Source organism: Dactylosporangium maewongense, assembly GCF_039531485.1.
Taxonomy (GTDB): Bacteria; Actinomycetota; Actinomycetes; order Mycobacteriales; family Micromonosporaceae; genus Dactylosporangium; species Dactylosporangium maewongense.
This window is the reverse complement of record NZ_BAAAQD010000051.1, coordinates 1-57,671: the sequence shown is the minus strand read 5'-3', so window position 1 is coordinate 57,671 and position 57,671 is coordinate 1. Positions and strand designations below refer to the sequence as shown.

The window sequence follows — 57,671 nt, the reverse complement described above, 5'->3', positions numbered from 1 at the left end:
ACGCCGGCGCACGTGTCGCACTCGGCTTCGGCGGCTACCTGTGGGGCAGCTGGGGCGACCGCGACCTGTCGTTCTGGTCCGACGCGATCGCCGCGAGCGACTTCACCGCGGTCCAGCAGATGCACGCCTGCGACTACGAGCACGACGGGCAGAGCGCGCTGGTTCCCCAGATCCAGACTTCCGTACGACAGTTGGGCTCGTACGGCAAGCGGGTCATGATTTCGCATTTCAAGCTGTGGGGCAGCCCCGAATGCCAGGTGAAAGCCTTCACCAAGTTCACCGAGACGGTGTTGACGGACTCCTCGATGGCGGCGCTGACGAACGACGGGCTCTTCGCGTGGAACTTCATGCCGGATCACTATCTCGACGACCCCGGTCCGATCCGCGGCGCATCGGCGGGCCTTATCGGCAGGTATTCGGCATCGCTTCCGCCGTCGCTGAACACTCCGACGGCCGGCCTTCCCGGCTAGGCGAACTCCGCATTCTTCCGCAGGCGGGTACAGGAGGCTGCTAGGCTCGGCGACAAAGCCCAAGAATTGGGCGTAGGCCCTGGTCGGATGCGGACTCGATTCAAGAGCCGGCAGCAAGGGAATCAACGATTCTTCGGCTATTGAAGGTCGCACCAAATCATCGATCGAATTCCGCACAGGTAAGGTTGTTAAATTGCGCCTGCAGCAACGAGGAAGTCAGGAAGATTCCGAACGTTCTGTCGAGGCCCGTGCTGTCGGCGGATCCCTCATCTCCGACGTCGCGCGACCCGCGGTGGACCTCGAAATCATCATCCCGGCATACAACGAGGAGACCCGTCTCGGCGCGACGCTGCGGGACCTGGCGAACAAGACCGCCCGGCTGCCGTGGAGCGTCGGCATCGTGGTCGTCGACAACGGCAGCACGGATCGGACCGCGGACGTCGCCGACCACGCCTGCGACGGTCTGCGCGTCCACGTGATCGGCTGCTCGCGCCAGGGGAAGGGAGCCGCCGTCCGGCGCGGAATTCTGACCTCGCGGGCGCGTTGGGTCGGGTTCTGCGACGCCGACTCGTCGACACCCGCCGATCTGATCCCAGGCGTCGTCGGACTTCTGTCCGCCGGTCACCGGATCATCGTCGGATCCAGGTACTGCAGTGGCGGCCGGCTCCTCGTCCGCCAGCCCCTGATCCGGCGCATGGGCAGCATCGGATTCCGGTCGCTGAGCCGGGGCATGGTCGGTGACCTGTCCGACACGCAGTGCGGCTTCAAATTCTTCCAGGCGCCGCTCGCTCGGCAACTGTTCATGCAATCACGTCTGTCAGGATTTGCGTTCGACCTCGAATTACTCGCCCTGGCACACCGGGCGAACATTCCGATCACCGAACTGCCGGTCGACTGGACGGAGCGCGGAGGCTCGACGTTGCGTCTGGTCAGAGACGGCGCCCGCGCCTATCTGGAATTGATCAGCCTCCGCATTCTCGGCAGCGGCCCCGGCGACCCGCTGGTGCTGCGACCCGCAATTATCGCCCAGCCACGGGAGCGGGAACGAATGCTTCTCGAACCATGATTTGCGTCCGCTGACAGAAACTCGTTCATTCGACCCAGGGAGGAAACGCGGTGACGGTTCAGCACGTCGCTGTGCTCAATTGGCGGGACAGGAGTCACCCGCGTGCCGGCGGCGCCGAACTTTACTGCGAGCAGGTTGCCCAGCACCTTGTGCGGCAGGGCGTGAAGGTCACATACCTGACGGCTCGAGTATCCGGTCGCCCGGCCGTCGAGGAGCGACACGGCTTTCGCATCGTCCGCGTGGGGGGGACGTTCACGGTCTACCTCGCGGTGCTGGTGTGGCTCTGGCGACACCGCAAGCACATCGACGGTGTCGTCGACTCCCAGAACGGGATTCCGTTCTTCGCCCCACTCGCAGTCGGGCGTCGGGTCCCGGTGGTCCTCCTGATCCACCACGTCCACCAGCGACAGTTCGCGGAGTACTTCGGCTGGCCGATGCGGTGGATCGGCCGGTGGCTGGAGAAGACCGCCACCGGACTGGTCTACGGCCACCGGGCGATCGTGACCGTCTCGCCCTCCTCCCGGAACGCGATTCGCCGGGAGCTCGGGCTCAAGGGGAAGGTCTTCATCGTCCCGTGCGGGATGGACCGCCCCGTCGTGCCGGACATCGGACGCCGGGCGGCCCAGCCGCGCATCGTCTGCGTCAGTCGCCTCGTGCCACACAAACGGATGGACCTCGTGCTCGAGGCCTTCGCCAAGGCCAGGACCGTAGTGGGCGAGCTGGAGCTGCACCTGGTCGGCGACGGCCCCGAACTCGACGGCGTTCGCGCGTACGTCAAGCGGCTCGGGCTTGAAGCATCCGTCGTCATCTACGGACGCGTCACCGATGCCGAGCGGACAGCGATACTGCAGACGGCGTGGATCACCGTCAGCGCGTCCACCGGCGAAGGATGGGGACTGAGCATCCTGGAGGCGGCCGCGCTCGGCGTGCCGGCGGTGGCACTGCGGGTGGCCGGGGTGCAGGACGCGGTTCTCGACGGTCGAACCGGCGTGCTGATCGACGACGAGTCGCAGCTCGCCGACGCGATCGTCGGCCTCATCGAGCGCCTCGGCCGCTCCTCGGAGGCAGTGGCATGGGCATCGCGGGCATGTGCATGGTCCGCGCAGTTCACCTGGGAGCGGACTGCGGGGCGGATCCGGCTCGTGCTGGCTGCCGAAGCGGCCCGGCTCGCGCTTCGCCGGGCCGATCACCGTGCGGGTGGTGACGTCGTGACGGTCGTCGAGCTGTCCGGAGCGGCACTGCCGGACGCCGAGGATCTGCGGATGCGGTGCCGGCATACCGACACCTGGTTGGCGCGCGGCGACCGGATCGTCGGCCTCATCCACGGCGCCGACGAGGTCGACGCACTTACCGTGCTGCAACGCGCCGGGGTGCAGCCCAGCGAGCAGGTCTGCGTCCGCCTTCGCGTCGGCCGGCCCCACGACCTGCTGGAGTACGCGTGAGCAACAGCACCACACAAGCGGCGCCGCCGATCCCGCGTGATTCCTCCGCCGAACAGCTCGGGACGTCGGCGGCACCGGTGGACCCGGAGCGCGTGGGCAAACCCCGGTCGCTGCGTGTTCCGGCGGCGCTGGCCGTCATCGTCGCGGTCGGGGCCCTGCTGCGCGTGGTTCCGCTGCGGAGCGTGTGGCTCGACGAGGCGATCAGCATCGGACAGGCACGCCTGCCGTACCTCACCATGCTGCACGACCTTCGCTCGGCCGACGTCCATCCGCCGCTGTGGGGGAGCGTTCTCTGGCTGGACGTCCGCCTGTTCGGCGACGGTCCGCTCGCGGTCCGCATCCCCTCCCTGATCATCGGCACCCTCTCCATTCCGTTGGTGTACCTGGTCGCCCGTGAGCTCTACGACCGGCGCGCGGGTGTCGCGGCGGCGCTGCTCATCGCGGTGTCTCCCGTCGCCGTCTGGTACTCCGCGGAAGCGCGGATGTACGCGTTCTACATCTTCTGGTCGCTCCTCGCTGTGCTCGGACAGGCACGAGCGATCCGGCGTGGGGGATGGCTGGACTGGGGCCTGTTCGCGGTCGCCTCTGCTGGCCTCGTCTATACCCACTACTTCTCGCTGCTGCAGCTGTGCACCCAGCACCTGGTGTTCGCCGCCATCGTGATCCGGCGCGGGCTCAAGCGGGAGCAGATGGCGCGCAGACTGCTTGTCGGGTGGTTGTCAGCGACCGTGGTGACGGTCGTGCTGCTGCTGCCGCTGGTTCCGTACGCTGGGGAGCAGGTCGGGGACTTCATCGGGTCGAGCGGCGGCGCCTCCGGGAGCAATACTGCGACGGGCGGCGAAGGTTCGCGCTTCATCTCCCTCTACGTAATCCTGGCCAACCTGGCCTGGGCGATGTGGGGCTACCACTCCGACGCCGCGATGGAGCGGTTGGTCGCGCTGTGGCCGGTCGGCATGCTCGCCATCCTGCTCCTGCTCGGCCGGGGACGCTCCCGCTCCACCGCTTTGCTGGTGTCGCTCGTCATCGTTCCGTTCGCACTCGCGTACCTGCTCGGCACGAAGCAGCGGACCTTCTTCGAGCTGCGGTACTTCATCTCGGTGCTGCCACCGCTGCTCATCCTCACCGCCCGCGCGGCGACCGGCTGGCTGCGAACCACGACCGCGAGAGCGACGGCGGTCGCCGCGATCGCGCTGACCATGATCGTCGGCCTCGGGGACCAGCAACTGAACTCGGCCAATCCGAGGCTCTACGACTACAACGGAGCCTTTCGCCTCGTGAACGAGGAGGCCCGCCCCGGTGACGTCATCCTGTTCGCCCCCGGGTACCTCGAGGTATTGGTGAGCTACTACCACCCCGCCGTCACCGCCGTGCCGATCAGGGGCGGCGTCCCGCTGCCGGCGCAGCACGGTGGCCGCACGTTCCTCATGGCGAGCTATCTCGACAACCCGGACAACGCGAGCCTGGTGGGCCAGGCGCTGGCACAACTCGACATCGGAGGGCGGACAGTGCAGCGGGTGGAGCACCGGGAGAACGTCACGATCTGGATCCTGCAATGACCATGACCATGACCATGACCGAGGCGGAGCCCGGCCAGCGAGCCGACCCGAGAACCACCGCGCCACGGTGGCAGCCGCGCCGCGCCAGCCGGCGTGAGGCGATGGCGTTTCGGCTGCTGGTCATGCTGAGCCTGACCGCATCGGTGTGGTACTTCGGATGGCTGCTGCAGCCCGGCCGGGTGGGCGATCCGGTCCTGTACTGGGTGCTGGTTCTGGCCGAGACGTTCAATCTGGTGCAGGCGCTCGGATTCTGGTGGACCTGTGCGCACAACCGGGCGTCACCGCGGCCCAGGTTCCGCCGGACCCCGAAGGCGTACGTGGATGTGCTGATCCCCGTCTACAACGAACCCGTGGAGATCATCGCGCCCGTCGTGGAGGCCGCGGTCCGGCTCAAGGGTGCACGACCGCGCGTGGCGATCCTGGACGACGGGAACAACCCCGAGGTGCGAGCCCTCGCGGCGCGGTTCGGGGCGAAGTACCTGCGCCGCGGGTCGAACCGGGGCGCGAAGGCCGGCAACATCAACGACGCCCTGAAGCGCACGCATTCGCCGCTGGTCGCGGTCCTTGACTGCGACCACGTGCCCGGCCCGCGGTTCCTCGAAGCCACCGTCGGCTACTTCAAGAGCCGCGACGTCGCGTTCGTGCAGTCACCGCAGTACTACGCGAACGCTGCCGAGAACGCGGTGGCCCAGGCGGCGTGGTCGCAGCAGGCGCTGTTCTTCGGCAGCATCGCCAACGGCAAGGCCGGGCTGAGCTCGATGTTCTGCTGCGGCACCAACATCGTCTTCCGCCGCGCCGCACTCGAGTCAACGGGCGGCTTCCCCGAGCAAACGGTCACCGAGGACTTCGAACTGTCCGTGCGACTGCACGCGGACGGCTGGAAGTCCGTATACGTGCCCGAGGTGCTGGCCCAGGGACTGGGACCGGAGGACATGTCATCGTACGTGAGCCAGCAGCTGCGCTGGTCCCGCGGATGCATCTCGGCGATTCCGCTCGTGCTTCGCTCGCGGCTGCCGATGCGACTGCGGCTGCAGTACCTGCTGTCCGCCTCGTACTTCCTGTACGGCTGGACCCTGCTCATCTACATGCTGATGCCGCTGGCGCGGATCGCGTTCGGGTGGCAGCCATTGGCGTCCGCGAGCGCGGCGGACTTCCTCTTCCACTTCGCGCCATACTTTCTGCTCTCCATCGCCAGCGTCGCGGCGGCCGGATTCGGCACGTACACCTATACCGCCTTCGCTCTCGCGGCGACGAGCTTCTGGATAGGCATCGTCTGCACGGTCCGCGCGGTGCTGCGACGACCGGCGAGGTTCGTGGTGACGCCCAAGCGCGGAAGCAGCGGGTGGCAGCCTGCCGCCGTCGCGCCCTCGCTGGCCGCGATCGGCGTGCTCATGGCCGTGTCCGGGTGGGGGCTGCTGCGCGACCCCACGCCGGGGATCCTCAACGCCGTCGCGTTCGCGTTGGTTCATGCCGCCATCCTGTTGCGGGGCGCCGTGCCCGCGCTCCGGTTGCAGCGGCGGAAGGTCTCCCCGGTCGACTCAGCCCTCGAACGCACCGGCGTCGGTGTCCGGCAGCGGGCGCCCGCTGGCGCCCCGGCATCGTCCAAGCCGTTGCCCACGGCGGGACGCGCCGTCGAGGGGATCGCCAAACCCCGTGTGTCGCCGGACGGGCCCGTTACCTCGGGCGAAAACGTGACGACACCGACCGAGAACAACGTCAGCGCATGACCGCCGGTAGGTGCCTGTCGGGCTCGTAAATCCGGTTGGGGCTATGACGTGCGGTTTTTGTGTGGAGTCTGCCCGGCGGTAGCGGCGAGTGTTCCATCGATCCGCTCCTGCGAGTCCGCTGCATGAGGTCAACGACCAACCGCGCGCACGCGCGGTTCACGGAAGGAGTGCCCAGGGCCAGCATGGCGCCGTCAGTAGGGGATGATGCAGACAGGCGGGGGCAGCAGCGGCAACTGCTCGGCAGCGGGATGCTACTACTCTTCATTGCTCTGATCGGCTGTTTCACCGCTTGGGGCATAGCGCAGGACCTGACCACGCCGATGGTGGCAGGCTTCAAGCGCATCTTCGAGATGAGCACCTTCCAGGCGTCGCTCGTCCAGTTGGCTTACTTCGGCGCGTACTTCCTGCTCGCGCTTCCGGCGGCCTTCATCAACCAGCGTTTCGGCTACAAGACGGGAATCCTCACCGGACTGGGGCTGGCGGCGCTGGGCGCCTTCCTCTTCTACCCGGCGAGCAAGATCATGACGTACGAGGCGTTCCTGCTGGCCCTGTTCGCGATGGCCGCCGGCTGCTCGATCCTGGAGACCTCCGCGAACCCGTACGTCATGTCGCTCGGCCCGGAGGAGACGGCGACCTGGCGGCTGAACTTCGCCCAGGCATTCAATCCGTTGGGGACGAACATCGGTGTGCTGCTGGCTTCGACGCTCATCCTGCCCAAACTCGTGGACCCGGTGGACATCTCGTCACTGAGCCCAGCCCAGCTGCACACCGTCCGCGCGGGCGAGCTCGGCGCCGTGATGGCCCCTTACCTGGGGCTGGCCTTCCTCCTGCTGCTCATCGCCGTCGCCATCGCGAGTCAGAAGGCGCCGCCGATCATCGAGGAGTTCCCCGATGCCGGCCCGCACGTCGGCGGCACCGGTCACCTGTTCGGCGTGCTGTGGCGCAGCAAGCGCTACCGCTTCGGGGTGATCGCCCAGTTTGCGAACGTCGCAGCTCAGGTGTGCACCTGGACGTTCCTGATCCAGTATGTACAACAGGCACTGGGCGGCAGCCTGCAGAAGGGCGGCGCCTACCTTCAGGTCAGCTTGCTCGTCTTCCTCGGATCACGCTTCCTGATGACGTGGGTGATTGGTCGCGTGCGCGCCACCAAGGTGCTCGCCGTGCTGGCCTTGCTGGCGGTGATGCTCTGCGTGTTCGCGATATCGAGTCCCAACCTCGCCGGGGTCCTCGCCGTGGTCGCCCTGTCCTTCTGTCTGTCTCTCATGTTCCCGACAATCTACGGCGTTGCCCTCAAAGGGCTCGGGCCGGCGACCAAGTTCGGCGCCGCCGGCCTCGTGATGGCCATCGTGGGCGGCGCGATCATGCCCCTGCTCCAGGGCAAGCTCGTGGACCAGACGAGCGCGGCGACCTCCTTTGCCGTCCCAGCCGCATGCTTCGCCGTCGTCGGGCTCTACGCCCTCTACGACCTCAGGGCCGCGCCCGGATCCGTCCGCGGGAGCACCGAGTCGGGCCTGCCCGGCGATGCCGGGCCGAGCACCGTCACCGGGAGCGCGGCATGAACCGCCAGCGCCGCGCGGTCGCGGTAGTCGCAGTCATAGCGCTCGCCGTGGCCGGCTGCGGCGCGCAGAAGCCGACGAGCGCCACGACGGACACCAAGCAGCTCGAGGTCATGTCGTGGTGGACCTCCGGGTCGGAGGCCGCCGCGCTGAACGTCCTCTTGTCCGCCGTGCACCAGACGAATCCGAATGTCGACGTCGTCAACGCCGCGGTCGCAGGCGGCGCCGGGTCACAGGCGGTCGTGGCGCTGGCCAAACGGCTGCAGCACGGCAACCCACCCGACGTCTGGCAGACCTTCACGGGCAAGTCCGTGCAAGGCTACGCCGACCGCGGCGTCATCCGCGACGTCACGTCGGTCTTCGCCGACGGTGACCTGCGCGCGACGATGCAACCGACCATCCTGCGTTCGCTCATGCACGACGGCAAGCCGTACGGGGTGCCGACGGGTGCCCATCGCAGCAATATGCTGTGGTTCAACACCGAGCTACTCAACCGAGCCGGCGTCGCGCTGCCCTCCAGCGACTACACCCTCGCCGCGTTCCTAGACAGTCTGCAGAAGGTCAGGGCCTCCGGAGCCACCCCGCTGTGTCTCGGCGGCAAGGACCCGTTCACCACCGTCGAGCTGTTCGAGAACGTGCTGCTCAGCACCATCGGGGTGAAGGGCTGGCAGGACATGGCCGGCGACCGCCTCAACTGGCGCAGCGCGCAGGTGCGGACGGCGCTGCGGACCTTCGGCGACATCCTCGCGTACGCCGATCCCGAAGCCGGTACGTTGACCTGGGACGCGGCGACAAAGAAGCTCGCCACCGGTGGTTGCGCCTTCGAGTCCCTGAACGACTCCGCGTACGGCGAGCTGGTCGCCGATGGCGCACGGGAGGGCAAAGACTTCGGAGCTGTGCCGTTTCCCGGCACCGGCGACAGCTTCCTCGCGGTTGTCGACGTCTTCGTGGCCGCGACCAGGGCCAGGAACGCCAAGAACGCCCTTGCCTTCCTCAGCGACATCAGCAAGCCGGCGACCCAGATCCCGTTCAGCAAGGCGAAGGGGTCAGTACCGGTGCTCCGGAACGTCGACACTTCGTCCCTGTCCGCCTACCAGCGCGATGCCTCGAAGAGCCTCTGGGGCTCATCGGTGCTGCTGTCGGTCGCTCACGGCGAGGCCATGAGCCCGGAGTTCCAGGAGGGCTTCTACGACGCCGTGTCGAACTACGTACGCACCCACGACCCGGACGCCTTCGCCCGGGATCTCGAAAACGCGGTCACCAAGGACAAGATCCCGCCACGCTGATGCGGGGGTCAAGCTTTGTTGCTCACACGATGCTTGATCCTGTGGGACTCGTATTTCCAGTCGGTACGTCCCCGAACCGCGTCGGCGGCCTGCCGATCGGTGAGGTTCCTCTGCGAACTGCAGCACCGTGACCATCGCCAGCTGCCCCGGCGAGCCACGGATCCCGAACGCGTCGATGAACGCCCCGTCGGCGAAGACCTCACCCAGCTCATCACGCACCCGCATAGCGAGGTCCCTTTCCGGGACGCCGCTTCGGCCACAACAGCACCCTCGCCATGGCGGTCAGGGTGTGTAGAACTGGGCCACGATGCGATCCATCAGTGCTGCGCCGGCTGGTTGGTCGCTGACCAGCCGCCAGTGCTGCATGGTCGCCACAGGCAGGAGCGAGAGCAGTTCGACGTCCGTGCTCGCGGATATTTCACCGCGGGTGATGGCGCGTTCGACGATGGTGCGCAGGCTTTGTACGAGCGCTCCGGTCATACCGGCGCGGAACGACTCGCGTAGCTGCGGGTTGCTGGCGGTCTCCCCGCTGACGGCGGCCAGAGCCTGCGCGCCGCGGTTCTTCCCCTGCAGCAGCGCGTGCAGGAAGCGTCGCATGTCCTCGGCGAGGCTGCCGGTATCGGGGATGTCGGGAACCACGTCGGCGTGGCGCTGCATCGCTTCGGCGACCAGCGCCGCCTTGTTGGGCCAGCGCAGATAGACGGTCGCCTTGCTCACCTCGGCCCGCACCGCGACCTGTTCCATGGTCAGGCCCGCATAGCCGACGTCGGCCAGCAACTCCACCGCCGCAGCGAGTACCGCAGTATCTACACCAGGATCGCGGGGACGGCCCCTGCGCGGCCGCGGCGCCTCACCGGTCTGATCGGCCATCGTCGCCTCTTCTCCACCCTGCCACTCTTTACTAAACGCAAGCGTCTGGATAATCTGTGCCGCGACGGTATTACCAGACGGACCGTTTAGATAATACGTCAGGCATCGGTGAGGAATTTTGTCATGTTCGAGGCGTTGGCGCGGTTCGCTGTCCGGTTTCGCTGGCTGATCGTGGTGGCATGGGTGGCCGGGGTCGCCGGTGCGGTGGTGGGGCTGCCGAGCCTGTCCAGCGTCATCCAGACGAACAACGCCCAGTTCCTGTCGGCCAGCGCGCCGAGCCGACAGGCCGCCGACCTGGCGGCACCATTTCAGGGGGCCAGCCCGGCCGCGACCGCGATCATCGTCGCGTCCCGCACCGACGGGCCGCTCACCGCAGCCGACGACGCTGCGTTCTCGCGGGTGCTGCTGGCCGCCGCGACCATCACGGATGTGACCTCGGTCCGCGATCAGGGCACCTCGGCCGACGGGCAGGCCCACCGAGCTTTGATCGTGACCGTCCCCAACGGACCAGGCAACGCGCCCAACGCCCGGCTGGTCACCGCGGTACGCGACACCTTCGCCGCCGCCTCCGCACCGGCCGGGCTGACGTTTCACCTGACCGGCCCGCTGGCGCAGACCGCCGACGCGGATACCGCGTCCACGCAGACCGGCGACAACATTCGCAAATTCACCCTGCTGTTCGTGATCGTGCTCCTGTTCGTCGTGTACCGCTCACTGCTCGCACCACTCGTCACGCTGATTCCACCAGTGCTGGCGCTGCTGCTGGCCGGGCCTGTGATCGGTCAGGCCGGGCAGGCCGGACTGCCGGTGTCACCGGCCATCCAGCAACTACTGGTGGTGCTGCTGCTCGGCGCCGGCACCGACTACGGCCTGTTCCTGGTCTTCCGGATGCGCGAGGAGATCCGCCGCGGCCGGCAACCCCGCGAGGCCCTGATCGCGGCGATGGGCCGGGTCGGGGAGTCGATCACCTTCTCGGCCATCACCGTGATCGCCGCGCTGGCCTGTCTGGCCGCCGCCTCCTTCGGCCTGTACCGCGGCCTCGGCCCAGGCTTGGCCATCGCCCTGGCCGTGATGCTGCTGGCCGCATTGACGCTGCTGCCGGCGCTGCTGGCGATCGCCGGGCGGGCACTGTTCTGGCCCACCCGCCCCGCCGCGGGCCAGCAGAGCATCGGGATGTGGGGCCGCATCGCCGCCGGTGCGATCCGACGCCCGATCCCCGTCCTCGTCGCCGGGGTACTGCTCTTCGGTGGCCTCACTGCCGGCTTGAACGGATTCACCACCAGCGGTTTCACGTCCAGCAGCCCCGCCACGGCCAGCGACTCCGCCGCCGGCAGCGCCGTGGTGGCCATCCACTTTCCCAGCCCCACCAGCAACGGCGAAATACTGCTATTCCGGTTCGCCGACCCGGTCTGGCACAACCCCGACGCGCTGCAACAAGCCCACCAACGACTGTTGACGGCCGCCCCGGTCAGCGCCCTGACCGGCCCGCTCAACCCCAACGGCACCACCATCACCGCAGCCGACATCACCCGCCTGTACGCCAGCCTGGGCCCCACCGGCAGCCTGCCGCCGACACCCCCGGCCGGCATCACACCCAGCCTGTACCAGACATACCGGGCCACCGCACAATTCATCAGCCCCGACGGGCGCACCGCACGCTTCGACGCCATCCCCGCAGCCGGACCCGCCGGCAGCCGCGCCGCGATCGATGCCATCCCCACCCTGCGCACCACCGTGGCCGACATCGCCACCGCCGTGGCCGCCACCGACAGCGGCGTCGCCGGAGTCGACGCGACCGCCTACGACATCTACACCACCTCCACCAACGACTTGGCCCGCCTGATACCGATCGTGCTACTGGTCATCGCCATACTGCTGGCCGTCCTACTACGCAGCCTCATCGCGCCGATCTATCTGATCGTCACCGTCGGCCTGTCCTACCTAGCTGCCCTCGGGTTCGCCAGCATCGTGTTCGTCCACCACGGACACAGCGACGGCCTGAACTTCATCATCCCGATCCTGCTGTTCATCTTCGCCATGGCCCTCGGAGAGGACTACAACATCCTGCTCATGGCCCGCGTCCGTGAAGAAGCCCACCGATACCCGCTCCACGAGGCACTAACCCGAGCCGTCGCCCGCACCGGCGGCACCATCACCGCCGCCGGACTCATCCTCGCCGGCACCTTCACCGTCCTGGCCATCGCCGGCAACAACACCCAAGCCCACCAACTCGGCTACACCGTCGCATTCGCCGTCGTGCTCGACACCTTCTTCGTCCGCACCCTCCTGGTGCCCGCCTCAGCCGTCCTGCTCGGCCGATACAACTGGTGGCCCTCCACCCTTTCGCGCACCCGGACCACCGACACACCCCCGACCTCGCCGCAGCACGGCCCGCCGTCGCCGCCTCACGCCCGCCGAGCGCGACTATGAGCGGCGACAGCGGTAGGTCGAGGACCGGGCCGGCCGTGCGCCAGGCCTGGGAATGGGCGGCTCCCATGAAGGCGTGACCGACCATTCCGATACCCAGTGTGGGACAGAGACTCGTCGTCATGTGAAAGGCCCGTCACTGTCTTCTGCTCGGAGTCAGGACGTATCAGGTCCGGTCCCCGGTCCAGGCCGCTTCGAGGATCGCGGTCAGGCTGGCGGTGTCGGTCGGGCCTGGATGGTTCTGGATCAAGCGGGTGATGCCACCGGCCATCTCCGCGAAGCGCGGGAGGTCGGCGCGTGCCACGCCGATGTCCGCCAAGGTGGCAGGGATGCCGATGTCGGCAAGGAGCCCGTCGAGCCAGGTGAGGAACGTATCTGCGCCCTCGGCATCCGAGGCGTCGGTCACGTCGAGCCCGCACACCCCGGCGAGGATGGTCAACCGGTCGCCGATGGCATCCCTGGCCGCGTCCAGCGCGTAGGGCAGCAGCAGCCCGACGCCCAGGCCGTGCGGCGTGTGGGTGGCTGCGCCGATGAGGTACTGGAAAGCGTGCGGGGCCGCGTTGCCTGCGTGGGAAAACGCGAGCCCGGCGAGCATGGACCCATAGGACATGTCTGCGCGCGCGTCCGTGTCGCCTCCGTCCCTGACGGCACGGCGCAAGCTGCGGGCGATCCGCTCCGCGGCCAGGAGCGCATAGTGATCTGTGATCGGGTTGCGGCCGAGGAAGACCTGCTCCACCGGGTCGCGCGGTCCGTGGGCCCGGGGTCGCGCGGTGAAGCTCTCCACCGCGTGACAAAACGCGTCGATGCCGGAGTGGGCGGTGACGGTCGCAGGGCAGGTGTAGGTGAGCTCGGGGTCCACGATGGCGAAGTCGGGCACGATGTGGACGCTGGAGACCCCCACCTTCAGCTCGCGGTCCGGGTCGGTCAACACCGAGACCGGCGTGAGCTCCGAGCCGGTGCCTGACGTCGTCGGGACCGCGACGAGAGGAATCGTCGGCCCCGGCACCTTCGACTCGCCGTAGAAGTCGCGCGGCGTCCCACCGTGGCGCCGGATGACGCCGACGATTTTGGCAAGGTCGATCACCGTGCCACCCCCGATGGCGAGGATCACGTCGGCGTCCACCTCTGCGGCGACCGAGACGGCCAGGGCGACATCGGCGAGTGGCACGTCCGGAGTCGCGTCGGCGAACACCGCGACGACCTTGACCTTCTCCCGCACGGCGGCCACGATCTCGGCCACGCCCGGCTGCCCCAGAAGAATCCGGTCGGTCACGATGAGGACTCGCGAGCCACACTCGGCCACCACTCGCGGGATGTTCTGCGCGACCCCTTCGCCCACTATCAGCTGGCGTGGTCCGCGGACGGTCTCAAGCATGTCGGTGCCTCTCGGAACGTCGGCGGTGCCGGCCGGTCAGGTCATGTGTGCACAGGGCGCGGTGATCCTCGGCGGACACCCGGATCAGCAAGCCGGTCACGGTAGGTCGATCGCCGCGTAGGTGACGTCGAGGTACTCGAGGATGCCCTCGTGCGACCCCTCCTTGCCGATCCCGGACTGCTTCACGCCTCCGAACGGAGCTGACGGGTCCGAGATCAGACCACGGTTGATGCCGAGCATCCCCGTCTGTAGCCCCTCGGTGAACCGGAGCGCCCGCTGGAGGTCACGGGTGAAGACGTATCCGACCAGGCCGTATTCGGTGTCGTTGGCCTTCGCCATCACCTCGTCGTCGGACGTGAACGACATGATCGGCGCCACCGGGCCGAAGATCTCCGCCTCCAGCATCCGCGCGTCTTCGGGCACGTCGACGAGGACCGTAGGCGGGTAGAAGTGGCCCGGCCCATGCGGACGCTCGCCGCCCACCAGGACACGGGCGCCGCGATCGACCGCGTCGGCGACGAGCTCGTCGATCTTGGTGACCGAGGCCTCGTCGATCAACGCCCCGACGTCCACGCCGTCGTCGAGACCATGGCCCACCGACAGCGCGCCCATCCGCTCGGCGAAGCGCGCCGTGAACTCCTCGTGCACCGGCTCCTCGACGTAGATCCGGTTGGCCGCGATGCAGGACTCCCCGAGGTTGCGCATCTTGGCCACCATGGCACCGTCGACCGCGACGTCCAGGTCCGCATCGGCACACACGATCAAGGCCGCGTTACCGCCCAGTTCCATGGAGGTGCGCAGCACGTTGTCCGCCGCCTGTCGCAGCAGCACGCGCCCGACCTCGGTCGACCCGGTGAACGAGAGCTTGCGGGTCCGGCGGTCGGCCAGCAGTGCTGAGACCACCTCGCCGGCACGCTTGGTGGTCACCACGTTGACGACGCCCGGGGGAACGCCGACCTCCTCCATGATGCGGGCCAGGAACAGCATGGTGAGTGGTGTCTGGGCCGCTGGCTTGGTGATCGTCGTGCAGCCCGCCGCCAGCGCGGGAGCGATCTTGCGGGCACCCATGGCCAACGGGAAGTTCCAGGGCGTCACGAAGACGCACGGTCCGACCGGCTTCGGCACGGTGAGGATGCGATATCCACCAGCCGGAGCGGTGTTGTAGCGCCCCTCGACGCGCACCGCCTCCTCGGCGAACCAACGGAAGAACTCGGCGCCGTAGGCCACCTCTCCCCGAGCCTCGGCGAGCGTCTTGCCCATCTCGAGCGTGATCAGCCGGGCGACCTCCTCGGACCGCTCGGTCAGTGCCCGGTACGTCGCGGTCAACAACTCCGACCGTTTCCGCGGCGGGGTCGCCGCCCACTCCGCCATCGCCGTGCTCGCCGCGTCCAGAGCGGCGAGCCCGTCGACGACGTCGGCGTCCGCCACCTCGGCGATGGTCTTGCCGGTGGCCGGGTCCTCGACGGCGAAGGTGGCTCCGCCGGCGGCGTCGCGCCAGGCGTCGCCGATCCGGAGCCGCCGGTACTCGGGGGCCAGGACGTACATCGGGTCACTCATTGCGCCGCCTCCTGTGACGTTCTTTGGTGATGTCCAGCGCGAGCTCAGCGTTCGCGCCACGCGCGTTGACGAACGGGTTGCCGGGCGGGTCGACCGTGGCCGTTGCCCAGGCCGCACGGCGACGCCCCGCGCCACCGATCGCTTGCTCGGGCCATGGCCGCTTCGGCGTCATCAGGCCGTGCTCACCGGGGACGCGGTCCGCCGGGCTCGATTGCCACGTACGGGCGCATGGTGACGTCGCCGCTCTACGCGGTTACCTCCCGGCCTCGGACAGCGCCAGTCCGGTGTCCGCATCGAACAGGTGCGCACGGTCCAGGTCGACCGTGACGAGCAGCCGCTCGCCCGGCGTACCGGTGACGGTGGGTCGTGCCTTGACCTTGAGGATCTCCGTCCCCACTCGGACGTCGACCACCGTTCGGTCACCGAGCGGCTCAAGCCCGTAGAGCTCACCCTCCAACGACGCGTCCCCACGCCGCTCGACGGACAGGTCCTCCGCGCGCACGCCCAGCAGCAGCTGACGACCGTCCTCAGCCGTGGTCCAGCGGGGCCGCGGCAGCGTCCAGCCTTCCGCCCCGACCAGACGATCTCCCTCGGCGTGGCAGGCGAGCAGGCTGATCCGCGGGCTCCCGACGAAGCCCGCGACCCACTGGTTGGCCGGCCGCTCGTACACCTCGGTCGGCGTTCCGACCTGTTGCACCGTCCCCTCCTTGAGGACCGCGACCTGGTCGGCCATGGACAGGGCCTCGACCTGATCGTTGGTCACGTAGACGAAGGTCGCCCCGAGGCTGCGGTGGATGCGGGTGAGTTCGGTGCGCATCTCGACGCGGAGCTTGAGGTCGAGGTTCGTCAGCGGCTCGTCCATGAGAAACGCGCGCGGGCGACGGACCAGCGCCCGGGCCAGGGCGACACGCTGCATCTCACCGCCCGACAACTGCGCGGGACGGCGCTGCAGCAGACGTTCGATGTGCAGCAGACCCGACACCTGCTCGACGGCAGCGGCGATCTCGCTGGCAGCGCGGCGGCGTGCCCGCAGCGGCGAAGCGATGTTCTCGTACACCGTGTGTCGCGGGTAGAGGGCGTAGTTCTGGAAGACCATGGCCAGGTCGCGTGCGGCCGGTTCGTCACCGGTCGCGTCCCTGCCGTCCAGATGCACCGACCCGGCGTCAAGCTTCTCCAGGCCGGCGATCGCTCGCAGGGTCGTCGTCTTGCCTGCCCCGGAGGGCCCGAGCACGACGAAGAACGAGCCGTCCGGGACGTCCAGCGTCACCCCGTCCAGGGCCCGGACCTCACCGAAGGACTTGCGCAGCCCGTGCGCTGCCACGGTTCCCATCAGGCCACCAGCTCTTCCGTGCGCACGTCGTAGACCGTCGGGGTCCCGCCGGAGTGCCGCAGCCCGACCGGTGCGTCAACGGCGAAACGGATGGTCGGTGGCATCCGGACCCGTACGTCGCGCTCGCCGCCGTGGTCGATCACGTAGATGATCTCGTCGCCCAATCCTTCCGCCGCGACCACGCGGGCCGGGACCGAACGTTCCGCGCCTGGTGCCGTGACTTCCAGCGCCTCCGGCCGGACGCCCGCGACCAGGGAACGGTCGCGCGGCAGGCCCGGCGGTGGCGTGAGGACCAGTCCGCCCTGACCGCGCAGCATCCCGTCGGCCACCTCCACCTCGATCAGGTTCATCGGCGGGGAACCGATGAACGCGGCGCAGAACAGACTCGCCGGACGGTCGTAGACCTCCAGCGGCGTGCCGATCTGCTCGACGCGGCCCTTGTTGAGGATGGCGATGCGGTGACCGAGCGACATCGCCTCGACCTGGTCGTGGGTGACGTAGACCATCGTCGTGCCCAGCTGCCCCTGCAGGTGCTTGATCTCTGTGCGCATGTCCGCCCTCAGCTCCGCGTCCAGATTGGTGAGCGGTTCGTCCATGAGGAATGCGCGCGGCCGCCGTACCAGGGCGCGAGCAAGCGCGACGCGCTGCTGCTCCCCGCCGGACAGCCGGCGCGGTCGCCGGTCCATGATTGGACCGAGGCGCATCAGCCTGGCGGCCTCCTCGACCCGCTCGCGCACCTCCGGCTCGGGCAGTCCCTCGGCCCGCAGTGGGAATGCCAGGTTGTCGCGGGTCCTCAGATGCGGGTAGAGAGCGTAGAACTGGAACACCATGGCGATGTCGCGCTCGGCGGGCGGCAGGTCGTTGACCAGCGTGTCGCCGATGCGGATGTCGCCCGTCGTCTGCCTCTCCAGGCCGGCGATGGCCCGCAGCGTGGTCGTCTTGCCGCAACCCGAAGGGCCGAGCATCACGAACAGCTCGCCGTCGCCGATGGACAGATCCACGTGATCAACCGCGACTGTCCCGTCCGGGTAGCGCTTGCGCAGGGCGGTCACCTCGATGCCCGCCATCAGCGTCGCACCGCCCCGAGCGTCACACCGGCGATGAGGTGCTTGCGCACCAGGTAGGCGAAGGCGAGCACCGGTAGGGCGAACACCACGGAGGCGGCGGCCACGAGACCCCAGTCCACAGTGGTGCCACCGATGAGTCCGGCGATGGCGGGTGGGGCCGTCCGCACGTCGTCGCTGGAGGTGAGGAAGATCGCGAACACGAACTCGTTCCAGGAGAAGATGAGTGCGAAGACCGCCGTCGCGGCGATGCCGGGCACGAGCAGCGGCAGGGTGAATTTGCGGAACGCCTGCAGGCGGGTGTAGCCGTCGAGCATGGCGGCGTCCTCGTATTCCGCGGGCACCTCGTCGACGAACCCCTTCATCATCCAGATCGTGAACGGGACGTTGAACGCGGTGTAGATGAGGATCAGGCCGAGCTGGGTGTTGATGAGCCCGACCTGGCGGTACATGAGGAAGATCGGGATCACGACCACCACGGGCGGCATGAAGCGGGTGGACAGGATGAAGAACAGTTGGTCCTTCTTGGCCTTCAGGGCGAAGCGTGAGTAGGCCCAGGCCGCCGGGACCCCCAGCACGGTGGCCAGCGCCGTGGAGACCCCGGCGACCACGACGGAGTTGAGGAACGAGACCGACAGGCCCGAGCGACCGCCGCCGGAGGAGACGAACACGTCCTTGAAATGGTCCATGGTGACGGTGAAGCCGAGGAACTTGGCCGGGACGGCGTAGACGTCCCGGTTCTCCTTGATGGACGTCTCGATCATCCACAGCACCGGAAAGAGCATGACGACGGCCAGCACGGTCAGCAGCGCGACCTCCAGCACGGTGCGGCCCCGACCGCCGAGGCGGCGCGTGGGTGGCGTGTGATCCCGGACAGGACCTGTGGACACGGCGTCGTCGACGGAGACGGCCATCAGTCCTCCTTGAGCTTGTTCAAGTAGCGCAGGTAGAACTGCGTGAGGACGATGACGACGAGGACCATGAGGATCCCGTACGCCGAGGCGGTGCCGGTGTTGAAGCCCAGGAACGCGACCTTGTAGACGTGGAACGACAACGTCTCGGTGGACACCCCCGGACCTCCGCTGGTGAGGATGTAGACGAGGTCGAACTGCCGGAATGCCTCGATGGCCCTGAACAGCACGGCGATGAGCAGCAGCGGCCACACCAGCGGAAGAGTGATGGTGCGGAACCGGAACCACTCGGACGCCCGGTCGATCGAGGCGGCCTCGTACAGGTACTTGGGGACCGCGGTGAGGCCCGCGAGTGCGATGAGCATGATGAACGGGGTCCACTGCCAGGTGTCGACCACGATCAGGGAGAGCAGTGCCGTCCGCTGCCGGGTGAGCCACTCCACCTGCCCCAGGCCGAGCGAGCCGAGCATGCTGTTGACCACGCCGAACTGCGCGTCGAGCATGAACCGCCAGAACAGCCCGACCACGACCGGCGACAGCATCATCGGCACCAGGAACAGCGTGGTCAGCACTCCTCGCCCGCGCGTACGCCGGGAGATCAGATAGGCGATGGTGAAGCCGAGCACGGTCTGCAGGGCGACCGCGCCGACAACGAAGATCAACGTTGTCAAAGTCCTCTGGTGGACCTGCGGCGACGTCAGGATGGCGGTGTAGTTGCCGAACCCGACGAACTCGGCGGGCCCCCCGCGGGTGGCCGAGTAGTCGGTGAAGGACAGGTACAACGTCCACAGCAACGGGAACACCGACATGCCGAGCAGCAGCAGCAACGCGGGTGAGGTGAAGACCACGGCGAGCCCGCGGTCGCTCAAGCGGCGGGACCGGCGGCGGGACCGGCCCAGGGCAGGCGGCGTCGCGGACGCCACCTGCCCGGAGTCGTCGGTCTTCAGCAGGACGGGGTCACTCACAGCCCGCCGCCGCCCTTGCGGTTGCTGGAGTCGAGCACCTTCTGCTGCTCCTTGGCGATGTCGTTGAGCGCGTCCTTCGGCTGCTTCGCGCCGTTGAGCGCCGCGTTCACGTTGGTGTTCTCGATGTCGACGAGGCGCGCGTACTCGGGCACATTCCACATGTCCCGCATCCGCGGCACCGAGTCCGCGTACACCTGGTTGAACGGCGAGGCGTTGAGGAATTCCGGTGACTGCAGCGCGTCCGTACGCGCCGGCACGCCACCGGCCGCGGCCCACTTCTTCTGGATGTCGGCCTGCTCGAACCACTTCATGAAGTTCAGGGCCTCCGCCTGGTTCGGCTTGGCGGCGTACGCCGAGATGTGCATCCCCATGCCGCCGAGCGGCACCAGGTTCGTCTTCTGCGCCGGCAGGGTGGCGAAGCCCAGCTTGGTGAGGATCTGCTCCCGCGTGGTGCCGAGCGTCGACTGCTTCGGGTCGAGCAGGCCGCCGCTCGCGGCGATCCACTGGAACGCGATGCACGCCTTGCCCTGGGCGACCGACGCGTTCACCTCGTCGATGAACCAGTTCCCGGAACCCTTGGCGGTCAACGGCTTCATCTTGTTGACCAGGACGTCCATCGCCTCCTGCCCCGCCTGGTCGTTGAGGACGCCCTCGATCTTGCGATCCTTGGCGTTCCAGAGGTTGCCGCCGTAGACGCCGTTGACCGTGTTGTACGTGACGGCCGCGGCGTCGGAGCCGTTGGCCTGGTGGAACGCCAGCCCGCTGACACCGGGGTTGTCCGCCTGGCACTTCTCGGCAGCCGAGATCATCTGGTCCCAGGTCTGCGGCGGCTTGTCGCCGATCAGGTCCTTGCGGTAGATCATCGTCCACGTGTCGCCGAGCAGCGGCAGGCCGTACAGGCTGGCGTTCTCGTCGCGCTTGCCGGTCTCCGCCTGGGGGAACTGGCCGTAGGCCGCCAGGAGGTACGGGTTGTAGGCCTTGACGTCGATGTTCTTGTTGACGAAGTCGGTGATGTCGAGGATGTTGCCGTTCGTCACGGCCTCGCCGATGTGTTGCGAGTCCAGGATCGCGATGTCGAAGTCGGTCTTGCGCGCGGCGAACTGGGTGAACATCGCGTCGTGCCAGTTCGCGTTCGGCACGGTGTTGACCTTGATGGTGACGTTCGGCCGCTCCTTCTTGTACTCGGCATTCGCGAAGTCTTCCAGCGCATGGGCGGGGGGCCAGTCGAACCAGATGAAGCTGAGGGTCAGCGGGTCCTGGGTGAGCGCCGGGATGCTCGCCGGCGCCTTGGGGGCGCCCGCCTTCGCGCCGCCGTCGTCGTCGCCGCATGCCGCCATGGTCGTGGCCAGCAGCAGGGCCGCCGCCGCGAGCCGCGCCTTCCGTCCGGGGACGGACAGTCGTCCTGTTCGCTGGAAATTCCGCATCCTCTGCCTGCTTTCTGGGTGGGGACTTCGGGAGCGTTGCTGCGTGCTTCGCCGAGCAGGTGCAGGGTGTTCAGACGTATCGCCGGGCCGTCGCCGGGCCTTGCCGCACGCCGGTGGTGGTGGGCCGAGCGGGACGCCGGGCAGGCTCGTGGGAGCCTCAGGTGGTCGAAGTGGTGTGCTGGCGGGCGGGTCCGCGAGGGTGCAAGATGACTCGCATCCTCACGTTTCCTATACGATCCGAGTGCGCGTCAGCATGCAGCAGCGCTGCGATCGATGTCAACAGGTTCGCGAAGACGCAAGAAGGGGCCTCACGTCACGATGGACGACGAAGCGACGATCGCTTGGGACCACGGGGCCATGACGGGCGCGGTGCCGCCGGGAAGATCTCGCGGCCGGCTCGCCGACGAGGTGTACGACACGCTGCTCGGACAGCTGATGTCGTTACGGATCGAGCCCGGCTCCCGCGTCACGATCGACGTCCTGGCACGGGAGCTGGGGGTCTCGCAGACGCCGATCCGCGACGCGCTGAACCGCATGGAGGCCGAGGGTCTGGTCGTGCGGGTGCCGCACGCCGGCTATCGCATTCCACCGCAGATCACCCGCCGGCGGTTCGAGGACATGCTCGAGATCCGCCTGCTCCTGGAGCCGGCGGCGGCGCGCAGATCCGCCGAACGCGCATCCCCGGAGCAGGTGGCCGGCCTGCGGGGAATGCTGCAGGAGATGGCGGAGCTGGAGCGGAACGACGGGCCCATGGCCTACGGCGCCTTCGGGCTGCGCGACGCCGCGTTCCACGATCTCATCGCCCTGAGCGCGGAGAACCAGGTCATCCGCGAGGCGCTGGCCCGCCTGCACACGCACGTGCACCTGTTCCGGCTGCACCGCGACATCCAGGTCACGCACCTGGCCATGGCCGAGCACGAGGAGATCGTGGCCGCGGTCGCCGCACGCGACCCCGACGCCGCCGCCTACGCCATGCGCCGGCACATCCTGCGCTCCGGCGAGCGGTTCCGGCGGTTGTTCGACGAGGCGGAGGCAGCGGAAGGGGCGGCGGCAGAGGCTTGACGGGCGGACCGGCCCCGGGAATGCTGACTCAATCGGATCGGATCGTATTGGATTACCTGGCCCCCAGATGTGAGGAGAAGCAGGTGCCCAGAGCACTGCTCCTGACCGGCGACGCCGCCGAAGAGCTCGACACCATGTATCCCTACTACCGCGTGCAGGAGGGCGGCTGGGACGTCGACGTCTCGTCACGGACGTTGCGCGACGTGCAGTTGGTCATCCACGAGTTCGACCCCAACTCCGACGCCTACGTGGAGAAGAACGGCCGGAAGCTGCCGGTCGACGTGCCCTGGTCCGAGGTCGACGTGGAGCGCTACGACGCCCTCATCATTCCCGGCGGCCGCGCCCCCGAGTGGATCCGGGTCGACGCCGACGTCAGGCGCATCACCGAGCACTTCTTCGCGCGCAACCTCCCGATCGCGCTGGTGTGCCACGGCGCGCAGGTGCCGGCGGTGTACGGGCTGCTGAAGGGGCGAAAGACGGCGTGCTTTCCCCCCATCACCGGTGACATGGAGAACGCGGGCGCGACGGTCATCGATGCTCCCGACGTCGTGGACGGCAACCTCGTCTCCTGCCGGGGGTGGCCCGACATGCCGAAATTCGGCAGGGCGATGATGGAGGTCTTTTCGAAGTCCATCAGCTCCGCATCGGCATGAGCACCCCTGACCTGCCCCGGTGACGGCACTTCGGACCGTCACGGTCGACGGCTCCCCCGTCCACGTCATGGAGAGCGGCACGGGGCCCGCGGTGCTGATGCTGCACGGCTCCGGACCCGGCACGACCGGGTCCGGCGCCTGGGCAACGACGGCGCAGGCGCTGGGCACGTCCTGGCACCTGGTGGCTCCTGACCAGGCGGGGTTCGGCCGTACACCAATCCCGGCGGGCTCCAGGGGCGGGCTCCGGCTGTGGACGGAGCAGGCCGCGGGCCTGATGGATGCGCTCGGTGTCGAGCACTACGCCGTGGTGGGTCACTCCATGGGCGGTGCCGTGGCGCTGGCGCTGGCGGCCGCGCGTCCCCAGCGGGTCACCCATGTCGTGGCGGTCTCGACGATGGGTGCCCCTGGGGCGCCGCTGTCCGCCGAACTCGACGCGGTCTGGGCCGCCCCCGCCGGCCCGCCCGGGGCACGAGACATGTTGAGTCGCCTCGTTTACGACCAAGCGCTCGTGACCGAGTCGGCAGTCGACGCCCGTGCAGCCGCGATGCGAGCCGGGGCGGCCGCATTCGCGTCGTTGTTCCCTCCACCCAGGGCACGTTGGGCCGACGAGCTCGCCCTCCCGGCGCAAACGCTGGCAGGGGTCCGCGCGCCCGTGCTGCTCGTCCACGGCGCCGAGGACCGAGTCACCCCGATCGGGACGGCAGCCCTGCCCCTGCTCGAACATCTGGCGGATGTCCGTCTGCACGCGTTCGGGCGATGCGGGCACGTGCCGGCGATCGAGCACCCGCACGACTTCAGGCGACTCGTGTCGTGCTTCCTTCGCCGGGGACAAGGCCACTGAAGACCTTCGGCTTTGGGTGGTGGTCATGTCCGAAGTGGATCCTCGCCGTCGAGATGCTCGACGGGCTCGCCCGGCATGGACTGAGGCCACCGTTCGTCACGGCCGGCGCCACTGTCGGGTGGTCTTCCGTGCCTGATCTTTCGGATCGGCAGCGCCCGGCCGGGGTTTGGAAGGGTATTGAACTAACCGGTTGGTGTGCGTAAAGTCGGTTCAACCGCGAACGACGGAGGCACTATGGAACACCTGCGGGGCGTGCGATGACCCTGGTCGCCGGGGTCGACACGTCGACCCAGTCGACCAAGGTCGTGGTGTGCGACGCGGACACCGGCGAGGTGCTCCGCGAGGGCCGCGCGCCGCACCCCGACGGTACCGAGGCCGATCCGCGCCTGTGGTGGGCCGCGTACGAGCAGGCCAGCGCCGGACTGCTGGACGGTGTCGCCGCGATCGGCGTCGGCGGGCAGCAGCAGGGCATGATCTGCCTCGACGAGGCCGGCGAAGTGGTGCGTCCCGCTGTGCTGTGGAACGACACCCGCTCGGCGCGCGCCGCGGTCGACCTCACCGACGAGTTCGGCGGCCCGCAGGCGTGGGCCGACGCGGTCGGGCTGGTGCCGGTGGCCAGTTTCACGGTCACCAAGCTGCGCTGGTTCGCCCGCGCCGAGCCGGAGCTCGCGGCCCGGACCACCACGGTGCTGCTGCCGCACGACTGGCTCACCCACCGGCTGCGCGCGGACGGGGGCGAGCCGACGACCGACCGCGGCGAGGCCTCCGGCACCGGGTACTGGTCGCCGGCGACCGGCGAGTACCGCCGGGACCTGGTGAGGCTCGCCTTCGGCCGGGACCTGGCTGTGCCCCGGGTCGCTGGGCCCGCCGAGACGGTCGGCGAGACCGCGTCCGGCGCGGTGCTCGCCGCCGGCACCGGTGACACGATGGGCGCGGCGCTCGGCGTTGGCCTGCGCCCCGGCGACGTGGTGGTGTCGCTGGGCACCTCGGGATGCGCGTTCGGGGTGAGCGAGGTTGCGACCGCCGACGCGAGCGGGCTGGTGGCCGGCTACGCCGACGCGACCGGCCGGTTCCTGCCGCTGGTGTGCACGCTCAACGCCGCCCGGGTGCTGAGCACGGTCGCCGACCTGCTGGGCCGGTCGCTGGCCGGGCTCGACGAGTTGGCACTCTCGGCGCCGCCGGGCGCGGGCGGGTTGACGCTCCTGCCGTACCTGGACGGAGAACGTACCCCCAACCTGCCCGACGCGCGCGGTCTGCTCGCCGGGCTGACCCGGGCGAACGCGTCGCCGGCGAACCTGGCGCGGGCCGCGGTGGAGGGCATGCTCGGCGGCCTCGCCGACGCCCTCGACGCACTCCGCGCCCAGGGCACCCCGGTCAACCGGGTGCTGCTGATCGGCGGCGCGGCCAAGTCCCGCGCCGTACGGGCGGTCGCGCCGGCACTGTTCAACGCGCCGGTGAGCGTGCCGATCCCCGGCGAGTACGTCGCGCTCGGCGCGGCACGTCAGGCGGCCTGGGCGCTGTCCGGCGGTGCCGAGCCGCCGCACTGGCCTGTCGAGGCCGAGGAGGTAGCCACCGCCGGTACCCCGGAGGTGCACGAGCGCTACGTCGACGTCCGCCAACGGTCGCTACGACTGCTGACGCAACGGGACCGAGCGCGGTAGGTCGAACGCGGAGCGCCCTCGACGGCGCCCGGCCCCGCCCCGCGACACCCACCACCATCGTGAGGAGCTGACCATGATCGCCACGCCTACCGCGCCCACGGTGCCTTCGCCGACGCCTCACCCCCTGTCGCTGGCGGAGCTGGCCGCGGCACACAGACGGCGGTGACGGCTCAGAAGAGCGACAGTTGACCTTCGTCGCCGGAGCGGGCACCGCCCGCGCTGTCCAACGGGATGCTCGCCACAGCCGCCAGATCCGTCATGACTGGATCGGTTGGCCAGCCGACCCGAACAAGGGCGCCGAGCAGCAGAGCAGTGCCGACGGTGTCCCATAGCGCGGTGGGGCTGGCCGTTGGGCACCGCAGCGGTGAGGTCGAGCGCTGCGAGCAGCGTGGTGAGGCTGTAGCCGGTGCCGGTCATGACGTGCCGAGCCAGCTTATAGGTGTCCAGCAGCGCTGCCGGCGTGATTGAGGGACACCGCTGGTGCAGCAGGCGCCAGTCCACGCGCACGTTGTGTCCGACGAGGACGGCACCGTCGAGCCGGGCGGCCAGGCCCGGCTCGGCGGCGGCCAGTGTGGGGGCAGACGGCAGGACGTCGTTGGTCAGCCCTGGTGAGATCCATGGCCGGTTCGGGATCGGGCGGCCGGGGTTGATGAGATAGCCTGAACCACCACAACGATCCTGTCCGTCAAAACGGGTCAAGCCCAGTTCAAGCTCGCCGACGCAGCACCAATGTCAGTCCTCGGCGCAGGCGCTCCGGCCCCAGGCACCGCCCATCCACAGTCCTGGTCGCCTTCGGCACGCCACGCACCGCGCAGCAGCCCGCCCGGGCCGGCCGGGGCATGCGGGCATCAGCGGGTAGCCGTTGGCACGTCGATGAAGAGCCGGATGTCGCGCTCTGGGCTGCTTTCGAGGGTCATCGCTCCACCCAGTGCTTCGACACGGTCGCGGATTCTGACCAGTTCGGGGCCCGATGCGACGTCCCCGGTCCGCATGCCGTTGATCTCGATGTGGAGCAGCAGCCGGCCGCTGCGTACGGACGCCTCGATGTTGACCAGCGTCGTGTGTGGATGGTTGTTCGCGAGGGCAAGGGCTTCGGCAACCATGTGGTACATGCCGATCTCCACCTGCTCGTCGGGTCGGGCGGGCAGATCGAGGGTTGTCTCGACCGGGACCGGTGTGCGGCGGGCCAATGATCGGATCGCCGATAGCAGGCCACGCTGCGAGAGGATCGCCGGGTGAACGTCGCGGGCGATGGTCGCGAGGTCGTCCAACGCTGCGCTCATGCGGGCCGTCAACATGGATACCTGGGCGTGGAGTTCGGTGAGATTCGCCGGTATCTGCGCGTCCAGCGTCTGCAACGCCCACAGCGACGCCGTCAACCGCTGCTGCGGCCCGTCGTGCAGCTTCCGCTCGATCGTGCGGCGGGTCTCGTCGGCGGCGAACATGATTCGCGTGCGTGCCTCGGCGGAGTCCGTGCGTGCTTGGTGGTCGGCGACCGCGACTGCGACGAGGTCGGTGAACGGCGTGGCCCGGGACGTGACGGTCTCGGGCAGTGTCTCCGGGCGCCGTGACATGAGCCGTAGTACGCCCCAGGCGCGGCCGGCGGCAATGACCGGCACACCGATCGCGGCCTGCAGGCCGAAGCGGGCGGGTCGCTGCCATGCGGGTGCCGGGGTACCGGGGTGGGTGAGGCGGACCGCACGGCCGGAGCGAAGCACCTGAGCGGCCATGCCCTCCGGCTCGAGGCGGACCTGTTCGTCAGCGGGCAGATCCCACTGTGCGTGGCTCCACGTCGCCACGACACTCGCGGTGCCGTCAGGGTCGAAGTGCAGCAGGTCGGCCAGGTCGGTGCGGAAGAGGATGCCGGCCTGCTCGGTGACCGCGTCGAACACCGCTTGGGGTGTCTGGGCACCTGCGGCCGGCGTTCCCGCGCTGCGCAGCGCCGACTGCTCGGCGATCTTCTCGTTCAGTGTGTGCCGATGCTGCGCCAGGGCGCTGACCATGTTGTTGAACGCGTGTTGGAATCGGCTGGTCTCCGCGGGACCGTCCTCGGGTACCCGGATGGTGAGCTCGCCGTCGGCGATCTTGACCGCGGCGGCCTCGAGGTTGCGCACCGAACCCGCGACCGCCGTCGCGTGGCGGCGCATCAGGACCAGGGCGACCAGCGAGAACAACGGCAGGACGACCCCGGCGAGGATGCCCGTGTTGCTGTGTGTCTCGGCTCTCGCCCGGGCCCTGACGGTGGACCGGTTCACCAGTTCCAGCAGCCGGTCCAGGCGCGATCCGATCAGGTCGGCGTGTCGCCGCGCTGCCAGCATGATCGCGTTCGAAACGGTGGCCGGACCACCGGAGCGGCTCGTCGCCAGTGCTGGTGCCAGGTAGTTGCTGAGGTACTCGTTGAGGTACAGGTTGATCTGTCGGAGCAGCATGACTTTGACGGGGTCGTGCGTGACGCTTCGTTGCAGTTCCCGTTCCCGCCGCGGGATCACGTCCAGACTGCTGGCCAGACGCGTGCGGAACAGCTGGTCGCCGGTGGCCGCGAGACCGCACCGGGCTGCCTCGGCGTCCGTTACGAGCAGCGCCAGTGCTGTCACTGCGGATCTTGCCTGGTCCTCGGCCTCGGCTGTGTGCTCGGCCCGCCGTCGCTGGTCGAAGGAGATGAGCATCGTGCCGAGCGCGGCACAGATCGCCAGCACGAACACGGCGGTGAGCACCGACGAGGATCTGGCAGGCCTGCGCATCGGTACGATCGCCTCCTAGCGGATCTGGTGGTGGATCGCGATGCGGCTACCCCTCCCGGCAAACCCCGCACACCAGGACGCCCCCGCCACCCCCGATCTCATTTCGCCGCCATCGGCGGCGCCCCGTCCCTGCCCCTCACTGCGGGGGACTGACACCACTGTGCGCGGATCCGGTCCAGTCGCCCCACGGTCAGACGAGGCCTGTGCTGTCTCGTCGGGACGTTCGTGGCTACGGTGTACGGGGTGAGGCCGTCGGTCCAAACAGATTCGGGTCCGCCCAGTTCGGCGACACGACCGACCATGCTGGCCGGACGATGCGGCCCGAGTAGGTGTGAGGATTCGTGAAGGTATCGACACGGGCGGCGTTGTTCGCCGTGACCGGCAACGCCATCGTGATGGGCGCCGTCGGGGTGACCGCTCCGATCGGGTGGTTGCTGGTGCCTGGCGTGGCCGGGATGGCGTCCCGGCCACGGGTGGCGGCGTTGATGTCCGGCTGGGCCGGCGCGCTGATTCTGCTATCGGTGGCGGTACCGATCGTCCCGGGCCACCGCGGTGACCGAGGGGCACTAGCGACGTCCGCGCTCTATCTTGCCGTCATTCCGGTGTTGTCATGGCGGCGGCGACGCACCCGGCTCAGCTGGTCCCGGGCAGCGGTGCCGACCGTCGTCGACGTGGGCACCGGCAGGGTCGACCGGCCGGTGATGCTGGCCGTGTCGCGGGTGCCCGGTGAACTCGCGACCGCCGTGTTTGTGCCGGGTGATGGATTGTGGGTGCTGATCGGCATGGTGATGGGGGACGTGCCGGATCTGGGACGATGCGTACGGACGGTGGAGCGGACGTTCCGCTCTGCCGTGCGTCGCGGCGGTGCCGGGTTGTGGCAGCTGCCGGCTCTGTTGACACCTCTGGTCCGGCGGCATGCCCCTGACGGGTACGCGGCGGCCACATTCGTGCGTGTGGACCTGGCAGGCGCGGTACAGGTACTGCGATGCGGCGGCCCTGAGATCCTCGGCCTACGGCACACGGCAGACGCACCGGACGGTCTGCTGGACGTGCTGGATGCCGGGCCTGGCGCGTTGCCGCTCGGAGCGGTGCTAGAACCGGTGCTTGTGCCGCGTCTTCCGGACGACGCCAGGATCGCGATCGTGACGACTGGATACGCCGTCGCGCACTACGACAACTACGCCGACGCAGTGCACCACACACTACGCTGCGCCGACACCGCAGTGGCCGCCGCGCGGCTGCTGGACTCCCCGACCAGCGCGGCCGGCGCATCCGTCAGCAGAAATCCTCCCGGCCCGGCGGTAGTGATCGACAGAGTCGGAGGCATGCATTGACCACGCATCGCTTCGGCCACTCGCACCACTCGCCGCGCCGCCGTCCCCAGCACCGCCAGCTCGGCGAGCTGACCGGCCGCACCGTCATGCGGCCAGTCAGAGCAGATCGGGTGGCCGAGGCCACCCGATCTGTAGCTCATCCGATGATGTCGCGGGTCGGCGCCAGCGAAGGGGCCGCCGGGAGTCTCTCGCTGGCGGTGTCGCTCCCCCAGGGACCCGCGGCAGCCTTTCGAGCAGGCCACACAACTCAGGTGCTGAGGCTCACGACGCCCACCGCGAAGAAGGCCGCGGCGATCAGGAAGTATCGATTGCCGGGGCGGAGCAGCCACAGCCGCACCCCGGTCGGACCTTCCGGCCCGGGGTCGGTGCGCCGGGCCTTCCGGCCGCGCGGACGGCTGCGCTCGCTGAGCCGGCCACCCCGACCGGCGAGGACGGCCGCCCCGCCGTGCAGGATGCCGGTGAGCATCGCGATGCCGAACGCCACCTGGATCGCGCCGGACGGTTGGTTCGAGTGACCGGCCATCAGCTCTTCGACCGTGATCGAGACGATGCCCGCGACGAAGCACACGCCGGCAGTCAACGCCCAGGTGAGCGCCCGCACAATGTGACCGACCCCCAGGTCTTCCCAGGTCGTCGTCGCATTCCGTAGATCCTCGTCGATTGATTCGGGGGTCTCGTCGAGCCAGCGGGCCAGCGGCCGGCGGAACAGCCAGCCGAGGTGCCGGCCCAGGTCGAGCGACATCGCCGTTGACCTGGGCCTCATATCCTTCGTCACTGTCAGAGGCTACCTATCTTGTCAGTGGATTCAGTACCTCGAGTAGCCGGTGCCGACCCAGTAGGCGCCGACCTTCTTCCGGCACTTCGCCCGCAGACCGCAGCCGGTCTTCGCGAGGTCGAAGGCGCCTACCCCGACCGAGATCTTGTCCGGGCGGAACGCCTTCCGCGCGACCGCCTTGGCCGAGTCGGCCTTCCGCATCGCTCGGTTGAGCAGGTTCTTCGAGGCTCTGCTGCCCGGTGCTGCCTTGTACGCCTTCCGGGCTTTGGTCGCCTTGTAGGCCGTGTACCCGTACTTGGCGTACTTGCCGAACCTCGCGACGCCGCCGATACCAGGAATCGCACTCGCGGCGCTAAGCGCCGCCGACCCTTTGTTGCCGGCCTTGTAATCGTTGTACGCACCCCAGAGCGTGAAGCCTGTCGCGACCACGGCGAGACCTGCCGCGAACGGTTGCAGGCCGGGGACGAACGACATGACAAGCGCCGCGGTACCCAGCGCCGTGCCGATGTTGCCGGCGTTGTTGCTGACCCACTTGAATGCCTTACGGATCGACGGCCATTTGCCGTCCAGGTCGAAGCAGTTGACCGGGTCGGCGTCGCAGTAGTCGTACGCCGTCGCTGATCCGCCCTTCTCGGGGTCCATCTGCAGGAACCGGCCGAGGCCAGGTGCGTACAGCCGGACCCCCATCAGCACCGTGTCGCCCAGGCTCTCCGCCGAGCGCAGTTTGCCGCCGAGCCAACCGTACCGGGCGGCACCCCCCGTGACCGCCATGCCGAACTCGTCGTAGGTGGAGACCTGGATGTCGGTCAGCGCCGTGTTCGTCGTGACGACGACGTCGCCGTGCAGGTTGGTCAGTTGCAACTGGACGCTGCCGGACGCCGCGGTCGTCACCACGAGCCCGGCGTCGGGCCCAAGGACGTTGCGGCTGATCGCACCGGTCGTGGTGTTCTCCACGATCCACCGAGGTGAGTCACTGTCGTCGCCGTAGTGGTTGAGCAGCGACGCAGTGGTCACCGACGGCGAGACCGTTCCCTTGGTAAAACCGCGCAGCCGGCGGGCCGGATCGAGGTTCCACTCCTGCCGCTGGTTGCCAAGCTGCTGCACGGCGATCATGTCGTTGGCGTGGTAGGTGTTGGTCACCCCCGACGGCATGCCGGTGACCCGGCCGAGCGCGTCGGTGAGGTATCCGGTGTCGGTGAGCCGGTCGGCCGTGTCGTAGGTGTGGTTCTCGATGGCGTCCGGCGTCTCCGTTGCGGCGCAGAGCTGGCCGGTGCGCTGCCAGGTGCGCTTGGCCAGCCGGTTCGTCCGCGTGTCGTAGCCGTACTGATGGTTGGCGCATGTCGTCGCCGTGGTCTGGGTCGCGGACGTCAGCCGACCAAGGGTGTCGTACCCGTAGGTCTTGCTGCCGCCGGTGTAGACCTCGTTGATCCACTGCCCCTGGGTGTTCTCGACGATCGTCTGGTTGTAGATCGTCGAGTCGTCGGAGTCGCGGACGTAGCGCCGGGCGACCGGTGCCATCGACGCGTCGAGCGTGTCGGTGCGTGTGATGCCGCCGGGATACTTCAGCTCGGTCAGCTGCCCGTTGGCGGCGTACTTCGCGGTGAACGTGCCCGCGACCGAGTCGGTCATCGAGGTGAGCATGCCCCGGGGCTCGGTCACGAGGTCGTACGCGTAGGTCTGGAACCCGGTCGGGTCCAGGACCTTGCCGATCCGGTCGAACCGGTCGTACTCGGTGCGGGTGGTCGCCCCGTCCGCATCGGTGTACGCGACGAGCCGGCCGAGCTTGTCGTATTCCCGGAGCAGTGTCTTGCCGCCGGCGGTCGTCTTCACGGACTTGCCGTTGGCCAGGTCGTACTCGTAGGTCGCGTCAGGCACCGCAAGCCCGAGCGTCGACGTAAGGCTCGTCGACGTGAGCCGGTTCGCGGCGTCGAACACATTGGTGACCCGGCGCACGTCGCTGCCGACGGTCTCGGCGACGACGGTGGCAGAACCCTGCCGGTTGTACTGCTCGACCCGGCGCAGCGGCAACTGTGTCGGCATGTCGGCCCGGTGTCCGGTGATCGCGCCGCCGGCCTTGCTGACGCAAGCCTGACCGGCCCACTCCGGCTTGTTGCCACAGGCCGCGTCGTCGGTGTTGGCAAGGGCGGTGTAGAAGACGCTCTTCTCGATCAGCGCGTCGGTGCCGGTCGAACCGACCCCCCACGCCTCCACGATCCGGCCCGCGCTGTCGTAGCGGGTGTAGGAGGTACCCGCGTCACTTGTCGAGGACGTCGCCTTGCGCAGGACCCAGCCGGACGTGCCGCCCTTCTCCGCGCCGTACCCGCTGAGCACGGTCCGGCTGTCGGCGTCCGGGTATCCGTCCACGGCCGCCGAGGTGATCGTCGTGGTCAGCAGGTGGTAGGTCCCGCCGTCGGGCTTGCCCTCGTCGTAGCGGTTGACGGTCCGGTTGCGGGCGATGACCTGCGAACCGGCCGGCAGCGTCGGCTTACCAGCCGCGGCCAACTGCCGCTCCAGCGCGATCCGCACCACCGGACCTTGTTCCTCGACCAGGTCGAGCCCGTCGGGGCTGTACCGGCTGACACTGGCGAGCAGCGCGGCCCGTCCCGCCGAGTCGGCCGGCAGGTTGAGGTCGGCCGCCTTGGCCGCGGCACCAGGCAGTGTGCCGAGCGCCAGCTCCCGGTTGTCCGCCTTGAGTGCCCATACGACGTTGCCGAACTCGTCGTACACCTGCGAGTCGATGTGCGCGCCGGGTGTCGCGATATTGGTCTCACGACCGGACGCGTCGAGATAGTGCGTGGTCGCGTACGTGTAGCCGCCGGTGCCGGGGGTGGTGGCGGTGGCGACGTTCACCGTCGGTGGGAACTGCGGCGTGAACACTGCGGTCGCGTCCGTCGGCACACCGGTCTGTCCCCATGCGGCGAGCGCGGTGGCGTTCATGTCGTGCGGACCGCCGGCGGCCTTGGTCAGCGGCACCTGGTAGACGAAGTTGGTCGCAACCTCACCGTCGAGCTGGTCCTTCGTGCCGGTGACCAGCGCGGCCCGGCGGACCTTCAGCAGCCGGCCTGCGTTGGCATCGCCTGTTGCTGTGCCGTAGTCGAACATCCACGGCAGCTGACCGGCCGGTGTGACCTTGGTGAGGCGGCCGGCCGTGTCGTATTCGTAGGTGGTCTTCAGCGGTGGGGACAGTCGCGGGTCCCACACCTCGCGGAGCCGACCTTGGCTGTCGTAGGCGTAGTTGGCGACCTCGACGGCGGTCTCACCGCCGGCGCCGGCGTTCGCGGCCGGGTCCCAAGACCAGACCTTGACGGCCCGGACCTGGTCGATGACGTTGCCGAACGTCGAACCGGACGCGGTCGTGGCCGTCGCGTACTCGTATTCGAGGACCTCGCAGCCGCGGGCCGGCACCGGCGTGGTGCAATCTCCGATGCCAGGCTCGGTCGCGTTGATGACCCGCTTGACCAGCGTGCGGCTGTCGGAGGAGTCGTACAGGTAGCGCGTGGTCGAGTTCTGGTCCGAGGTCCACGTCGTGGAGATCAGGAACGTCTCGGTCTGCTTCACGAACTGCGACGTCGTGCCGTCGAGCTCACGCAGCTCGTACACGGTGTCGGAGACCTTCACCAGGCTCAGGTCCTCCGCACCCGGCTCGGGGAAGAACTGGCCGGAGGCGCTGCGACCGAAGGTCAGGTAGTCGCCGCCGGCGCTGGTGATCTTCGCCAGGTCCGGCGAGGGGAACGTCAGCGACTCGTAGTCGACCTCGGCGACGCCGCCGTCCGCACCGCCGCGCCACTGCGGGCCGAACGGCGCGACGATCTCCTTCAGGGACAGGTTGTCCCAGAAGACCGCCTTGTTGGAGCCGTAGCCGTTGCCGTTGTAGAGGCGGATGAACGCCTCCGTGGCGCCGGCAGGGATGGCGAGGTCGAGGGTGAGTTCCTGCCAGCCGTCGACCCATTGGGCCTGCACGGACCGGAACTCCTGGTACACGCCGGCGCTGTCGCGGTAGAAGCCGACGATGCGGCGGGCGCGGACCTCGGTGCTGTCCAGACCGGTGACGGCGGGTACGTAGATCCAGCCGGTGACCCGGTAGCGCTTGCCGGCTTTCATACCGTGCCGGAGTGCGCCCTGGTCGTCGCCGAGCGCGGCGAACGTGTCAGTGGCACCGAACCCGGCTGGTTTCGTCGCGAGGGGCACGACCTGCAACGAGTCCGTCGAGGAGCCCTGCCCGCGGGTGGTTACCCGGGTAGCCGTGGTGGTGCCGCCGGTGGTGAACCCGGTGGGGCTGGTGGTGGTGACCTGCTGGAGGTTGGCGGGCAGCCGCTCCCCCTGGGTCATCCAGCCGTCGTTCGGCTCCCGGGATGACGAGGCCCGGCGAACGCCGAGCCCGAACTCGTCGGCGTCGGACGATGAGACCGAGTAGTCGCCGGTAAGAAGGTTGACGGAGCCGGGTCCGATGTCGTCTCCGGCGGCGCCGTCGCCGTCGGGGTCGACGGTCACGGTGATCCATTGGGTGGTGTAGCCGGGTTGGCCGACGGCGTCGGGGTAGAGCGTGGCGCGGATCTGTACCACGCCGCCGACGGTGCCGAGGGTGTCGACCGCGTCCCAGATAGCGTTGCCGCCGAGGTCGGAGAGGCCGACCGGTTGCGTCGTGACGGCCGAGCCGTCGGCCTTGTGCAGGTGGGCGAGCGGGACGTCGTACTCGGCGGCGCCGGGTCCGCGCCGGTACTGGAACGTGGCCCGGGTGTAGGTGCCGTCGCCGTCGACGGCGAGCTTGGTCCGTTTGACGACGTTGGCGCCCGGCTGCGGCAACTTCAACCCGGCCCGGCCGACGTTGAAGACGTACGTGTTGGGGTCGGACAGCTGCCCGGCGCGGTCCTTAGCCCGGACGGTCAGCGTGCGGCGGCCGTCCTCGCTCGGCGTGATCTGCACGGTGGTCGGGCTGCCGGCGTTCACCGTGGACGGAGCCGTGTCAGAGTCGAGCTGATAGGTGTAGGCGATGACGTCGGTGTCGGCCGTGGCCGGGGTGAACGTGAACGTGCCAGTTTGGCCATAGCCGCCATGCCCCCACGTGTTGTCGGTGGCGATCGACGGGTACAGCGTCGAGGACACTACGGGGACGCCGGGCTTGATGGAGTCGACGGTGAACTCGCAGGACTGCGACCAGGCCGAGACGAGGGTGTTGTCGGCGGTGTCCATCGCACGGACCCGCCAGCTGTAGGAGCCGCCCTCGGCGAACACACCGGCGGGGATCATCGTGGATGCCTGCGTGGAGGACGGGGCCGTCACATTCGTGGTGCCGATCAGCGCGCCGCCTGCCTGGTACCACTCGAACTGGTTGATGACGCTGCCGCCGTCGGCGTCGCTCATGAACGCCTGCAAGGTAGGCGTGCGGCTGGAGATGTACGGCCGGCTCGCCCCCGTGACGCAGGCCGTCGTCGGCGCGGTGGAGTGGCTCTGCACCTGCGGCAGACTGTTGTAGGTGATGTCGACATAGGGGATGTTGCTGGCGGCATTGGAGGAGTTGAACCGCTTCCACGAATCGTGGTTGTTCTCCAGGGTCGCCCTCAACCCCATCGTGGTCGTCGCCCAACCCGACGACGCGCCGGTCTGGAAGACGCCAGTCGCGGGAGCAGACACCCAGCCCGCGGCGCAGGAGGAACTGAAGCCCTTGGTCTGGTTGGAGGTGTGCTGCTTGGCGTACCAGGCCGGCTGGTTCGTCCACCGCGTCGCGGTGCTCACCGCGCCGGTGGTCCACACCTCCCAGTCCGCGGTGCGGCAGGACCAGGAGTGGTTCTCCCACAGGTAGACCGTCGCCGACGTGATCTTCGCGCCCGCAAGGTAGCCGGTGTTCCACGTCAGGAACGACCGGGCGGTCCACGGGCCGCCGTCGTCGGAGTAGCCGAGCTTCAGATCCGCGGAACCGGACTGGTCCGACGTGTAACCGGTCTGCACAAACGTGTCGAACGTCGGATACACCGACGGGTCGATCGTGACCGGGAACAGCAATGTCGGGTCGGCCAGGAACGCCGCGTCCGGGGTCAGCGTCAGGTCGACGTCGTCACCGTTGCGGACCTGCTTCAATCCGACCGGCGCCACCCGCAGGTGGTCACCGGAGTTCGCGCCGACCCGCGAGTCCCACATCGTCGGCTCGGGGATCCGGCCGGCGTTGCGGCCGCCCTTGCCCTTGAACAGCAGTCCACCGGATCCGTCCGGGGTGGTGGTCACACCCGGCGTACGCATCCGCAGGCCGAGGGTCGCTGACGCTGCGAGGGCGGCGCGGTTCTTCACCACGAAGTTCTGCTCGTAGCCGGTCCGCGTCGCGGTCAGCACCAGGTCGACGCCCGGCCGCACCTCCGCATACGTGGCGACGTTCCCCTTCAGGACCGGGGTCGGCAGATCGCCGGCCCATGCCATGCTCAGCACGCCGTCCTCGCCGTCGAGCTTGGCGAGGGCACGCTCACCGGCACTGGCCTTGCCTGAGAACTTCAGGCCACGGGGGTGCCCGACCGGGGCGACCGAACCGTCGGCCTGCACCTGCAGCGTCAGGTCGACCGGCTTCCACACGTCGCCCTGCTTGAACCGGACCGGTCCGGCATGGACCTGGCTGGTGAACCCGCCCTCCGGCAACGCCCACACCTGCATGGTCTCCGACCGTGCGCCGGTGACCTCGATCCGCTTGCCGCACAACCGCGCCGCCACACTCGCCGACGTCTCATCGGCACGCTCATCAGCACACGTCGGCGCCGGCGGCTTCACCGGGGCAGCCTCGACCGGGGCCCGCAGCGCCACTGCCAGCGAGACTCCCATCACTGAGGCGGCGGACATCGCCAGGACCCGTGGCAGGCGCCCCGCACCCAACCTGATGAACACGCGCGAACGCCAAGCCGCCGACACTGTCACTCCCCGCTGCCGCCTAACTGATCAATGCGAGTGAGGACCGTAAATGGTGTCCGCGACAGTGGGCAACTCAACCGTTCGGTCAATTCGCCATCCGGCGATTCGTTAGCGCCCACAACACCGACGGCGTGAGCTATCTCATAGTTGAGGATTGCCCGAAGGTACGGATCTGAACGATTTCCATCACTGCCCTATATAACTGTGCGTGATTTTGGAATCCTTCAACGAACCGCATTGCGGTCGATTCAGACAACCATTCCAGGAGGCGTCTTCCCAGCTAAAGACCGCTTCGCCCCGGGCTCCACCCTCAACGCCGGTGGACATGGGCGCCCGTTTAGCTTTCCGGACCTTCGCCAGAACAAAGCAGGAGAATCGGACGCGTCATTCCCAATGGGCGTCCACCTGCCGGGCAGGCGTCGCGAATTCGGACATGCAGATCGACATTTAGATCGAATTTATGTCGAGGTGCGGCATACGACAGTTGCCGGCTTGCCGAAGCGTCACAGAACTGTCATATCTTCGCGGCACGATCGCCATACCGGGTTGGCACCCTCTGCCCTGCAGCACGGATAGGTATAGCGCTGCTGTCGGCGGCGGGTGAAGGAGTTACAGGCCGGTGGAGGTTGAACGTACCGCGCTGCCCGGGATCGGGTTGCGGCACGAGTTCGTGACGGCGAAGGGACAGCACGCGGCGGTGGTCTCGCACGTGTCGGGTCGCCGGGACGTTGTGTTGTACGACAGCGCCGACCCGGACACCGCGACCGCGACGCTGTCGTTGACCGGTGATGAAGCCAACGGTGTCGCCGAACTCCTGGGCACCGCCCGGATCGTGGAACGCCTGGCCGACCTGCAGCGGCAGGTGACCGGTCTGAAGACCGTACAGGTGCCGATCATCGCCGGGTCGCCCTACGACGGCCGGACGCTGGGCGACACCCAGACCCGCACCCGGGCCGGCGCCTCGATCGTCGCGGTCATCCGAGCCGGGCAGATCCTGGCCAGCCCCCGCCCGGACTTCACCTTCGAGCCGGGGGACCTCGCCGTCGTCGTCGGCACGGCCGAGGGCACCACGGCGGTCACCGACATCTTCACCAACGGCTGACGGTATGGATGCCGCTACCGCGTTGATCGAGATCGGGGCGGTCATTCTCGGCCTCGGCCTGCTCGGCGCTGTCTCGGCGCGGTTCGCGATCTCGCCGATCCCGCTGTACCTGCTGGCCGGTCTGGCGTTCGGGCAGGGCGGCATCCTGCCCCTGGCGACCAGCGAGGAATTCACCGCGACCGGCGCCGAGATCGGCGTCATCCTGCTGCTGTTCACCCTCGGACTGGAGTACACCGCCCCCGAACTCGTTGGCACCCTGCGGCACAACGCGGCCGCCGGCGTGGTGGACCTGGTCCTCAACGCCGCGCCGGGGGTGGCGGTGGCGCTGCTGCTGGGATGGGGTCCCGTGGCCGCGGTCGCGTTGGGTGGCGTCACCTACGTCACCTCGTCCGGTATCACGGCGAAGGTGCTGGCCGATCTGGGGTGGCTGGGCAACCGTGAGGTTCCGGTCGTGCTGTCGCTGTTGGTCTTCGAGGACCTAACGATGGCCGTGTACCTGCCGATCCTCACGGCGTTACTCGCGGGCGCCGGATTCGTGGCAGGCCTGGGCACCCTCGCCGTCGCCGCAGCGACGATCACGATCATCCTGATCGTCGCGCTACGGTTCGGTCGCTACGTCGAGATGTTCGTCGCCTCACCCAACGAAGAGGTCCTGCTACTCAAGGCGCTCGGCCTGACGGTGCTCGTCGCCGGCGTCGCACAGGCACTGCAGGTGTCCGCCGCCGTTGGCGCGTTCCTCGTCGGCATCGCCCTGTCTGGGCCGCTGGCGCACACCGCCCGGCAGGTCCTCACCCCACTGCGCGACCTGTTCGCCGCCGTCTTCTTTGTATTCTTCGGTCTGCACACCGACCCGGCCGCGCTGCCGCCGATGCTCGGCATCGCGCTGGTCCTGGCGGTGGTGTCGATCCTGACGAAAATCGCGACCGGCTGGTGGGCGGCACGGCGGGCGGGTATCAGCACGCTGGGCCGCGCCCGCGCTGGCGTCGCTCTCACACCACGCGGCGAGTTCAACATCGTCATCGCCGGTCTCGCCGTCAGCGCCGGGCTCAACACCAAAATCGGCCCGCTCGCCGCTGCTTACGTCCTCGTGCTGGCCGTTATCGGCCCGATCCTTGCCCGTTCCCTCGAGCCGTTCGCACGGTGGCGCTCCCGCCGCCGCAGCGGCGGCATGAACACAGCGGCCGAGCCCGCCGTGACCACTTCCGATCCCGACCCTGCGCCAGGTGCGCCATGACCGCGCCGGCCGCACCGCTGGACGCCACGATCGTCCTGCCGTGCTTCAACGAGGCCGCGCACGTGCGGGCCGAACTCGACCGCATCAGCACGGCGATGGACAAAGCCGGACTGCGCTACGAAGTCCTCGCCGTCGATGATGGCTCTACCGACACGACCCTGCAGGTGCTGCGCGCGGCGGCGGCCGTGCTGCCGACGATCCAGGTGGTCGCGATGCACCGCAACGGCGGCGCCGGCACGGTCCGGCGGGTCGGCACACGGATGGCCCGGGGCGACATCGTGGTGTGGACCGACGCGGACATGACGTATCCGAATGAACGCATCCCCGAGTTGATCCGGCGATTGCTGGAGGACCCTACGATCGACCAGGTCGTGGGGGCCCGGACCTCGGAGCAGGGCAGCCATCGGCTGCTGCGCATCCCAGCGAAGTGGGTGATCCGCAAGCTCGCCGAGTGGCTGGCCGGTCAGCCGATCCCGGACCTCAACTCAGGGCTGCGGGCGTTCCGGCGCACCGTCGCCGCGCCGTATCTGCGGCTGCTGCCGCCCGGATTCTCCTGCGTCACCACCATCACGCTGGCGTTCCTGTCCAACCAGCACCCGATCGCCTACATGCCGATCGACTACGCCCGCCGCGCCGGACGCTCGAAGTTCCGGTTCGTCCGCGACGCTTACCGCTACCTGCTGCAAGTGCTGCGAATGGTGATGTACTTCAATCCGCTCAAGGCTCTGATGCCACTCGCTCTGCTGCTGCTCGCCACCGGCACCGTCAAGAGCGCGGTCGACCTGACCGTCCACCCCCTCCGGCTGGCCAACAACACCGTCATGGTCTTCCTCACCGGGCTGATCATCGGTTCACTGGCGCTGCTAGCCGACCTGATCGTCCGGTCCCGCCCGGACGCCTGACGCCCGCCGCCGCCAAGCCCCCCGGCAGGCGGCGGGCGTCAGTGCAGGAGCCCACACGACTCGAACCTGCCCAAGCTATGGCGGAACCAGCTCGACGATGACCGATCCACCAGGGTGTCCATTGACACGAACGCGAGCCCGTTACGATCAACGGCGACCCTTCGGGACCTCAGGACCTCGATGCCAGCCAGCACCTGACCGAGCGCCATCCCCACCTGGTCGCTCAGATCGATGAGGTCATCGCCGCCGCGACCCAGCAACGCCGCGACCAGCACCACACCAGCAGCGCACCGACCTGACAGTCCACGGCTGTTACATACCTCGGACGCTCGCCACGCGGCTCACCCTGGCCCAGCGCTGGTGCCGGCAGCTGCGTCATGAGCGGGTCAACGCTGACGCGGTCATCGTGTGAGAACAATGGCGACGCTGCCCGGCGTGCCCGTGACGGCGCTGGGCTCCGCGTCCTGCCGCGGTCCGGGCCTCGGCCTCGGCGCGCTCACGAGCGCGTGACAAGCCGGCGAGCTCAGGTAGCAGGACTTGATCGCAACGGTCCGTTCGAGCCTGACGTCGACGGCCCGCCACACGGACGCCGTGCCGCCGGTGCCCACCTCGGCGATCAGCCGGTACCGGCCGCCGATCATCGGCATGGCGTCGACACCCCCGGGTCTTGCTGGACGGTGTGGCTCCGCTTGGAGCCGCTGTCGCGATCCTCGCCGCGCGGCATGGAGGACGCTCCTCATTCGTATGACAGTTGTGCGACGAGGCAGCGTGATGCAACGGTCGTCCTACCGTCGGATTGCCTCCGCACCGACCGGCCGACGAGGTTCTGCTGTCGGAAGCGGCGCCACACCCCGACGACGCGGGGGGCCGTTCCATCAGCATCCGTCGCCCCGGCAAGCGGCGATCAGGACGGCAGGATGAGGTCGGCGTAGTCGGCGGCTGTGAGGCGTCCGTCCGTCAGGGACGCGTCGGCGCGGGGTACGCGCAGCGGTTGCCCGTCGTGTCGGAAGGACACGGTGTCGACGTCGGCGCGGCTGGTCAGGGTGCATACGATCTGGCCGTAGGCGAGGACTTCGTCGCTGCGTCCGCTCCCATCGGACCGGCTGCCGATTTCTACCGTCGCGTCGCCGCCACCGACCTCCACGATGCCGGTCACCGTGATGCCGGTCAACGCGCTGGTGTAGCCGGCGTCCCGTTCGGCCGTGGTTGGGCCGGACAGCAGATCCCGCAGATGTGCGTCGATCGCCGGCATCTGCTCGGCCGGGCGTCGGACCGCGACCAGGCCAGTGTCACGGACCAGGAACAGCAGTTCGGCTGGCCGGCCGGGCGCCGGGCTGCCTGTCTGTGCTGGGGAGGGAGCGCTCGCCCGGCTGCTCACCGTGACCGGTCGAGGGCTGTCCTCGGTCGGCACGCCGCATCCGGCCAGCGCCAACGCCAACACCAGCGCGGCGACGAGGGCCCACACACGGTCGGTCACGATGGCTCCCTGCGCAGCTCGACCCGGAACCGTGCGCCACCGCCCGGTCGGTCCAAGGCCACCGCCTGGCCGCCGTGTGCCGCAGCATGCTGCGCCACCAGCGCCAGGCCCAGCCCGGCACCGTCGTCGTCGGTGCGGGCGCCGGCCGCGCGCCCCCGCACGAACCGGTCGAAGATCATCGCCTTGTCTTCCGAGCTGACGCCGGGGCCTTCGTCGTCGACCTCGATGAACCACCGGTCCTCGCTCACCCCGACCCGGACGGCGGTTGCCCCGCCGCCGTACCGTGCAGCGTTGTCCAGCAGGTTTCCGATGATCTGTTCGACGCGGCGGCCGTCCACCAGCCACACGTGCGGTGTGTCCCCGACGGCGCTGACGAGTTCCGGCGGCAGGTTGCGCACCTGACAGGCGCGCCGCGCGACCGCGACGACGTCGACCTCTGCGCGGCGGACCGGCCGGTCGCTCTTCGCCAGTTCGAGCAGGTCGTCGACGAGGGACAGGAACCGGTCGACCTCCTCGACGATCAACCCGACCGCCAGCCCGCTGCGCTGGTCGAGGTGCTCACGCCGGCGGGCCAGCACGCTGGCGGATGCGGCCAGGGTCTGCAACGGCGAGCGCAGCTCGTGACTGACGTCTGCGGCGAACCGGCGGTCCTGCTCCAGCCGCTTCGCCAGCCGGTCGACCATGTCGTTGAACGAGGTGGTGAGCTGGGCCAGGTCGGGCTCGACAGCCGGGTCGAGCCGGGTCGACAGGTCGCCGGCGGCGATCTCCTGCGCCGCCCCGGCCACCTGCCGCAGCGGCCGGGCGACGTACCGGGCGGCGTACCAGCCGAGGCCGGCGCCCGCGACGGCGGTGAGTGCGGCCACGACCGTGAGCACCCAGCTCAGGGTCCGCAACGTCTGGTCCAGCTCCCGGAACAGGTCGACCTCGTACAGCGCCGCCGTGTCCGTCAGCGGCACACCGACGACGAGCGCGGGAACGCCGTTGACCCGCACGAGCTGCTTGCCCGCCTGCCCCTGCTGGACGAGGTGTTGCAAGCTCATCGGCACCGCCTCGGTGATGCCGTCGTCGGCGGCCCGGCCGAACCAGCCGCCGTCGCGGTACAGCATCGCCCGCCGGTTCCCGCCGGTGTCCAATGAGCGCAGCAGGTCGGCGGCGTCGACCTGATCGGTGAGCACGCCCTCCCGCAGGATCCGAGCGTCGAAGGACACCGCACGCACCGACGCCCGCTCGCGCCCCTCCAGCAGGGAACGCCGGGTCGCCTGGTACGTCGCGAACGCCATCGACGCCGATAACAGCAACGCGCCGGCGGCGAACCCGCCGATGACCCGTGTCCGAAGTCCCGCGCGTCTCATCGCTGCAGCTTGTAGCCCATGCCGCGGACCGTGACGAGCCGCTGCGGCGTCCTTGTGTCGCGCTCGATCTTCTGCCGCAGCCGCCCGATGTGAACATCGACGAGCCGCTCGTCACCGGTCTCGTACTCCCACACCCGCTGCAGCAGCTGCTGGCGCGACAGCACCAGGCCCGGGTGCTCGGCGAGCTCGCACAACAACCGGAACTCGGTGCGGGTCAACGCGACCGGCTCACCCTGCACCCGCACCTCGCCGGCCTCCGGCCTGATCTCCAGGTCGCCGAACACCAGTGTCGGCGCCGCGGCGGACACGGCACGCCCCCTGCGCCGCAGCGCCCGCAACCGCGCTGACAGTTCCTTCACCGCCACCGGCTTGACCAGATAGTCGTCGGCGCCGGCCTCGAGCGCGGCGACGATGTCGTGGGTGTCGTCGCGGGCGCTCACCACGACGATCGGTACGTCGTCGTGACGGCGCATCTCCCGCACACAGTCGAACCCGTCCATACCTGGCAGCATGAGATCGACCAGGACGGTGTCCGCCGGCGCAGCCCGTTGCGCCTCCAGGCCCTCCTCCGCGCTCGCTGCGGTCCGCACCAGGTAGCCCTCGTCCTCCAGGGCGAGCGCCAGCGACAACCGGATCCGGTCGTCGTCCTCGATCACCAGCACGCCTGTCACCACTGCATCATGCCCCCGGCGGCGTGTGCCCGTGCGCGAGCCAGCGAGTGGGGTGCGTTTGCCACCCGATGGTCACGTCGTCCCCCGGTGCGGTCGTCGATCACCCGGTCCGCCGGACGCGGGACAGGTATCCGGCGCCGCAGCCACTGCAGGGCCGCGATGTGGTCGACGAAGTTCGGGAACTCCGTATCGAGGCAGAGCAGCCGCAGAGCGCTGAGCACCGACCTGGACGCGCCGACGATGCATGTCCGCCGGTGGTTGGCGGCCGCCCGGTTCCGGGCCTGCATCAGGTGACCACACTCGTCACAGGCGAGGCTGAAGTCGGTGCCGTCGAGGCTCAGCAGCGCGGTCACAGCGACCGGTCGGCCGCGGGCGCCTGCCACCAGCGCAGCTCCTGGACCTGCCGTTCGCGGGTGGCCCGCCTGGGTCGTCGCCGCGGCACGCGATGCCGTGGCAGATAGCCGGGCGGCCGGTCCGTGGCCAGCAGCACCTCCTCCAGCTGCGCCGACTGCAGCTGCAGGCACAGCGGCATCGACAGTCCCCGCAGCGTCAGGCGCCCACCGCTGTCAGCAACGGTGCGGTGCAGGTCAGCAAGGAACGCCGCGCCAACCCCGTCGACGGTTCCGCACCGCGTGAGATCGAGGATGAGATGCGTCGGCTCCATCGCGATCGTGGACTCGATCACCGAGAGGTTGCGGCGCACCGAAGGGCCGTCCAACACCTCGGTCACGCTGATTTCCACAACGGGATCCGCCTCGGTCGACACGGCGGTCTGCATGCGGCTCCTCCAACGGCAGTGGCGCCCGTACGGGTCTCGTCCGGCGTGTGCCGGTCGGGGGTCGACGGGTCCGGGGTGACGTCCGATACCTGCATCACCCTGTGTCGCGCGTATGGAGAAGTCCCCGCGGCAGTGTGACGGTTCCATGACGTATCGCGCCTCGGGCCGGCTTCAGTTGCGACCCGCCGCCGTCGGGTGTCAGTTGTCACGCAACTGTCACAGGGTCGAGGGCTGCCCGCCGAACCGGGCGGCGACGCTGGCATGCACGGCCCACGGAGGGAGACGACATGCAGCCGATAGCACAGACACCGGCGATGCGGCTGGTCGAGGTGCTGGTCACGGACCCGCTCGACACCAGTGCCGCACCGCGCGTCCGGGCGCTGCTCGACGACGCCGCCGCGCTGCGCCCCGCGAACCTTGTCATCGACATGACCGCTTGTGCGTATGTCGACGCCGCGGGGATCGCGATGCTCCTCGACGTGCACCGCAAGGTGTGGCTCGACGGCGGCCGGCTCACGCTTCGCGGTCTGTCGCCGAAGGTTGCCCGGACCCTGCAACTCGCCCGAGTCGACCGGGTCCTGCACGTCACCGGCACACCGGCCGAGCCGCCGGAGGGTTCGTCATAGAACTGTCATCAATTCGCGGGACGGCCGCCATGCACCGCACGCAGGGTGGAGCCTGGTCCACGGTTGTTCGCAGGGGTTTGATGGGGGTCACGATTGACGGCGTTGCTCAGTCCCGACAGCACGAACTTCACCCTCGCCTGCGACGGCTGCGGCCAACTGGTCACCAATCTCGCGCCGACCATGGGCGACTGGGCCGTTGCGTGGAGCCTGTTCAGCCAGGACGGCTGGACGGGTGACGACCTCGCGACCGGACCGCACACGTGCGGGCGTTGCACCCGCACGCCCCCGCCGCCACGGATGGTCGAGCAGGCGCTGACCCGTGAACGCTGCGTGCCGGCAGCCCGCGAGTCGCGCCGCCTGAGGGTCACCCGGGTCGCGGGCACCACCGTCGTCACCCTGACGGGCTCACCCGACCTGCTCGTCAATGCCCGCCTGCGCGACCTCGTCGTCGACCTGACCGGCCCGGCACAACGCCTCGTCATCGACGTCACCCAAGCGCCACGGCTGGACTCCGGCGCTCTCGACGTGCTGGTCCAGGCGCACCGCCAGTCCATCACCGTGTGCCTCGTCGGCGCGACACAGCAGATCCGGGACTCGTTGCGGCTACTCAGCCTGCACGGGCTGTTCCCGGTGTTCCGGACCCTCGCCGAGGCGACATCCTGCGGCCCGGCCACAGGCACCGAACCCGCACCAGCTGGCGCGGAGCGGCCCGACCGAGTCGATGCGCGGTGACCTTCTCCGTCAGCAGCAGCATCGAACACAGCGGAGCAGTCGTCGTCACCGTCCGCGGCACCGTGGAACACACCACCATCGGCTCACTGTGCGACACGATCAACCACATCGTCGACCAGCACCGACCCGCACTCGTGAACATCGACCTACAGGCCGTCACCTACATCGACACCACGGCTGTCGGCGCGCTCGACGCATGCCGACGCAGCGCTCGCAACGGCGGGACCAACGTGATGCTGCGCAATGCCAGCGACGCCGTCGACCGGACGCTACGAATGTCAGCCTGAACAGCACTCCGCCCTATCGCGTCGCATCGACAGATGCGGCCACACGCCACACCGATGACGCTGAGGCGCCCTGCCTCGACGACAGCAGCTTCGGCTTGTCGGGACAGCTGAGGGGCCAGCGACTCCTGTGGACGGCATCACCGCGCATCGCTGACCGCGACATTGTCCGCACATGGACGAGTCATCAAACCCACCACGCTGTCGCCTGGAGACCCGCGCACCCGAGCCGCACCGTGAAATGACAACCGCCTCCGGGAGATGACAGGCCCTGGACGTGCTGTCGCTGTCAGTCGGCGTACCGGATGCGCACCATCGGAAGTCGGACGCCCACATCGGGTGCGAGCGGACCTGCGGCGCTCAGGTCGGGCATGGTCAGGATGCGGCCGAGGCGCGCGGCGGCGCGCGGGTGACGGTCGCGGTACCGCTCAAGCAGATGACGGCTCTCCCCGGCGGACAGGATCTCTGCACGAGCGGGCACGCCTCGCCGGCGACCGGTCCAGATCCGCACGCCCGGATCCACTTCGATGTTCCGGAACCACTGGGACGCACGCCCGTAGCCGGAGACGACAACGAGTACCCTGGCGTCCCGCTCGAGCACCTCGAGGACGACGTGGCGGAGCTGCCCGCTTCGTCGGCCCCGGTGTTCGAGCATCGCCATCCGCGGTCCGAACAGCCAGCCGAGACCCTGCCGGTACAGCGGGATCGGTGACCGCGCAAGGAGTCGCGGGATACGCCGGGTCATGCGATCAGCCTCCTCCGACGACGTGCCCGCAACGACGAGGCCGGCATCCGGCGGGCCATCGCCATGACCCGCAATGATTGCATGAATGCAACAGATGTACGGACACTATCGCACAGACTCGGCGGGCGTGCCGTACCGAGCGCGGCGACCGGCCGGCGTCGTCGGTCGCGGGGTACCCTCTGCTGGTCCAGACGATTGTGCAGATGCAATAGTTCGTCCCGGCCATGCCAGGGAAGGGTATGTCGGGGGGTCTGGTCGGCGTCGGCAGCATGCTGATCGGTCAAGGGAGTGACACCAGTGACGCGGGACCCGATGCGCGCGAGCCGCGACGAAGCCGAAGACCCGATGCACGCAGGCGTGCGGCTGCCGCTGGCCCGGATTCTCCTGGTCGAGGACGATCCCGGCGACGTCGCCTACACTCTCGACGAGTTCCGCGAGCACCGGCTGCGCAACCAGGTGACCGTGATCGGCAACGGCCGGCACGCCTTGGACTACCTGGCCCGGCGCGGCGCGTACCTCGACGCCCCGACTCCGGACATCCTGCTGCTGGACCTGAACCTGCCCGGCGTCGACGGCCGGGTCGTACTCGATTGGGTAGTCAACGATCCACGGCTGGCACACCTGCACGTCGTCGTCCTGACCGCGTCCGCCGTCGAGGAGCAGATGCTGCGGGACTTCGGCCTGCCTGCTGGGCACTTCTTCCGCAAACCGGTCGACTTCACACAACTGATCGGGCTGATCCGTGCAGTGCAACGGTTGGCAATCGTCGTGGACCGCGGCGACCCGCCGGCCGTTCCCCGGACACAGCGATAGGTCGGCGGAGGGGCGGCGCCGTGTCATCGACCGACGCAGCCCGCTGAGCTGTATGCCGACCGGCGTCGAGCGCGCGGCATCACGCATCCGTTCCCCCGATCGCCGGTAGTAGCGGGTGCCATCGCGACGTTCCCGGGAACGGCCGCGATCCCGGCGCCCGCACGAGCCGCGTCCTCGACGACCGCCGTCTCGGCGTGGCCGCGCGTCCTGCTCGACATCGAACCATCCGCGTTCGTCGGCCGGGAGCTCTCAGCTCGCGGCCGCCTCGCGGGCAGCATCCCGGCCGAGGGCCATCAACAGGCCCATCACCGCGGACTCCAAACCGAACATCGCGGCCACGAACCACCCCAACCACAGCCACGTCACGAGCACCACTCCGGACACAACTGCGACGCAGCCGATCCGTCGGCGCGTTCGGCTCCGGTACTCACGCGGCGGACACGGCCGCAGACTGACGAAGCCGGCGGTGAACCGTGGATCGTCGGCCTCGATGTGCCGCTGGATCTCAGCAAGTATGGGCCGCTCCTCCGGCCGCCACGGCCCGCTCATCGCTCAGCCGCCGGGCGAACCTCACGGCGTTCCGTCCCGATGTCCCGGGCGGTCACTGACGCACCGAAGGTGCGTTGCACCGTTGACGCGACAACCGCCACCATGCTCGCATCATACAATAGTTGCATAAGTACAAGTTGATGTCATTGCATCGCACAACATGACGCACCCATGTCCGTGATGGAGGTGAGCGTCCGCAGCGACGCGGCCGGTGGTCCGGGGATCGGCGGCGATCGCCGAGGGCGACCGCACACATGCCACCATTGTCGGGTGGCACGACCTTCTGCTTCCTCTGACAGGCTCGACGACGGGCTCGTCGACGCGCTGCTGTCGATCAGCCGGGCGATGGTCGCCCTCGCTGCCCGCAATCTCAGCCAGCTCGATACCGACGTGACGCTGCAGCAGTACCGCACACTGGTCATCCTGGCCTCCGGCGGTCCCCAGCGCAGCGTCGACCTCGCCCGCCAGCTCAATATCGCACCGTCGACCGTGACCAGGATGTGCGACCGGCTGGTACGACGTGACCTGATCCAGCGCTTCCACCGAGAGGACGACCGGCGCCCGATCTGGCTCTGTCTGACCGAAGCCGGGAAGGAACTCATCGGCGCGGTGATGCTCGCGCGCCGCAGGGAGCTCGAGGATCTGGTCCGGGCAGCCGACCTGACCGTCTCGAAACGTACCCTGGCGGCCCTGCAAGCATTCGCAACCGCGGCTGGCGAGGTGCCCGACGCACAGTGGTGGCAGTTGTGGACCGAGTCGGCGACCCTCGCTCCCGGGACCTGGCCGGCCCAGCCCACACCGGACCGCAGCTCAGCCGCCTGAATCAGTCACAACCCGCCGGCTGATGGCACGCACCGCACGGGCCAGCCTTGCACCCCGCGCGGAAGACCGGACTATGCAAGGGGTGGCGAAACCCTCGGTAGGCCAGACAGGGCTTGGCCGGCCGGCGCGGCGACTGCCGTGCTGCGGAAGGCGGTGGTCCCGGCGGGATGCACCCGCCGCCACGCCGACCTGCACCATGCCTATCCACCGTGAGCGATCACATGCCTACCGTCGCGCCGGATCTTCGAATAGCGCACCAATCCGGAATGAATGCATCCAACCGAGCCTCCAAGAGCGAATGCGGGGCCGTCGAGTCAACGCGCCTGGCCGGGGTGGCGGCGATCCACCATGCGCTGCAGCTCTGATCGCCCACACATTCGGCTCCGGGCCGGCCTGACCTCTTCGACGCGTCGCGCGTCTATCGACGCGTCGGTCCGGGACCGGCCGATGAGCCGTCCGTCCTCTCGACCGCTGCGCCGGCCGGCGGTTGGGCCAGATCCAATGCCAGGTGCTCACCGCGACCTTCAACGCCGACAGCGTGGCGTCCCGCTCGTCGTCGCGCGGGGCGGTCCCAAAGACGGTGACGAAGTTCCCGCCGTGGACGACTACCCCGCTGATGTACGCCTGCACACCCTTGCCAGTGCCGGAAAGGTCGCAGGAGGTGCCCACGACATCGACGCCGTCCGCGCCGTCGAAGGGGATCGTCACCGGGCCCGCCACGTGGACGGACGACATCGTCGGGACCTTCGCGCCTACACCGACACCGTCGGCGACCTCATCCCCACAAACCCCGCGCCGCCTGAACCGCCACGCTCGGCGTACAGGCTGGTGGAGCGCCAGCAGCGACGCACGACCGACACGAGAACCGGCCCCTCCCCGAACGGCGGGAGGGGCCGGTTTCTCGTCCCCACCCTGTTCGCGGCGTGCCGATCGGGCCAGCAACCACGTCAAGCGCTGCGGCTGGCACGCGACATTTTGCTTGATGGCGCCTTGCGCCTCTTCGGCCTTGTGCTGACCCTTGTCCTGGAAACCCATCACGCCTCCTTCGGAGGGTAGACGCGGCGATGCGCACGGCACCGGCGCGCGTATTCCGCCCAACATGGCCTCACCGGCACCGCCGAAACACCCTGAGGACCTCAGCGACTCGATGCGACCGCAAGGGTTCTGTGGGGGAACGTCGGGTAGTGGGCCGTTCTACACCTCACATGGAGGCGGACATGTTCATTCTCGGTGTCATCTTGCTGCTGCTCGGTTGGTTTCTCCACATCACCATCCTCACGACGATCGGGGTGATCCTGCTCGTGATCGGTGCTGTGCTGTTTATCCTCGGCTCGATCGGGCGGCCCGTCGCCGGGCGGCGACATTACTGGTAGCCGACCAGCAACACTCACGCTCTGCTCTGGTCATCGTCGCCCTGTCACCGCATCACGGTTGTGGTCGGCGGTGTCGTCGACTTCGCGGTTTGACGCCCTTGGGTGATTCCACCAAGGATCGGTCCTCAGGCAGCGGCAACTCGCGCGGAGGGACGGATAGGTCGTGCGAACGCTTGCTGAGATCACGCCGGTACCTCGCCGGATCGGTGCCGATCCAGTGGCTGCCGAGCTTCTCCAGACACTTCGCCCGCAGACCGCTGCCGGCCTTTCGCGTCGCCGAAGTCGCTGCCCTGACCGAAATCGTTGTCCGGATGGAGCGCGTGCCGCGCGGCCGCCGTTGCCGATCCGGCCAATCTCGCATGACCCCGGTTGCGCAGTTCTTCAAGGCCTGCTTGTCGAACCAGTCCAGGCCGGGGTCGTTCACGGATGCCCCAGACGCGTCAAGCCAGCCCCACGAAGTTCAGGCTGCGGCGAGGTCCGTGGTGCAGTGCGGGCAGCGGACCGCGGCCGCCCGGTGCGTCCTCCATCCGGCAGCTCGGGCAGGTCTTCGTCGGAGGCGGGTCCCCGAACACCGTTCTGCCGCGCTTCTGCATGTACGCCCGGTACGGGACCACGAAGCCCTTCAACATCCGCACTCCCCCGAGGCCGCCGCTGAGCCCTCTCTACCGAGCCGGCGCCGACCTAAACCAAGCCGACCTCCCAAGCCGACCAAACCAACATGTCAGCGCCACACGAAGGCAGCCATGGCGGCCGCGCGGCGGGGTGAGACCCAGGGCCGCCTCGACCCGCTCGGCGCGCAGCGTGTTGGGCGGCGCACCGGGCAGGGAGCGCATGGACGACACCGCCAGGAGACCGGAATCTCCCGCCAGACAGGCCGCACCGCGGTCTCGGTCAGATCGACATCCCGCGCCACCTGCCGCACCGAACGGTCTCCACGCTGACACAACTCGACAAGAACCCCGGTGCTTGACACTCCTTCACGTGTCCTCCCCGATGGTGCGCACGACGGACGGCAGGTGCAGCCTCCGCCGGATCATCTGCTTGTGGCTGCGTGCCGTCGACTGTGTAATGTTGAGCGCTTCCGCCACCTCCTTGGTACTCATCCCGGTCACACAGCACCACCACGGCCCGCTCCTGGGGGCTCAACGGCTGCATCGCCATCCACAGGTCGTGCGCGAACTCCACCTCGTCGCCGAAGGACACCACGTACCGCTGCCGCGTCCGCTGAGCCGGATGTGCGCCTGGATTTGGCGGCTGATGCTCCGCAGCGCGTTCACCGCCTGGTATGCGGCAATCCGGGTGGTGTATTTGAGGTTGTCGTCGAACGTGCGCTCGCGGCGCTTCCCGGGGGAACCGTCGGCAGGGGGAACCTGAACCACGGGACGTGCTACTGCATCAGCGGCGACCGTGGCACAGGTTGCGCCCCTTCAGGCCGTGGGCTTCCCCTGAGACTGGATGTTGATCCAGAGGAAGGGGTATCCCCGGTGGGCGTCTGTAGAAGTACCCGGAGAGTCTGGCGGATCTCCCGCTCCAAGCCGATGACCGCGGACAGCAGCAGCGCCAGACCGAGATCGCCTAGCTGCAGCCAGCCATGTCCTCCCATCACCATCACATCAGCCTAGCCCTGGGCTGGGGGCCGGCACCCTGTCGATGGATCACATCAGGACAGCTGGAAGGGCTCCGACCACGAAGGCCAGAAGGCATGCCACAGCCGACGAGTGAGGGCCCGATTCGGTTGTGCTGGGCCGCCGGAGGGAACCTTGTCAACGCCTGCTGATCGGCGGGCATGAGCGGCCAACGTGGGCGAAGCGTCGAGGGTGCGGCTCGGTGATCCGGCCGTGTCGTGCGACTTGGCCAGTCGACGCAACCTCTGCCGCGACACCGGCTCTTCGAGGAGCTGAAACGTATTCATGCAACGGCCGTGTCAATCCCAGCATCCTGGGCACCAGGGACACCAGGTTCCGCAACGGCGATCCGTGACATCGGACGATCTGTGTTGCCCGCAACCGCCGACCGCGCAAGGGCAGCATCGATCATCTGGGACCCGAGGATCCAGCCCAGACGCCGAGCCAAGGGCCTAGCAGCACTGAGCGTGAGCCAACCTGGCACCGCACAGGCACCCCGCCGTCCCAGTGACCACACTCGGGCAGCGATGGCGCACGAGCGGGCACGCCGGCTCCGGCGCCGGCAGGGTCGGGCGTTTCTCGAACCGCCTCACCGGTTCAATCAAACTGCCGGAGGTCCGGTTACAGGCTCGGCGTTGCCGGCACCGGTTGAGGCGGATACCTACAAGTCCACCATCATGGACGCCAGCGGCCGGAGACGCCTCTGTTCCCCGGCCGCGCCAAGGTACACCGTTCGCTCCGCTGCACCGCGCCGCTCAGGTCCCTGTGGCGGGGAGCAGGCCGATGCGTCCGTGGTAGGCGCGGCCGAGCTGGTCCGTGTCGGAACCGACCAGGAGCCCGGCGGAGCAGGTGACGAGGACCTCGACGCCGACACCTCGGCTGTGGGTCGGGTTCCATGCCAGCGCCTTGCCGGTGACCGGGTCGACGGCGGCGATCCCGGGCCGCGGCACGGCACCCGGGCCCGCGTTCTTGCGGCCGCGTGGGTTGTCCATCCACTGCTGGTGCCCACCGACGTACACGGCGGCGTCGGTGACCGCGACAGACCACAGGGTGTTACCGCCGGTGCGGTTGACCCACACCGGCGGGTGCACACCGCTGCCTGTGACGTCGAACCGGGCGACACTGTCACACATCAACGTCGGTCCGGCCATCCCACCCGTCGCGGCGACGGCCAGGTAGGAGCCGTCCGGCGCGAAGTCGACCCCCCGCAGGTAGCTGTCGTACAAAGCCTTGCACTTGCGGGTGTAGGCGTCGGTCGACCAACCGCTCACTGCCGCAGGGCCGCCGCCGACGTCGGCGAGCAGCAGCTGCGCACGCGGCATGCCGGCGGCGGTGTCGAACGCGCCGACCGCGGCGAGGCGGTTGCCGTCCTGGGTGACGGCGACCGACTCGACCTTGACGGTGCCGCCGTCGCGGCGGGCCAGCCGCAGGTCGAACCCGGGGTCCACGACGCCCGCCGTGGCCGACAGCCGTGCCAGTCCAGCGCGGCGCTGTCCACTGATGGTGGTGAAGCTGCCTCCGGCGTACAGCCACGCACCGGACGAGGTCATGGTGCGGATCTGTCCTGGGCCCGCGGTGCTGGTGAACCCGGCCACCCGGCCGCCGGTGGCGAGGTCCAGCTGGACCAGGCCTGGCCAGACATCGCCGTTGACCTTCGTGAACGTGCCCGCGGCGTAGACCGTCCCGCCCGGCCCGGCGGCGACCGCTGTGACCCGGCCGTTCAGCTCCGGCGCGAAGTCCAGCATCCGGCCGGTGCCGAGCTGGAACGCGAACAGCGACCGGCGCGCGGCACGGCTGCCGGTTGCCGCGTCAGCGACGGTCGTGAAGTTTCCGCCGACCACGACGATGTCACCGACCACCGCCATCCCGGCGATCGCGCCGTCGAGCACGTTCGGCGTCCACACCACCGGCTGCTGCGACACCACACCCTGCAGCGCCTGCCCGGCAACCGCAGCCCCGGCGGCCATCACCAGCGCAGACACCAGCACGGCTACAGCGGTGAACGTTCGGCGCATCAGACGGCACTTCCCCTCGCAGGAAACAGCGGCACCGGCGCAGGCGGACCGGCGTGACGTTCAACGAGGCAGACGACCACCCGGCAGCTGACACCGAGCGACGTCCTGGAGGCCGCCCTTGGCCCGACCAGCACGCTCCCGATCCCTGAGCTGCCGAGGACGGGGATGTCGACCGGTCGGACCTCGACGTTGCCGCCGAGCACCTCGACACTTGAACACGCACGGGATCCGACACCGACAGGTACAGCGGCATCCGCTGGTCGACCACGAGCATGCCGCAAGCCTGCCGGCAACGGATGCAACCACGCCGCGTCGCCGACGCCACACCTGTGAACTGTTGGCCCGGGTTGCTGCCGACAACGGCTACCGCAGACAGTCACGCCGGTCGTTCGCCGTGTCCAAGGACGCAAGTCTGGCGGGTTGAGCCACCCCCGCTTTCATGGAGCTTCTTGATCATGGTCTGATGGCCATGGGAAGGAAGATTCGTGCCAGCACCGAAGAAGTACTCACCTGATCTGCGGCAACGTGCCGTGCGGTTGTATCGGGAGTCGGACCCGCAGCGCACGCGATCAGCCAGGGTGACGGCGTCACGGTGGCGGTGCTGGACAGCGGCGCCGCGGCGAACCAGCCCGACCTCGTCGGCAAAGTGGTGCCCGGCCTCGACATCGTGACGAACAAGGGCGACGCCACCTACGACCCGAACGGTCACGGCACCGGCATGGCGGCCATCATCGCCGGGCACGGGCACGGCCCGGGCGGGCGTAGGCGACCATCGACATGATGCCGGTGGAGTCGCTGCCGCCGTTACGTCGCAGGGCCGCCGGCGTCGACACGTCGAAGCAGTTGCCGCTGCGCGTCGCCTCGGGCAGCACGATGATGAGGCCGTACCGGTCGGCCGCGGTGACGTAGTCGTGGCCGTTACCGTTGAAGATGCCGCCGGTGGCCGTTCGACCACCGGCGACATGGCGGGTCAGTTGAGGCTGAAGCGTTGGTTGGCCTGGCCGTTGCAGTCGTAGAGCTGGATCTGCTGGCCGTTGCCGGTGCCCCAGACGTCCAGGCACCGACCGGACTGCACGCCGGTGATGGTGCCGTTGCTGTTGACGTTCCACTGCTGGTTGGCCTGGCCGTTACAGCTGTAGATCTGCACAGCCGCGCCGTTGCCGGAGCCCGCCGCGTCCAGGCACATGTTGCCGTACACGGTCAGCTGCCGGCTCGACGTGAGCGTCCACTGCTGGTTCGTCCCGCTGTGGCAGTCGTACAGCTGCACGCGGGTGCCGTTGTTGCGCGAGGAGTTCGGCACGTCGACGCACCGACCCGACTGCGCGCCGACGATGCGCTTGGCACCGGACGGCGGGGGCGGCGAGGATGACGCCGGGGTCGACGGCGACGAGGACGGCGAGCTCGGCGAGCTCGGCGGGGTCGAGCTCGGCGGCGTGGTGCTCTCGAACTGCGTGAAGAACCGCCAGGCCTCCCCGGACGTCCAGGTCCGGGAGTCGTTGGGGCTGGTGGAACCATCCACCGGGCTGGGTGTGTGGTCTCCGTCGAACGCGATCCAGCGCACCGGGTATCCGGCCCGGCAGCCCGAGTAGCTCGTGGCGATGTGCGTGAGGCTGTTCTGCCCCGGCTCGGGCGGGTTCTGCGCGGTACACCCGTTGTTCCTGACGAACGTGTCGCGCAACGACCGTCCGTTCGAGATGTTCAGCACGCTGTCGTGCGTGCCGTGGATGCCCAGATAGGCGACGGGCTGCGTGCCGCCGTTGCATCCGCTCAGGTTCGCGCCGGACAGCACCGCGACCGCGCGGAAGACGTTCGGCCTGGCGCAGGCGAGCGCGTAGCTCATCGCGCCGCCGTAGCTCCAGCCCATCGCGTACACCTGGGCGGTGTCAACACACAGACCGTTCTCGATGAGGCTGGTCAGATCGTCGACGAGCGTCAGGTCACGGCCGCCGGTGTTGGCCCAGCCGTTGTCGATGCCCTGGGGCGCCACGAAAATGGTGCTGTTGTTCGACAACGGCTGCAGCCCGTAGTAGCCGGCCGAGGCGACGGCATTGGCGGAGCCGTTCAACCAGTGCAGTCCGAAGACCAGCCGGTACGGATGACTGTTGTTGTAGTTGTCGGGGACTCTGAGGATGTACGTACGATTCTGGCCGCCGCTCTGGATGGAGCGGGTGCCGCTCGTGAGGGCCGGAGCCTTGCCGCATCCGGCGGTGGTGGCGAGCGTGCCGCTGGTACTCGCCTCCGCGGTCGCGTCGTGGCCGCTGGCCTGCCACCCGGCCGCGACCACGACGAGCGCCGCCGCGATTACCGCGACGAGCGAACCTCTGTGTCTTGACATCGTGCGATTCCTTCCACGAACACGTCACGCTGGACGTCGCGGTGCAACGCCGGGCGATGCCGTACTTGGGATTCGTGCGCGCCGATGTTGTCACGGCCATCACGCGAAGACAACATATTCCGAAACTCCTTCGGAACCCGGTGGAGTAAACGACCAGGAATGGAAGTTTCACGTCATCACACGCGACTGTGCGGCAGTACCGCACATAACACTTTTGCCGCGCCGGTTGCAGGGCTCAGCCATTTCCGGGCGCACCACACCGGAGCCGGCGGCAATCGCGGTTCCTTGCAGAATTTCGAAAGTCTCGAGCATTCCCGCGTCACTTGACGGCGTGCATGTGAGCGATAACATTCGCGGACGCCTGTCTCCCGCTTCCGAGTGTCCGGCCGGTCCCACCCGGAGCTATCTCCGCCGGATGGTTCTCCGCTGTCTGACCGGGCGGAGGCGTGCGAGACGGTCGACCGCACGGGCGGCTGACGCGCCGCCCGACCACGCCCCGTTTCTCCGGAGGACCTGATGAAGTTCCCTCGCTCGCGGTCCTGGGTGGTGGTCGCCTGTACGGCGGGCCTCACCGTGGCCGGGACCGCCGCGGTGCTGACCGCGAACACCGCTCAGGCGGCCGCCGGCTGCCGTGTCGAATACGTCGTGTCCAGTTCCTGGCCGGGTGGCTTCAACGCCAATGTCACCGTCACCAACTACGGCGACGCCGTCAACGGCTGGAGCCTCACCTGGACGTTCGGCGCCGGACAGACCGTCACGCAGCTCTGGAACGGCTCGGTCGCCCAGTCCGGCGCCCAGGTCACCGTCACCAATGCCAACTACAACAGCAGCATCCCCACCAACGGCAACGCCGCCTTCGGGTTCAACGGCTCCTGGAACGGCTCGAACCCGGTCCCCACCGACTTCGCGCTCAACGGCACCGCCTGCAACGGCCCGGTCGGCGGTTCGCCGAGCTCACCCGGCTCGGCCAGCGCCAGCCCGAGCCGCAGTGCCAGCGCCAGCGCCAGCCCGAGCACCAGCCCGAGCGGGAACTGTTCACTGCCGTCGACGTATCGCTGGTCGTCGACCGGCGCGCTGACCAACCCGAAGTCCGGGTGGGTGTCGCTGAAGGACTTCACCAGCGTCATGTACAACGGCAAGCACCTGGTCTACGCGTCGAACGTCTCCAGTGGAGGGTCGTACGGCTCGATGAGCTTCGGCCTGTTCACCAACTGGTCGGACATGGCCTCGGCCAGCCAGAACGGCATGAGCTCCG

Annotated in this window: 49 protein-coding genes (1 of these 49 running past the window's edge); 26 read left to right on the top strand and 23 right to left on the bottom strand. The window is 68.8% G+C overall.

Going from position 1 to position 57,671, the window contains the following annotated elements:
• The 7 genes from ABD332_RS57025 to ABD332_RS56995 all read left to right on the top strand — a co-directional run.
• On the top strand, window positions 1-470 hold the 3' end of the coding sequence (locus tag ABD332_RS57025) for a carbohydrate-binding domain-containing protein (RefSeq protein ID WP_344515037.1). 904 nt of this gene lie to the left of the window's left edge; only the last 470 of its 1,374 coding nucleotides appear in the window; its start codon lies off the left edge, out of view; the stop codon is at window positions 468-470.
• 193 nt (window positions 471-663) lie between these two features.
• Complete coding sequence (locus tag ABD332_RS57020) at window positions 664-1,536, top strand: glycosyltransferase (RefSeq protein WP_344515035.1); 873 nt, start codon at window positions 664-666, stop codon at window positions 1,534-1,536.
• 50 nt (window positions 1,537-1,586) lie between these two features.
• Window positions 1,587-2,978: a glycosyltransferase family 4 protein gene (locus ABD332_RS57015; RefSeq protein WP_344515034.1), complete on the top strand. Its 1,392-nt coding sequence runs from the start codon at window positions 1,587-1,589 to the stop codon at window positions 2,976-2,978.
• Window positions 2,975-4,534 (top strand): glycosyltransferase family 39 protein, encoded by a 1,560-nt coding sequence (locus ABD332_RS57010; protein ID WP_344515032.1) that lies wholly within the window; start codon window positions 2,975-2,977, stop codon window positions 4,532-4,534. Before ABD332_RS57015 ends, ABD332_RS57010 begins: the two co-directional genes overlap by 4 nt.
• Before the next feature lie 2 nt (window positions 4,535-4,536).
• A complete protein-coding gene (locus ABD332_RS57005; protein ID WP_344515030.1) occupies window positions 4,537-6,261 on the top strand; it encodes a glycosyltransferase family 2 protein in 1,725 nt (574 codons plus the stop codon).
• Between the two features lie 182 nt (window positions 6,262-6,443).
• Window positions 6,444-7,820, top strand: a complete 1,377-nt coding sequence (gene fucP, locus ABD332_RS57000; RefSeq protein WP_344515028.1) for an L-fucose:H+ symporter permease — start codon at window positions 6,444-6,446, stop codon at window positions 7,818-7,820.
• Window positions 7,817-9,103 (top strand): ABC transporter substrate-binding protein, encoded by a 1,287-nt coding sequence (locus ABD332_RS56995; protein WP_344515026.1) that lies wholly within the window; start codon window positions 7,817-7,819, stop codon window positions 9,101-9,103. The genes fucP and ABD332_RS56995 overlap by 4 nt, the downstream gene beginning before the upstream one ends.
• Before the next feature lie 282 nt (window positions 9,104-9,385).
• Here the strand turns inward: ABD332_RS56995 and ABD332_RS56990 are convergent, their stop codons facing one another.
• A complete protein-coding gene (locus tag ABD332_RS56990) occupies window positions 9,386-9,886 on the bottom strand; it encodes a TetR/AcrR family transcriptional regulator (RefSeq protein ID WP_344515024.1) in 501 nt (166 codons plus the stop codon).
• A gap of 210 nt (window positions 9,887-10,096) precedes the next feature.
• Between ABD332_RS56990 and ABD332_RS56985 the strand changes: the two genes are divergently transcribed.
• The gene (locus tag ABD332_RS56985) at window positions 10,097-12,403 is read left to right on the top strand and encodes an MMPL family transporter (RefSeq protein ID WP_344515022.1); all 2,307 of its coding nucleotides are present in this window, start codon (window positions 10,097-10,099) and stop codon (window positions 12,401-12,403) included.
• Between the two features lie 163 nt (window positions 12,404-12,566).
• Here the strand turns inward: ABD332_RS56985 and ABD332_RS56980 are convergent, their stop codons facing one another.
• The 8 genes from ABD332_RS56980 to ABD332_RS56945 form a co-directional block, all read right to left on the bottom strand.
• Window positions 12,567-13,775, bottom strand: coding sequence for an iron-containing alcohol dehydrogenase (locus ABD332_RS56980; RefSeq protein ID WP_344515020.1), 1,209 nt, complete (start codon window positions 13,773-13,775; stop codon window positions 12,567-12,569).
• Window positions 13,776-13,871: 96 nt separating this feature from the next.
• Window positions 13,872-15,332: an NAD-dependent succinate-semialdehyde dehydrogenase gene (locus ABD332_RS56975; RefSeq protein ID WP_344515018.1), complete on the bottom strand. Its 1,461-nt coding sequence runs from the start codon at window positions 15,330-15,332 to the stop codon at window positions 13,872-13,874.
• Window positions 15,325-15,504, bottom strand: coding sequence for a hypothetical protein (locus tag ABD332_RS56970; protein WP_344515017.1), 180 nt, complete (start codon window positions 15,502-15,504; stop codon window positions 15,325-15,327). The genes ABD332_RS56975 and ABD332_RS56970 overlap by 8 nt, the downstream gene beginning before the upstream one ends.
• 81 nt (window positions 15,505-15,585) lie before the next feature.
• Window positions 15,586-16,662, bottom strand: a complete 1,077-nt coding sequence (locus tag ABD332_RS56965) for an ABC transporter ATP-binding protein (protein WP_344515016.1) — start codon at window positions 16,660-16,662, stop codon at window positions 15,586-15,588.
• Window positions 16,662-17,729, bottom strand: coding sequence for an ABC transporter ATP-binding protein (locus ABD332_RS56960; RefSeq protein WP_344515014.1), 1,068 nt, complete (start codon window positions 17,727-17,729; stop codon window positions 16,662-16,664). The genes ABD332_RS56965 and ABD332_RS56960 overlap by 1 nt, the downstream gene beginning before the upstream one ends.
• Window positions 17,729-18,640 (bottom strand): carbohydrate ABC transporter permease, encoded by a 912-nt coding sequence (locus tag ABD332_RS56955; protein ID WP_344515012.1) that lies wholly within the window; start codon window positions 18,638-18,640, stop codon window positions 17,729-17,731. Before ABD332_RS56955 ends, ABD332_RS56960 begins: the two co-directional genes overlap by 1 nt.
• Window positions 18,640-19,602, bottom strand: coding sequence for a carbohydrate ABC transporter permease (locus ABD332_RS56950; protein WP_344515011.1), 963 nt, complete (start codon window positions 19,600-19,602; stop codon window positions 18,640-18,642). Before ABD332_RS56950 ends, ABD332_RS56955 begins: the two co-directional genes overlap by 1 nt.
• Window positions 19,599-21,026 carry an extracellular solute-binding protein gene (locus tag ABD332_RS56945; protein ID WP_344515010.1) on the bottom strand — a complete coding sequence of 476 codons (1,428 nt, stop codon included), beginning with the start codon at window positions 21,024-21,026 and terminating at the stop codon, window positions 19,599-19,601. The genes ABD332_RS56950 and ABD332_RS56945 overlap by 4 nt, the downstream gene beginning before the upstream one ends.
• A gap of 357 nt (window positions 21,027-21,383) precedes the next feature.
• Between ABD332_RS56945 and ABD332_RS56940 the strand changes: the two genes are divergently transcribed.
• The 4 genes from ABD332_RS56940 to xylB all read left to right on the top strand — a co-directional run bounded on the left by ABD332_RS56940 (window position 21,384) and on the right by xylB (window position 25,243).
• Window positions 21,384-22,088 carry a GntR family transcriptional regulator gene (locus tag ABD332_RS56940; protein ID WP_344515008.1) on the top strand — a complete coding sequence of 235 codons (705 nt, stop codon included), beginning with the start codon at window positions 21,384-21,386 and terminating at the stop codon, window positions 22,086-22,088.
• Between the two features lie 83 nt (window positions 22,089-22,171).
• Entirely contained in the window at window positions 22,172-22,741 is a 570-nt protein-coding gene (locus ABD332_RS56935) for a DJ-1/PfpI family protein (protein ID WP_344515006.1), read from the top strand.
• A gap of 19 nt (window positions 22,742-22,760) precedes the next feature.
• The gene (locus ABD332_RS56930; protein ID WP_344515004.1) at window positions 22,761-23,582 is read left to right on the top strand and encodes an alpha/beta fold hydrolase; all 822 of its coding nucleotides are present in this window, start codon (window positions 22,761-22,763) and stop codon (window positions 23,580-23,582) included.
• 257 nt (window positions 23,583-23,839) lie between these two features.
• Window positions 23,840-25,243, top strand: coding sequence for a xylulokinase (gene xylB, locus ABD332_RS56925; protein WP_344515002.1), 1,404 nt, complete (start codon window positions 23,840-23,842; stop codon window positions 25,241-25,243).
• Window positions 25,244-26,091: 848 nt separating this feature from the next.
• On the opposite strand, the gene ABD332_RS56920 is transcribed toward xylB, so the two are convergent.
• Window positions 26,092-27,984 carry a GAF domain-containing protein gene (locus tag ABD332_RS56920; RefSeq protein ID WP_344514999.1) on the bottom strand — a complete coding sequence of 631 codons (1,893 nt, stop codon included), beginning with the start codon at window positions 27,982-27,984 and terminating at the stop codon, window positions 26,092-26,094.
• Between the two features lie 341 nt (window positions 27,985-28,325).
• Between ABD332_RS56920 and ABD332_RS56915 the strand changes: the two genes are divergently transcribed.
• Window positions 28,326-29,318: a hypothetical protein gene (locus ABD332_RS56915; protein ID WP_344514997.1), complete on the top strand. Its 993-nt coding sequence runs from the start codon at window positions 28,326-28,328 to the stop codon at window positions 29,316-29,318.
• A 247-nt stretch (window positions 29,319-29,565) separates the two neighbouring features.
• Here the strand turns inward: ABD332_RS56915 and ABD332_RS56910 are convergent, their stop codons facing one another.
• Together ABD332_RS56910 and ABD332_RS56905 are read right to left on the bottom strand one after the other, a co-directional pair.
• Window positions 29,566-30,060 (bottom strand): hypothetical protein, encoded by a 495-nt coding sequence (locus tag ABD332_RS56910; protein ID WP_344514995.1) that lies wholly within the window; start codon window positions 30,058-30,060, stop codon window positions 29,566-29,568.
• 63 nt (window positions 30,061-30,123) lie between these two features.
• Entirely contained in the window at window positions 30,124-36,957 is a 6,834-nt protein-coding gene (locus ABD332_RS56905; protein WP_344514993.1) for an RHS repeat-associated core domain-containing protein, read from the bottom strand.
• A 643-nt stretch (window positions 36,958-37,600) separates the two neighbouring features.
• Between ABD332_RS56905 and ABD332_RS56900 the strand changes: the two genes are divergently transcribed.
• The 3 genes from ABD332_RS56900 to ABD332_RS56890 are packed head-to-tail and all read left to right on the top strand — an operon-like array spanning window position 37,601 to window position 40,219.
• Complete coding sequence (locus tag ABD332_RS56900; protein WP_344514991.1) at window positions 37,601-38,083, top strand: cation:proton antiporter regulatory subunit; 483 nt, start codon at window positions 37,601-37,603, stop codon at window positions 38,081-38,083.
• A 4-nt stretch (window positions 38,084-38,087) separates the two neighbouring features.
• Complete coding sequence (locus tag ABD332_RS56895; protein ID WP_344514989.1) at window positions 38,088-39,317, top strand: cation:proton antiporter; 1,230 nt, start codon at window positions 38,088-38,090, stop codon at window positions 39,315-39,317.
• Complete coding sequence (locus tag ABD332_RS56890) at window positions 39,314-40,219, top strand: glycosyltransferase family 2 protein (protein WP_344514987.1); 906 nt, start codon at window positions 39,314-39,316, stop codon at window positions 40,217-40,219. Before ABD332_RS56895 ends, ABD332_RS56890 begins: the two co-directional genes overlap by 4 nt.
• A gap of 38 nt (window positions 40,220-40,257) precedes the next feature.
• Here the strand turns inward: ABD332_RS56890 and ABD332_RS56885 are convergent, their stop codons facing one another.
• The 6 genes from ABD332_RS56885 to ABD332_RS56860 form a co-directional block, all read right to left on the bottom strand.
• A complete protein-coding gene (locus tag ABD332_RS56885; protein ID WP_344514985.1) occupies window positions 40,258-40,497 on the bottom strand; it encodes a hypothetical protein in 240 nt (79 codons plus the stop codon).
• A gap of 626 nt (window positions 40,498-41,123) precedes the next feature.
• On the bottom strand, window positions 41,124-41,696 hold the full coding sequence (locus tag ABD332_RS56880) for a GerMN domain-containing protein (protein ID WP_344514983.1): 573 nt from the start codon (window positions 41,694-41,696) through the stop codon (window positions 41,124-41,126).
• Window positions 41,693-43,048 (bottom strand): sensor histidine kinase, encoded by a 1,356-nt coding sequence (locus ABD332_RS56875; RefSeq protein ID WP_344514981.1) that lies wholly within the window; start codon window positions 43,046-43,048, stop codon window positions 41,693-41,695. Before ABD332_RS56875 ends, ABD332_RS56880 begins: the two co-directional genes overlap by 4 nt.
• Window positions 43,045-43,719: a response regulator transcription factor gene (locus tag ABD332_RS56870; RefSeq protein WP_344514980.1), complete on the bottom strand. Its 675-nt coding sequence runs from the start codon at window positions 43,717-43,719 to the stop codon at window positions 43,045-43,047. Before ABD332_RS56870 ends, ABD332_RS56875 begins: the two co-directional genes overlap by 4 nt.
• Entirely contained in the window at window positions 43,716-44,072 is a 357-nt protein-coding gene (locus ABD332_RS56865) for a hypothetical protein (RefSeq protein ID WP_344514979.1), read from the bottom strand. The genes ABD332_RS56870 and ABD332_RS56865 overlap by 4 nt, the downstream gene beginning before the upstream one ends.
• Window positions 44,069-44,497, bottom strand: a complete 429-nt coding sequence (locus tag ABD332_RS56860) for an STAS domain-containing protein (RefSeq protein WP_344514977.1) — start codon at window positions 44,495-44,497, stop codon at window positions 44,069-44,071. Before ABD332_RS56860 ends, ABD332_RS56865 begins: the two co-directional genes overlap by 4 nt.
• 287 nt (window positions 44,498-44,784) lie before the next feature.
• On the opposite strand from ABD332_RS56860, the gene ABD332_RS56855 reads away from it, so the two are divergent.
• The 3 genes from ABD332_RS56855 to ABD332_RS56845 all read left to right on the top strand — a co-directional run bounded on the left by ABD332_RS56855 (window position 44,785) and on the right by ABD332_RS56845 (window position 46,142).
• Complete coding sequence (locus ABD332_RS56855) at window positions 44,785-45,123, top strand: STAS domain-containing protein (RefSeq protein WP_344514976.1); 339 nt, start codon at window positions 44,785-44,787, stop codon at window positions 45,121-45,123.
• Between the two features lie 102 nt (window positions 45,124-45,225).
• The gene (locus ABD332_RS56850) at window positions 45,226-45,855 is read left to right on the top strand and encodes an STAS domain-containing protein (RefSeq protein ID WP_344514974.1); all 630 of its coding nucleotides are present in this window, start codon (window positions 45,226-45,228) and stop codon (window positions 45,853-45,855) included.
• Window positions 45,852-46,142, top strand: a complete 291-nt coding sequence (locus ABD332_RS56845; RefSeq protein WP_344514972.1) for an STAS domain-containing protein — start codon at window positions 45,852-45,854, stop codon at window positions 46,140-46,142. The genes ABD332_RS56850 and ABD332_RS56845 overlap by 4 nt, the downstream gene beginning before the upstream one ends.
• Window positions 46,143-46,428: 286 nt before the next feature.
• Here the strand turns inward: ABD332_RS56845 and ABD332_RS56840 are convergent, their stop codons facing one another.
• The gene (locus ABD332_RS56840) at window positions 46,429-46,884 is read right to left on the bottom strand and encodes a nitroreductase family deazaflavin-dependent oxidoreductase (RefSeq protein ID WP_344514970.1); all 456 of its coding nucleotides are present in this window, start codon (window positions 46,882-46,884) and stop codon (window positions 46,429-46,431) included.
• A 297-nt stretch (window positions 46,885-47,181) separates the two neighbouring features.
• Between ABD332_RS56840 and ABD332_RS56835 the strand changes: the two genes are divergently transcribed.
• Window positions 47,182-47,697: a response regulator gene (locus tag ABD332_RS56835; protein WP_344514968.1), complete on the top strand. Its 516-nt coding sequence runs from the start codon at window positions 47,182-47,184 to the stop codon at window positions 47,695-47,697.
• A 249-nt stretch (window positions 47,698-47,946) separates the two neighbouring features.
• On the opposite strand, the gene ABD332_RS56830 is transcribed toward ABD332_RS56835, so the two are convergent.
• The gene (locus ABD332_RS56830; RefSeq protein WP_344514966.1) at window positions 47,947-48,246 is read right to left on the bottom strand and encodes a DUF3040 domain-containing protein; all 300 of its coding nucleotides are present in this window, start codon (window positions 48,244-48,246) and stop codon (window positions 47,947-47,949) included.
• A gap of 171 nt (window positions 48,247-48,417) precedes the next feature.
• Between ABD332_RS56830 and ABD332_RS56825 the strand changes: the two genes are divergently transcribed.
• From ABD332_RS56825 to ABD332_RS56815, 3 genes are all read left to right on the top strand, one after another.
• Window positions 48,418-49,068 carry a MarR family winged helix-turn-helix transcriptional regulator gene (locus ABD332_RS56825; RefSeq protein WP_344514964.1) on the top strand — a complete coding sequence of 217 codons (651 nt, stop codon included), beginning with the start codon at window positions 48,418-48,420 and terminating at the stop codon, window positions 49,066-49,068.
• A 597-nt stretch (window positions 49,069-49,665) separates the two neighbouring features.
• Window positions 49,666-50,124 carry a hypothetical protein gene (locus tag ABD332_RS56820; protein WP_344514962.1) on the top strand — a complete coding sequence of 153 codons (459 nt, stop codon included), beginning with the start codon at window positions 49,666-49,668 and terminating at the stop codon, window positions 50,122-50,124.
• Between the two features lie 161 nt (window positions 50,125-50,285).
• Window positions 50,286-50,441 (top strand): DUF6131 family protein, encoded by a 156-nt coding sequence (locus ABD332_RS56815; RefSeq protein ID WP_344514960.1) that lies wholly within the window; start codon window positions 50,286-50,288, stop codon window positions 50,439-50,441.
• A 977-nt stretch (window positions 50,442-51,418) separates the two neighbouring features.
• On the opposite strand, the gene ABD332_RS56810 is transcribed toward ABD332_RS56815, so the two are convergent.
• Entirely contained in the window at window positions 51,419-51,553 is a 135-nt protein-coding gene (locus ABD332_RS56810; protein WP_344514958.1) for a LuxR C-terminal-related transcriptional regulator, read from the bottom strand.
• A 1,268-nt stretch (window positions 51,554-52,821) separates the two neighbouring features.
• Window positions 52,822-54,081 carry a PKD domain containing protein gene (locus tag ABD332_RS56805; RefSeq protein ID WP_344514956.1) on the bottom strand — a complete coding sequence of 420 codons (1,260 nt, stop codon included), beginning with the start codon at window positions 54,079-54,081 and terminating at the stop codon, window positions 52,822-52,824.
• A gap of 568 nt (window positions 54,082-54,649) precedes the next feature.
• Here ABD332_RS56805 and ABD332_RS56800 point away from each other — a divergent pair.
• Window positions 54,650-54,862, top strand: a complete 213-nt coding sequence (locus ABD332_RS56800; protein ID WP_344515054.1) for a S8 family serine peptidase — start codon at window positions 54,650-54,652, stop codon at window positions 54,860-54,862.
• On the top strand, window positions 54,862-54,990 hold the full coding sequence (locus tag ABD332_RS56795) for a hypothetical protein (RefSeq protein WP_344514954.1): 129 nt from the start codon (window positions 54,862-54,864) through the stop codon (window positions 54,988-54,990). Before ABD332_RS56800 ends, ABD332_RS56795 begins: the two co-directional genes overlap by 1 nt.
• Before the next feature lie 61 nt (window positions 54,991-55,051).
• Here ABD332_RS56795 and ABD332_RS56790 read toward each other — a convergent pair whose 3' ends face one another.
• On the bottom strand, window positions 55,052-56,416 hold the full coding sequence (locus tag ABD332_RS56790) for a ricin-type beta-trefoil lectin domain protein (RefSeq protein WP_344514952.1): 1,365 nt from the start codon (window positions 56,414-56,416) through the stop codon (window positions 55,052-55,054).
• 516 nt (window positions 56,417-56,932) lie between these two features.
• Here ABD332_RS56790 and ABD332_RS56785 point away from each other — a divergent pair.
• The coding region (locus ABD332_RS56785) for a non-reducing end alpha-L-arabinofuranosidase family hydrolase (protein ID WP_344514950.1) at window positions 56,933-57,671 on the top strand (739 nt) is incomplete at its 3' end.

Bases quoted from the DNA above. Each gene is read 5' to 3' on its own strand.
- ABD332_RS56945 (WP_344515010.1), bottom strand. From the start codon at position 21,026: ATGCGGAATTTCCAGCGAACAGGACGACTGTCCGTCCCCGGACGGAAG.
- ABD332_RS56805 (WP_344514956.1), bottom strand. From the start codon at position 54,081: ATGCGCCGAACGTTCACCGCTGTAGCCGTGCTGGTGTCTGCGCTGGTG.
- ABD332_RS56960 (WP_344515014.1), bottom strand. From the start codon at position 17,729: ATGGCGGGCATCGAGGTGACCGCCCTGCGCAAGCGCTACCCGGACGGG.
- ABD332_RS56985 (WP_344515022.1), top strand. From the start codon at position 10,097: ATGTTCGAGGCGTTGGCGCGGTTCGCTGTCCGGTTTCGCTGGCTGATC.
- ABD332_RS56980 (WP_344515020.1), bottom strand. From the start codon at position 13,775: ATGCTTGAGACCGTCCGCGGACCACGCCAGCTGATAGTGGGCGAAGGG.
- ABD332_RS56965 (WP_344515016.1), bottom strand. From the start codon at position 16,662: ATGGGAACCGTGGCAGCGCACGGGCTGCGCAAGTCCTTCGGTGAGGTC.
- ABD332_RS56840 (WP_344514970.1), bottom strand. From the start codon at position 46,884: ATGACCCGGCGTATCCCGCGACTCCTTGCGCGGTCACCGATCCCGCTG.
- xylB (WP_344515002.1), top strand. From the start codon at position 23,840: ATGACCCTGGTCGCCGGGGTCGACACGTCGACCCAGTCGACCAAGGTC.
- ABD332_RS56940 (WP_344515008.1), top strand. From the start codon at position 21,384: ATGACGGGCGCGGTGCCGCCGGGAAGATCTCGCGGCCGGCTCGCCGAC.
- ABD332_RS56895 (WP_344514989.1), top strand. From the start codon at position 38,088: ATGGATGCCGCTACCGCGTTGATCGAGATCGGGGCGGTCATTCTCGGC.
- ABD332_RS56855 (WP_344514976.1), top strand. From the start codon at position 44,785: ATGCAGCCGATAGCACAGACACCGGCGATGCGGCTGGTCGAGGTGCTG.
- ABD332_RS57005 (WP_344515030.1), top strand. From the start codon at position 4,537: ATGACCATGACCATGACCGAGGCGGAGCCCGGCCAGCGAGCCGACCCG.
- ABD332_RS56970 (WP_344515017.1), bottom strand. From the start codon at position 15,504: ATGACGCCGAAGCGGCCATGGCCCGAGCAAGCGATCGGTGGCGCGGGG.
- ABD332_RS56955 (WP_344515012.1), bottom strand. From the start codon at position 18,640: ATGGCCGTCTCCGTCGACGACGCCGTGTCCACAGGTCCTGTCCGGGAT.
- fucP (WP_344515028.1), top strand. From the start codon at position 6,444: ATGGCGCCGTCAGTAGGGGATGATGCAGACAGGCGGGGGCAGCAGCGG.
- ABD332_RS56815 (WP_344514960.1), top strand. From the start codon at position 50,286: ATGTTCATTCTCGGTGTCATCTTGCTGCTGCTCGGTTGGTTTCTCCAC.
- ABD332_RS56860 (WP_344514977.1), bottom strand. From the start codon at position 44,497: ATGCAGACCGCCGTGTCGACCGAGGCGGATCCCGTTGTGGAAATCAGC.
- ABD332_RS56995 (WP_344515026.1), top strand. From the start codon at position 7,817: ATGAACCGCCAGCGCCGCGCGGTCGCGGTAGTCGCAGTCATAGCGCTC.
- ABD332_RS56795 (WP_344514954.1), top strand. From the start codon at position 54,862: ATGCCGGTGGAGTCGCTGCCGCCGTTACGTCGCAGGGCCGCCGGCGTC.
- ABD332_RS56920 (WP_344514999.1), bottom strand. From the start codon at position 27,984: ATGCGCAGGCCTGCCAGATCCTCGTCGGTGCTCACCGCCGTGTTCGTG.
- ABD332_RS56825 (WP_344514964.1), top strand. From the start codon at position 48,418: ATGTCCGTGATGGAGGTGAGCGTCCGCAGCGACGCGGCCGGTGGTCCG.
- ABD332_RS56910 (WP_344514995.1), bottom strand. From the start codon at position 30,060: ATGTCGCTCGACCTGGGCCGGCACCTCGGCTGGCTGTTCCGCCGGCCG.
- ABD332_RS56830 (WP_344514966.1), bottom strand. From the start codon at position 48,246: ATGAGCGGGCCGTGGCGGCCGGAGGAGCGGCCCATACTTGCTGAGATC.
- ABD332_RS56790 (WP_344514952.1), bottom strand. From the start codon at position 56,416: ATGTCAAGACACAGAGGTTCGCTCGTCGCGGTAATCGCGGCGGCGCTC.
- ABD332_RS56890 (WP_344514987.1), top strand. From the start codon at position 39,314: ATGACCGCGCCGGCCGCACCGCTGGACGCCACGATCGTCCTGCCGTGC.
- ABD332_RS56975 (WP_344515018.1), bottom strand. From the start codon at position 15,332: ATGAGTGACCCGATGTACGTCCTGGCCCCCGAGTACCGGCGGCTCCGG.
- ABD332_RS56875 (WP_344514981.1), bottom strand. From the start codon at position 43,048: ATGAGACGCGCGGGACTTCGGACACGGGTCATCGGCGGGTTCGCCGCC.